We start from the raw sequence: 56,386 nt of genomic DNA, 5'->3' as shown, positions 1-56,386 counted from the left end.
TGTTTTGCTTTACCACACGATAAAGCGCCTCCTGCTCTAGTGCGCCACTCTCGCATAAACGAGCTATGCGCTCAATCCTTGCTAGGCTTTGCGTGGCTTCGTCCGCTTTCACCTCTAGGGCGTCATAAGCGTTAGATAGCTCCGTAAGCTTAGCGAATAGGTCATAAGCGCAGTCCTGCGCGCTCTCGTATGTGGCTAGGAATTGTGAAAACCCTTGCCTTGTTGAATGGTTGTGTTGCATTTTAGCTCCTTATGGTAAAACTCTCATCTTTAGTTAAATATTTGATAGAATCATATCATCTTTAATTTAATAAGTCAAGCATTTTTGCAATCTTTGATGAAGTATTTAGATAATATTTTACATTTATGATTAAAAATGATACAATTAGCTAAAATTTAAAGGGGCGAAAATGCTAAAAAGTGATTTTTTAAAGAGATTAAGCGACCTAGGTTTATCGGTTAATGATTTTGCAAATTTAACAAAATTAAGCGCGGGTAGCATATACAATTGGAATAACGAAAAAAAACCTATCCCGTCTTGGGTTGAGCCATTTTTAATATACTATGAAAAATCCACACGCTACGAAAAAATCAAAGAGCTAACTAAAGACATCTAACCTCATCGCCTCCTTTATCTGTTACATATCCGTTACATAGTATTCGCCGCCTAAAGCTTTTACGTAAATGACAATTTGTCAGTTACGTAAATCTCGTTTAGCTCTATGAATAAAACTCACCTAGCTTTAACGGGCGCAAAATTGCGTTGGTTGAGAAATCTAAATTGCCTTGACATTTACGTAAATTGCGTTTAGCTCCCTACGTTAAATGTAGGTAGCTTTAACAAGGAATACAGAGTTTAAAAAGGTGGGGGTATTTGATACCTACACCTTTAACGCCCTAAATTTTAAGAGCGTTAGCTTTTCCAATTTTTAGCGATAGCCCTTTTTCAGGATTTTTTGAATAATGCGTTTCTCTTTTTTGAGAAATCCAAAGGGTATGAGTTTAATACCACCCCACCCCTTTTTAATTCAGGGGGCGTCTTTATGCCCTAAGTTAAATTTAGCCCATCATTCCTTTTTTGCTATTGCATTATTCGTTTTTAGCGAATGGCGATATTTGGGGCATTGCTGCGGCGGCGCAAAATTGCGCTATCGGACGAATAGGCTATTTTAGGGGCTTTCTACGACTCCTTGCTTTTAAGGCGTCGGATAAAGCTCGCATTTTGTTTAAATCTCGCTTTATTTTATGCTTTCTTATGATGTTTCTTAATATCCTTTAGCTTCTCTTGGCATCTATCGTTTTATGCGGTTTTAATGTTTTGCAGTGTAATATTAAGGCTATGAGTAAAAACGAGAGATTGAAAGCACAAATCGATTTTTTAAAAACAATTGTCGTATTATTGCTTACGGCAATATTCGCAATGGCAGGTTGGTTAGTTACTATCCGAAAGACGGCTGAATTATTTGATGTGCTTTTAGTTGGCACGGCAACGCTTGCATTATCTGTTGTGGTGTTTTTGCTTGTTAGAATATCGATTAAGAGTTTAAAAGACTTGGAAAATTTAAAAGAAAGGCGGTAAGCTATGGTTACTTTTTTTGTAGTGTTTTTTGTCGTAGCTTCTCTCCTCGTTGTTAGTATTGGATTATTGCAGCTAGGCAAGATTTAAAAATGACTTACGGCATCGCATTTATTGTTATTAGCCTGCTTTGCATTGGCTTTGTAGTAGCGTTTACGATAAAGCAACTAAGTGCCAAAAGCTGATTTAAAGCTCTTTGATTTAACCCTCACATTTCGTAAATAAAGCCCTCTGATTGATTTTAAGCCGGTTTGTATGAGGCGCGCCCTCTTTTTGTCTTGTAGCCCCTTTATTTTAATCCTATGCACCTGCTACTTTTTCAGGCGCGCCACCTTTTTTGAAAAAATGCGCGAGAGTGTTTAAGGTTGAGAGCTCTGTTTTATCATAAAAGGGGTGGAAGTGAGAAAGGGAAAGTAAACGAAAGGGGGTATACTAAGGGGTCTGAAACTTAAATCGCATTTTTGGGTTTTGATTTTGAGGCGGAGCAAAGTGCCAAAACATAGGAGTGGGCGGGCATTTTTTAAAAAAAGTAAAATGGGCGTTTGTGTTTTCATTTACTATGTGCTTTAGTTTTGCTTCCTATACACGTTTTATCAAACCTTAAAGTAAATGAGAAAAGTAAAAATTGGCTTAAGGTTTGAGGTAAATTTTAGGCGTATTTTTATCGTTAAGGGGGGCAGGATTAAATCTGCCCCTTTTTTTATGGCATAGCGTTACGGATAGAATAGGGCGGTTGTAGTTTATCGATTGTTCGGCGATGAAGTCGCTAGCTTTAAAATGTCTTTGAAATCACTTACGGCTTGGCGTAGTTGAAGTTCTAGGCGTTCGGTCTTGGGTAGTAGGGCGGGCTTATTTAAATCGATTATGGGTGCGGTTGCCTCCGCTCGATACAAAGGAAAGCCTAGCTCGTTCTTTAACGCCTTATCGTAAAAATAAATCCTTTGCAGCGTGCCAAACTCTGCTTTTACATAGGCGGTGCTTCCGTATCTGATTATCTTAAATGCGTCTAGGTTAAAAGGTGTGTGGCTATCATAACAAAGGTCGATACTTGAAACGTTATTTATCGCGTCTAGCAGCTCTGCTATTAAATGGGGTAGCGGGGCGGGCTTATGATATTGCCTTAGTCCATAAAACTCGATAATGGCTTTTTGACGGCAATCATTAGGCGCTTTTGTGGTAGCGTAAAATATGCTAAGATTTTCAAGTTCGTAAAGATCTGTTATCTTTAGTCCGCGAAACTCATAACGCCCCGCGATTTTAATCTCTTTGGTGTCTTGCATTTTTCGCCACTTTAGCCCGTGCGCTTTGGCTATGCTTTTAAGCAGCTCAATTTTGCTAAACCGCTTTTTGGTTATGGCATTTTTAAAAAAGCTAGCGCGGATCGTATCGATGTGAATGTTTTGGGTTTCAGCCAATATTTTGTTTAGGTATGATAAAATTTCCATGTTTTACTATCCGTTCTAGGGGCGGTTTCGCTTGATACTAGCCGCCCTTAAATCCTTTTGAGATATTTAGCTTTTTATTCGAGGCGTGCCCCTTGCTTTTATCGCTTCGCATCAGCACGAAGTAAAGCTGCGGTTCTGTTATCATAGTAAATTCTTTAACGCCGTAGCCGGTATCAAAGCTACCTAAGTTTAACTTATCCAGCTCAAACTCCGATAGTATCGCATCTTTTACCACGCTTGCATTAGTAAGCCCTAATGCCTTGCAAACGTCGGCTAGCCGCTGCAGCAGCGCGCGGGTCTGCTAAGATATCTTGAATGCTGGTAGCTTTAGCCGATAGGATAAAATCGCTCGCCCAATCCCTAAAGATTATCGTCTGCGGGGTCTCTGTCAGTTTAAAGCCTAGAGTAATAACGCCCTTTTTAGTCCAAAATACCATTTTTTGAGGCGTCGGATACACCCAGGACAAATCGGGCGGGGTGTCTACACCCCCGTGTGGATTAGAGCAGGGGGCATCAATAACTCCGCCTTTGCCGTCGTGATATACGTCTTTTAAGTAGTAATGCACGCCCTCGACATATTCAGTCGCGCCCTGCGTGCGTTGCTTCCTTACCGCTTTTTGAGTTACGCCGTAAGCTTGGGCTACTTGTCTATCCGATAAACTCCAAGTATCGCGATACTCCAAAATCTCTAAATCAAGATTGTTAAATTTTACTATCGCGCTCATTTTGACCTCCTTGCTCTTTCAGCTCTACACCCACAGCCTTTAGCCACTGGACGGCTTTGGCTCTTTGGGCGTCATCTTTGAAATAAGCGATTTTGTGGTCTTTCTTTACCTCATCGCGCCATCTGCGACTTATCAATCCGCTTTGCTCTAGTTGTAGCAAATAGACGTTTTGATTACTTGCGATAATGCTTGCCGCCCTTATGGGCTTATCACTATTTATCATTTTTAGCAAAATCTGCTTTTTTACTATCGACGTTCTCATTTTTTTTATCCTTTCTTATGCCCGCTTTGACCTCTAGGGCTTTAATGCTCTGCTCTTGCGTCCTTGTGATGTGGAATAAGTCATAAGCGCAGTCTAACAGCTCCTGTGACGCTCCGTCCAGGCTCTGCACCTTGTAGATATGTAGCTGCCTTTTAAATGCCTTTAGCATATCTTTATCGCCCGCGCTAAAACAAAACGCGCTAGGTGTAAAATTTAGCTTACTTCGCCCCATTGCTCGCCCCCTCTGTAGTTAAAAAGATTAGGGCTAGCCTTTCGTTCTCGCTTTGTAGCTCCTGCATTTGCTCGCGTTGAGCCGATAGCGCTAGGAATAAATCAAAGGCTACATCCTTAAAATCTGCCGTTTTGCTTCCGTCTCGTTCGCCCTGTAAGTATTTGAGATAAATATCGGGATAGCACGCTTTAAGCATCTTTTCGTAATGCTCGGGCGCGTCTTTTAAATCTTTGCACTCGCTTGCAAAGTCCGCGATAGCCTTTTGATTTATCTCGTTCTCGCGTTCCTCGAATAGGTCAAACGCTACGCTTAGGGCTTCAATCACGCCCCTTCGCCGCTCGTCCTGCTCCTGTGCGTCCGCCTGCGCGTATATCGCCTTAATATCGGGATATTTAGATAAATAGGCGTAAAAACGTAAATACCGCCTTTTCTCGGCTTCGTCCTTAAACAGCGGCTTCATCTTGCGCCGCCTTTCTCATAAAAAACGCCTCTACTTCGGAGGGGTCAAAAAAAGTGATGTTTTTGCTAAATTTTATCGGTCTTAGAAAACCTTGTTTAGCAAAATACCACACCGTGCTTAAGCCTATGCCGTAGATATTAGCAATCTGCGCCGCCCTTAGATACTTCGGTTTAACTTCGCTTTTTCTCATTGCTTAGCCTTTATTGTTTGGATTATCCTTGCAAAGATTAGGCGAATTATGGCAAGATTGAAAAAGTTAAACAAGAAAGAATATTTTTAGGCGAATGAATAAAAGTGTTAGATTGTGAATAAAATCAGCAGGTAGTTTAAAGGATAAAAGCCCTTAAAATAGAGCTTTTATCGGGGCTAAAAATATTTTTAGGCGGATTATACGTCTTTGTCGTTAGGATAAAAATATTTGTAGATTTTATTTGCTAGCGTGGCTTTTTTGTTTTTATCCACGCCGACAATCTGATACATTCTCGCCTTTAAAATTAAAGTGTTTGAAAATTTATCTCTTATCTTTTGAGTGTTGTTTAAAAAGTCGTATCTATCCTTTTCCTCTTTAAACGGCGCAAGATATTCGGTTGCTGCTCTCGTAAAGCTTTCGTATTCTGGATAAGGGTCGCAATTGCGACCAAAAGGGTCGTGGATATACGGCTCGCCTGTTGAATACTCGCTAAAATAAAAAGCGTGATTTAAAAGCTCCAATGCCTCGAGATAATTTTCGTATCTTATGACGATGTCGCTTTTCTTAGCTTTTGCCTCTTTAATATTTTTAAAGAAATCTACGAAAGCGTTTAAAATTGCCTCTTTGGCTTCGTCTGATTGGTAAAAATGAGTTAAAATTTCAAACTCGGGGAATAAATCGGGGTTGTAAGTAGTAGGAAAAAAATCATCATCGTCTTTATTTTTTATCATTTCGTTAAAGGCAATCAGTAAATTAGGATTAGGCTTTGCCTTATCGATGTATTCTAGCTTTTCTCTAATATCGGTTAAAACCTGTTCTATCGCCTCCGTATCTCGTTTTTCTTTATTGTTTTTTGCGCCTTGTGTATCTCTTCTTTCGGATATTTTTACACCCTTGCTTAGTATCTCGCTTGTTGCCATTTCTTGCCCCCCCTAGTTGTCTTTTATTTCGAGAATGTAACTGCTCCACCAATCAAGCAAGATTTTAAGCTCGTCCAAAAAATCGGCTTTTTCGGAATAGCTTAAATCTACTTTATCGCCGTGTAGGTGGTCTAGCGCCTTTTTGATAGCCTCTTTGCTTACTCCGTGCTTTTGCATATTGTTAAACGCCTGCGTCATAAATATGCCCCGCAGGCTATGCAGGGTTACGACGCGCCCCGTCTGCCTATCTCTAAAATCAAAGCCCTTAATCGCGTTTGTGGCAGTGTCTTTGTGGATATGCCCGGTAAAGTGCGAATTAATAAAAATATGCTCGTATGCTCTGCTTAATTTCGCCTGGTCCTCAAGTATCCGCATAACCTCATCGCTAAGCGGCAATTTAAAATCGCCTATCTCGCTGCGCTTGATTTTCTGCTCGGCACGCGGAATTGTTAAAAGCCTCCTATCGAAATCTACGTAATCCCATTTTAGGCGCGACAGCGGCGCGGCTCTTAGCGGTAGGTGTAGGCATAGCTTCATCGCGTTTTTAATCGTCTCAAAATGAGGATAATCATAGATGGCGTTAAAAAATGCCTTTAAGTCCTGGCGCTCGGTTAGCTTGGCGTAATGCTCGACTTTGGTTTTAGGGATTAGGCTTTTGGCGTCGATATTTGCCATAATGTTAAGCTCTGCGTATCCGCTCGATACGGCGAATAAAAAGACGCGGTTTAAAATCTGGTTGATTATCTCGGCAGTCTGCGGCGTGGTTTTTGATGTTTCTTTAAGGATGTCCGCTATCTCGCCGTGAGTAATGCTCTTTATGCCTCTGTCTTTTAATATCGGCATTACGTGATTTTCAATACGCCCGCGCTTGGTCTTTAGCGTTTGGGGCAGTATGCTTTTAGCCTCAAACTCTAGCCACTCGTTAAAGACCTTTTCAAAACTGCGGTTATGCTCGCTTATCCTTTGAGCTTTGGCGCGCTTCTTTTCCGTGATAGGGTCGATACCTCTCATCACTAGCTTTTTAAGCTCGGTTCGCTTCTCTCGCGCTTCGGCTAGCGATAAAACGGGGTAGTTGCCTAGCCCCGTGTTATTCAGCTTGCCCGTATCGGGGCTAATAAAAGCAAATACCCAGCGCTTACGCCCGCTCTTGCTTACTATCAGTCCTAAGCCGTCGCCGTCCGTGAGCTTGTAGTCTTTGGCTTTTGGTTTTGCCTCTTTGATTTGCTTATCGCTAAGCGGTTTTACTATCCTAGCCATTGCGTTCTAACTCCCTTAAATGCGTTATTCGAGACAATTTAAAAATATTTTTTCGGTTTTTAGCTCAAAATCCCGCGCAAAAATATTTTTAAAATCGCCGCCTTTTTGCTCTGCGTATGCCTGAAATAGGGGATTTGATGAGGTTTAAAACATTTTTCGCTTCGAGGGCGTTTTTTTAAGCTTCATAAAACCCTATTTTGGGCGTTTCAAGCGTTTTAAAACATTTTTTGGAGTGCCTTGTAAGCCCGTTAGATAGGGCATTTGGTAAGTTTTAAAAATATTTTTTCGCTCGATTTTCGGAATTTTGCCAAAAATATTTTTAAAATGTTTTTAAATTGCTAGCTTTGCTTGATTATTTTAGACTGCTTTAGAGGGTTAAAATCGCTCGAAGTCCGTATTTTAGGGGTTTTGTTAGATTGTGTTAGATTGTAAAAAATAGGCAATGGTGGTTAGAGGCAGAATCGAACTGCCGACACGCAGATTTTCAGTCTGCTGCTCTACCGACTGAGCTATCCAACCACCGAAAAAGAAAAGTAATTTTAGCCATGCAATACTTAAATCTCGGTTAAAATCCTCGATTTTGCCAGATTTTTGCACGTTGCGCTCGAAAATAGCTAAATTTACTCAGTTAAAATTTTCTAAATTTCAGTAGCGAAAAATATTGCTTATGCAGCAATTTGCAATAATCAAAACGGGCTATCGATCTAAAAAGCAAAGTGATATAAAATTTTACTATTTAGCCGACTTTGCAAATTGTACGCTTGGTCTTGGGCTATGCAAAGTAGATAAATTTGCGCTAGAAGATAGCATTGTTTTAAATTTGCGCGCACAATGGACAACGGGCTACGATTAGCTAAATTTAACACCGAAAATGGCTTTAAATTTTTTGATTTGGCGAGGCATCTTTATATAAACATTGCGCCAAAGCCAATGGTTGTGTGACGCCGCGAGGCATATTCAGCTAGATTTACTTAGATATATCCGTGCAGCAGAAGCGTTGAAATTTTATAATGCGATTGCAAGCTGCGTTAAATAAAATCCCAGCTCGATCCGGCTAACCTCGATAGGCCTATTTATCCAAGCTGCGCGACCTGTTTTTTAAATAGCTCGCCGCGTTCGGCGTAGCTTTTAAATTGATCCAAGCTCGCACATGCAGGACTTAGTAGCGCTATTTCGCTTGCAAAATTTGCAGAATTCTTAAAATCCACAGAATTTTTAGAATTTTGCGAACCCAAAGTTTCGCCGCCGCTTGCGTCTATGCAAGAGCTTGCGCTTCTGGTAGCCGAAATTTCGCCCCGCATCAAATTTCCTGCGGAATTCTCGCCGCCTAAGCGTCCTTTTGAAATTTCATTTTCGCAAGAATTTCCACCGTTCAAATACCGTTTCGAAATTTCACTCACCGCGGTTTGTAAAATTTCGCAGCGCACGCAAGAAAGACTGTATTCATCGCACAAAAGCACGATTTTATCGGTATTTGAGCCGATCGCGTAAATTTGCAGATCGTATTTTTTAAACTCCGCAAAAAGCGGGTGCAGATCCACGCCTTTATCGTCGCCGCCGAGGATCAGATGTATTTTGCGTCCCGCGTATCGTTTCAGCGCCTGCGCGCATGCATCGATGTTGGTAGCCTTCGTGTCATTGACCCAGACCCTGCCGCGCGCGTCGGTAAATTCTTCGAGCTTGTTGCCCTCGATCACGAAGTCATTCAGTCGCATGGCGTCGTATCTGTCGAATAAAATTTTCTCCACGCACAGCGCCAAAAGCGCGTCGATCAAAAAAGGGGTGCGGAATTTTATCTCGCCCAGATCGATGCCGAATTTTTGCGCTAGATCCGCTTCGTCTTCGTAGCAGATCACGCGAGCTAGGCTGTTTTGCGCGGCTGCAGAGCTTTCATAGGTGCGCGGGGCCAGCGCCACGGAGCCTTCGCGCATCGCTAGCAGCGGCGAGAGTTTGGCGCGCTCATACTCCGCAAAATCGCCGTGCCAGCTGAGATGATCGGGCGTGATTGCGAGCAGCACGTAGATGTCGGGGCGCGCCTGCTTGGTGTAGTGCAGCGTAAATGAGCTCGTCTCTAGCACCCAAATTTTGGCGCTTTTATCAAGCTTTGCAAGCGGGACACCCACGTTACCGCCCATTTGCGAGCCGTATCGCTCGAGCAGGTGCTGCATCATCTTCGTCGTCGTGGTCTTGCCGTTCGTGCCGCTGATCCAAATTTTAAGGCCTTTGTAATCGTCGAAATAATCATATTCGCTGATTAAATTCCGCGCCTTTCGCACCAGCTCGTGATGCGGCGGGAAGCCCGGGCTTGGGATTTCAAGCTTGCTTGCGGCGGGGGCGAACTCGCTCGGGTTTAAAAGCGCGTTGCCGAACTCGTCTAGCTTCGGCGCGCCAGAAGAAATTTCAAATTTATCGTCGTAAATGTCCCAGGAGCCGCCTTCTTGGCAGTGCTCGGCGATCGCTCTGGTCGTAAGCCCATAGCCAAATAGCGATTTTTTCATTTTTCTCCCCTTTTGTCCCATAAAATTTGAGTTATCTCATCCGCCCTAAGTTCGCTCATTTCGCCGTATCTTTTACGCGCCGTTTTGAAGTCGGGCTCGATCTGCGCTCGCATTTCATCTCAATTTCAGCGACGTCAGCGCTATGATATTTGCGATCAGCGCGATGATCCAAAAGCGGATGATGATTTTGTTCTCGACCCAGCCTTTAAGCTCGAAATGGTGGTGTATCGGCGCCATCAGGAAAATTCTGCGTTTGAAAATTTTAAAGCTCCCCACCTGTAAGATCACGCTGAGCGTTTCGATGACGAAGACGAAGCCGATCATTATGAGTAAAATTTCGTTTTTCGTGATGACCGCGCAGTATCCTAAAAACGCGCCCACGCTGAGACTGCCGCTATCGCCCATAAAGACTTCTGCGGGGTAGCAGTTAAACCACAAAAACCCAAGCAGCGCGCCGATGAGCGCTGAGACGATGATGCAGACCTCGCCCGCGCCCGCGACGCGCGGTAGCAAGAGATATTGCGAGTAGATCGCGTGCCCGCACAGATAGATGAAAATGCCTAGGCTACATAGCGAAAATACCGAAGGAATAGTCGCTAGCCCGTCTAGCCCGTCGGTTAAATTTACCGCGTTTGAGCTCGCGCTTATCACGATCGTCCAAAACAGCGGCGCGAAGATCCATAAATTTAACAGAGGGTATTTAAAAAACGGCACGAAAAATTCCCCGCCCAGATCGCTGAATGCATAAAGCGTCCCTCCGATCAAAAGCGCTAGGACGTTTTGTAGCGCGAATTTAGCTCGTGCGCTAAGGCCTGCGTGGTTTTGGCGGCCTAAAATTTTAGAGATATCATCCTTAAAGCCTATGTAGCCGAAACCTACCAAGCAAAGCAGCCCGCATAGCACGAAGACGTTGTTTAGCTTGGCGCACAGCAGGCTTGCGAGCACCGCGGCGGTAACGAAAACGAGCCCACCCATCGTCGGGGTTTTGCTCTTTTTCTGATGGTTTTGCGGCGCGAGCTCGTAGATGGGCTGCGCGGCGTGTCTGGCTTGCGCCCAGCGGATAAACCGCGGCATGGCCCAGACCGAAAAACAAAAAGCGATAAAAAATGCGATTCCTGCGCGAGCGGTGATGTATTGGAAGAAATTTATATTCGTAAGATGGTAAAGATAATAAAACAAAGTTTGCCTTTTAAATTTTATGAAATTTTATACGAAAACGCGCATTTTAGTATAAAAGAGGTAAAATTTAGCTTTTAGGGCGGATGAAATTTTGCCGCATTTGCCAAAAAAAAGTATAATGCCGCTCGTAAAAACAGCGCCGCAGATCCGCTTCAAAAGACCTGCGCAGCGAAATTTAGACGAAATTTAGGAGCCAAAATGGGGCAAAAAACGATTTTACTTATCACCGACGGCATCGGCTTTAACGTTAGCGATAAATTTAATGCGTTTGCAAATGCGAAAAAGCCCGCCTATGATTATCTTTTTAAAAATGTGCCCAATACGCTGCTGCGCACCTCGGGGCTTGCCGTGGGCTTGCCGCAGGGGCAGATGGGAAACAGCGAAGTAGGGCACATGACGATCGGAAGCGGTAGAATTCTGTATCAAAACCTAGTCAAAATCGATCGCGCGATCGATGAGGGCTTGCTTGAGAAAAACGAAGCGCTGCAAAGCCTGCTTTCAAAGTGTCGCAGGGTGCACGTCATAGGGCTTTACAGTGACGGCGGCGTGCATTCACATCTGCGCCATTTCGACGCGATCTGCGAGATAGCGCAGAATGCGGGTTGCGAGACATGGGCGCACGCTATTACCGACGGGCGCGATGTTTCGCCGAGCAGCGGAGCGAAATTTTTAAAGCATCTAGAGGCTAAATTTAAAGTCGCGAGCGTGAGTGGGCGCTTTTACGCGATGGATCGCGACAAGCGCTTTGATCGCGTGAAGCGCGCTTACGACGTGCTCATGGGCGAAACGGCTCCGCTTGAAATTTCGCCTAGCGAATACATACTGCAAAGCTACGAGCGCGGCGTGAGCGACGAGTTTATCGAGCCTGCGAGCTTTAACGGCTTTAGCGGTATCGGCGCGGATGACGGAGTGATTTTTGTAAATTTTAGAAACGACCGCGCTAGAGAGCTTTGCGCGGCTTTGGGTGATGAGAGCTTTAGTGAATTCAAGCGGAAGTTCGTCGTACAAAATTTAATCACGATGAGCGAATACGACGCGAGCTTTAAATTTCCTCTGCTATTTGAGAAGCCCGTGCTTAAAAATACGCTTTGCGAAGTGATCGCGGAAGCCGGTCTTACGCAGCTTCACACCGCCGAGACCGAAAAATATGCTCACGTGACGTTTTTCTTTAACGGTGGCGTCGAGGAGCCGCTGCCGAACGAAGCTCGCGTACTGATCCCGAGCCCGAAAGTAAAAACCTACGACGAGCAGCCGCAGATGAGCGCGCCAGCGGTGTGCGACGCGGTGATCCGCGGTATCGAAGCGGGGATCGATTTCATCGTCGTAAATTTCGCAAACGGCGATATGGTCGGCCATACGGGCAACTACAATGCCGCGATAAAGGCGGTCGAAGCGGTGGATGAGTGCATCGGTAAAATTTTAAGCGCGGCGAAGGCGCACGATTACGCCTACGTGCAGATTAGCGATCACGGCAACTGCGAGGCGATGCGAGACGCTGACGGCGAAATTTTAACCAACCACACGACCTTTGACGTATTTTGTTTCGTGCTAGGGCGCGACGTGCGTGAACTAAAAAGCGGACTTGGGCTTAGTAACGTCGCAGCTACCGTGCTAAAGCTAATGGGGCTACCGAAGCCCGCGGAGATGGACGAGGCGCTATTTTGAAATTTCAACGGCGCAGGTCGCGAGTAGATTAAACTGCTAAAATTTAGGTAAATTTGGATAAATTTACGCTAGAGATTAAAATTTTAATAAAAGGACAAATATGAAATTTAGTGGAAAAAACGTTTTAATCACGGGCGCGAGCCGCGGTATCGGCGCGCAGATCGCAAGGACTTTAGCGGGCTATGGACTTAAGGTGTGGATTAATTATCGCTCAAAGCCCGAGATAGCCGACGCGCTGCTAGAGGAGATCCGCGCAAACGGCGGAGAGGGTGCCGTGATAAAATTTGACGCGACGAACGAGGCGGAATTTAGCGAGGCGATTGCCCTGATCGCGCAAAGCGACGGCGAACTAAGCTATCTCGTAAATAACGCGGGCGTCACGAACGACAAGCTCGCGCTTAGGATGAAGCTGGAAGACTTCATGGGCGTGATCGAAGCAAATTTAAGCAGCGCTTTCATCGGCTGCCGCGAAGCTCTAAAGCTAATGAGCAAAAAGCGCTTCGGCGCGGTCGTAAATATCGCCTCGATCGTCGGTGAAATGGGAAACGCCGGGCAGGTCAATTACAGCGCGAGCAAGGGCGGAATGATCGCGATGAGTAAGAGTTTCGCAAAGGAGGGCGCCGCGCGCGGAATCCGCTTCAACTGCATAACTCCAGGCTTCATCGCTACGGATATGACGGACGCGCTAAGCGACGACGTAAAAGCAAGCTACGAAGCGAGCATCCCGCTTAAGCGCCTCGGAAGCACGAGCGACGTCGCCGAAGGAGTTGCGTTTTTGCTTAGCGACGGTGCGGGCTACATTACTGGAGAGACGCTTAAAATCAACGGCGGGCTCTATATGTAGCTTTAAGGTTAAATATTATAGAATTACGCGGTATTTTTTTAAAGGAGTGCTAAAATGGCAGTATTTGAAGATGTAAGAGACGTAGTTGTAGAGCAACTAAGCGTTAGCCCGGATCAGGTTAAACTTGACTCTAAAATTATCGAGGATTTGGGCGCGGACTCTCTTGATGTAGTTGAGCTAGTAATGGCTTTAGAGGAGAAATTCGGTATCGAGATCCCTGATAGCGAGTCCGAAAAATTAGTAAGCATTAAAGACGTAGTAGATTATATAGAAAATTTGCCTAAGAAATAAAATTTTAAGGAAGCAGTTTTGAAACGAGTCGTAGTAACGGGCATCGGGATGATAACCTCTCTCGGGCTTGACAAACAGAGCAGTTTTGAAAATATCTGTAACGGAAAAACCGGGGTTGATAAAATTTCGCTCTTTGACGCTAGCGAATTTCCGGTTCAAATTGCAGCTGAAGTAAAAGGTTTCGATCCAAGCAGCATAATCGAGGATGGAAAAGAGATAAAAAAGATGGATAGATTTGTCCAACTCGGGCTTAAGGCCGCGGGCGAAGCTATAGAGGACGCTAAATTTAGCGGTTTCGATAGCGACGAATTCGGCGTTAGCTCCGCTAGCGGTATCGGCGGTTTACCGAATATCGAGATAAATGCCAATACTTGCTTGCAGCGCGGTCCTAGGCGAATTTCTCCGTTTTTTATCCCTTCCGCGTTAGTAAATATGCTCGGCGGCTTTGTTTCTATATATTATAAATTAAAAGGTCCGAATTTATCCAGCGTTACGGCTTGTGCGGCTTCTGCGCATGCGATTATGGACGCTGCGAGAGTTATCATGATTGGCGAAGCGAAAAAGATGCTCGCAGTGGGAGCCGAGGCTGCGGTTTGTCCCGTAGGTATTGGCGGATTTGCTGCGATGAAGGCGCTTTGTGCTAGAAATGACGATCCTGCGCACGCTTCACGTCCGTTTGATGCGGAGCGAAACGGCTTTGTTATGGGCGAAGGCGCGGCGGCTTTGGTTTTAGAAGAGCTAGAAGACGCAAAAGCGCGCGGCGCTAAAATTTACGGCGAGCTCGTAGGATTCGGCGCTAGCGGCGATGCTTATCATATCACTTCGCCTAGCCTGGACGGCCCGATCCGCGCTATGAAAAAGGCCTACGATATGGCGGGACGCCCGAAGATTGATTATATCAACGCTCACGGAACGTCTACCGCGATAAACGACAAAAATGAAACCGCGGCGTTAAAAGAGCTTTTCGGCGAGGGCAAGGTGCCTGCGGTCAGCTCCACCAAGGGTCAGCTAGGACACTGTCTGGGCGCTGCCGGAGCGGTAGAGGCTGCGATCAGCCTTTTAGCGATGCAAAACGGCATCATACCGCCTACGATAAATCAAATTTCAAAAGATCCCGATTGCGATTTGGACTACGTCCCTAACGTCGCTAGAAAAGCCAAACTCGATTGTGTTATGAGCAATAACTTCGGATTCGGCGGCACAAACGCGTCGCTTATTTTCAAAAGAGTAGATTAATGGCGAGCTATCTGGACTTCGAAAAGTCTATAAAGCAGATCGACGATGACATCACCGCCGCTAAAATTCGCGGCGATGAGGACGCGGTCGAAATTTTAAATAAGAACCTCGAAAAAGAAATTTCCAAAGTTTATAAAAATTTAAACGAATATCAAAGGCTTCAGCTTGCGCGCCACCCAGATCGCCCTTACGCGATCGATTATATTCGCGCGCTTTTGCAAGACGCCAGGGAACTTCACGGCGACCGCGCCTTTAGAGACGATCCTTCGATCGTGTGCTATCTGGGCATTATGGGTAATCGCAAAATCGCCGTGATCGCCGAGCAGAAGGGTCGCGGCACCAAAAACAAGCTGAAGCGAAATTTCGGTATGCCGCATCCGGAGGGCTATCGCAAGGCACTGCGCGTAGCAAAACTTGCTGAGAAATTTAACCTTCCTATTTTGTTTTTGATTGACACTCCGGGCGCATATCCGGGACTTGGTGCCGAGGAACGTGGTCAGAGCGAGGCTATCGCGCGAAATCTATATGAGCTTAGCGATATTAAAACCCCTACGATCGCCGTAGTTATAGGCGAGGGCGGTAGCGGCGGAGCTTTGGCTATCGGCGTGGCCGATCGGCTGGCGATGCTTCAAAACTCAATTTTTTCGGTTATCTCTCCCGAGGGCTGTGCTGCGATTTTGTGGAACGATCCAAGCAAGAGCGAAGCCGCTACGAAGGCGCTAAAAATCACCGCCGAGGAGCTAAAAGAGCTGGGCTTGATCGACGACGTGATCAAAGAACCAAAAACGGGCGCTCACAGAGATAAAGACGGCGCGATAAAAGCGCTTGGAAACTACGTCTTAACCGAGCTGCACAAGCTAGACGATCTTAGCATAGACGAGCTCATCAGCAGAAGGCAACAAAAAATTTTAAGGTTCGGTGCTTATAAAGAAAACTAAATTTTAAATTTCGCAACTTTTTAAAACCAAATTTAATAACTTCACACTCTAAGAGGACAAATGGAAAATACAAGTCAAAATTCCGCTCAGACCGCCGTTTCAAATTCTAATCAAAACGGCAGAAAAACTTACGCTAAAACGCACGTTCCCGTCGAGGGCTACCAGATCGAGGAGCTCCGCTCGATGGATCTTGAAAATCTCATCGCCATAGCAGACGAGCTAGGCGTCGAGAACCCACGCGAATTCCGCCGCCAAGCGCTCGTTTTTGAAATTTTACGCATGCAGACGAAGCAGGGCGGCTTCATACTTTTTACGGGGATTTTGGAGGTTACCGCCGAGGGTTACGGCTTTTTGCGCGGCATAGATTCAAATTTAAGCGACAGCGCCAACGACGCCTACGTGAGTCTAAGTCAGATCCGTAAATTCGCCCTTCGCGTCGGCGACATCGTCACGGGCCAGGTGCGCGAGCCGAAGGATCAGGAGAAGTACTACGCGCTCTTAAAGATCGAGGCGATCAATTACAAATCGATCCAAGAGGCCAGAGAGCGACCGCTATTTGACAATCTCACGCCGCTTTTTCCGACCGAAAAGCTCAAGCTCGAATACGATCCTATGCGCCTTACCGGTCGCGTGCTCGATCTTTTTACCCCGATCGGCAAGGGACAGCGCGGGCTCATCACGGCGCCTCCGCGTAGCGGTAAAACGGAGCTTATGAAAGAGCTTGCCAACGGCATTACGCGCAACCACCCCGAGGTCGAGCTTTTGGTGCTGCTAGTCGACGAGCGCCCCGAAGAGGTTACCGATATGGAGCGCAGCGTGCGCGGCGAAGTGTTTAGCTCGACCTTCGATCAGCCCGCATTCAACCACGTTCGCGTCGCCGAGCTCGTCATCGAAAAGGCAAAACGCGCCGTCGAAAACGGCAAGGACGTCGTCATCCTGCTCGATAGCATCACCCGCCTTGCGCGCGCTTACAACACCGTCACGCCTAGCAGCGGCAAAGTCCTAAGCGGCGGCGTGGACGCAAACGCCCTGCATAAGCCGAAGCGCTTCTTCGGTGCGGCGCGAAATATCGAAAACGGCGGTTCTCTTACCATCGTCGCTACCGCGCTCATCGAGACCGGCTCACGAATGGACGACGTGATTTTCGAGGAGTTTAAAGGCACGGGCAACAGCGAGATCATCCTTGATCGTAACATCTCGGATCGCAGAATTTACCCGGCGATCAATATCACCAAGTCTGGCACGCGCAAAGAGGAGCTTTTGCAAGGTAGCGAAAATCTGCAAAAGATCTGGGCACTGCGCTCGGCTATCTCGACGATGGACGACGTCGAGGCGCTGAAATTTTTATATGCCAAGATGCTAAAAACCAAAGACAACACCGAGTTGCTATCGATAATGAACGGCTAAATTCTTTAATTTAGCCTTATTTTGAAATTTCGCTCCAAATTTAGCGGCATGACTTGCACCGCTTGCCGCAAATATCGCCACGTAGCTTCGTATGCGCTTTCAAAGCGGCGCGTCTTTTTTTCAAACTCCACTATTATAAGTTTAAATTTATCGCGATATTTGCTAAACGTTTTGCGCTCGAAGCACGAGGTGCGGCGCCGTCCGATAAAATTTTACTTCGGTAAAATCTATTCGTAAGATGTCAAGCGTAAAATTTTACGAGGAATTTTATGTTTTGCTACGCACGGAGCTAGGGCGCTTGATATCGTTACTTCAAATTAATATAATACTGCCAACATCATATCATTTCATAAGCTCAAAAAGCTTCATAAATCCTATATATCTGCTTCCGTGGTTGTCTAATCTAGCCTCATAGCAATCAATAATACCGAGGCAGCTTTCTTCAGAATCTATATTTTTTAAAAACACATCAAAATCCCGTTTCGTGCTATTGAATATAAAATTTGGATCGTCACGATACCGCTTGCTCGGCTCATACTCATTGGGGATACGTTTTATCGCTATAAATTTCATACAAAATTGGCTTTCGCCCAGTATTCTATCAATAAACGATGTTTCTTTACGACATTCTTTTATGGTGAAAGTATCTGATAAATAAATATTTGATAAGTAATGTTGATCAAGAATAATCACTCTACCTTTTTCTTTTTTATAGTCTATTTTTCTATTACCTTCAAATGGTCTATACGTGTAATTATCTCCCGCATCGACATTATTGACAGTATGGTGGTAGATAAAATCTGAAAAAGTCCATGGGGTTTTTTCATCCGATACCATTTCGTCTGTAATATCTCTAAAAGGGAGTGAAGAATTTAGATCATGTATTAAATTAAAGTCCTTGTCATTTGAATGATTTTCAAAGATTTCGTTGATTTTAGAAATAGCTTCGTGAAATGTTAAGTTGGTATCTATGGTGTAAAGTTTATTGTATTTGGACTTCCCTTCATAATAATAATTTTCCAATTCGTCCTGTACGAAATTTTGCACCATCTCATCTTTGCTAAGCCATTTTAGATCGCCGAAGCTAAACCCGCTGTAATTAAGCGCGCCGACGATCACACAAACGCCGAGCGCCGCGATTAGGGCTTTGGCTATAAATTTAAGAGCTTTCAAAATTTACTCCTTTAGCAAAACGCTAGTTAAAATACGAGCCTAACGGGCTGCGATGTTAACGTTTAAATTTAGCTCGCCCAAAGAGGGTTAAATTTAAACCCGTGCCGCTTTAAATTTAACCGAATCGCTTTCTACTTCCCGCCGAAAAACAGCAGATTTGCCATTATGATCACGATCGCGACGGGCGCTACGAAGCGCAGCGAAAAGTACCAAATTTTAAATCCAAGCTCGCCCATATCGGCGCCAAAAAGCCCGCGCAGGCGCTGTGCATCCATCACGAAGCCAACAAAGATTGCTGAGGTTAGCGCGCCCAGAGGCAGCATGACGTTTGAACTTACGAAATCCAAGCAGTCAAAAAAGCTCGCGCCGAAAAGCCTAAACCTGCTCGCATAATCCGCGTGCATCGATAGTAGCGAGCATGCGCCTAACACCGCTATGACAAGCCCAGAGATGCAGACTGCGCGCAGCCGCGAAATTTTGAACCTGCCGATGAGATAGAAGACGAAGGGCTCGATCATAGAAACTGCGCTCGTGATCCCTGCGAAAAATAGCGAGACGAAAAACGCGACTTCAAGCACCTGTCCCGCTAGCCCCATTTTTGCAAACATCGTAGTGAGCGAGACGAACACAAGCCCCGCACCTTGCGTGGGATCGGCGCGGAATTCGAAGATGAAGGTAAAGACGATGAGCCCCATCATCAGCCCGATCGCGATGTTGATAAATACGATGTTCACCGAGCTTCGCACGAGCCGCACCCCCTCGCTAAGAGATGCCGCGTATGCCGCGATACAGCCGACGCCCACGCATAGGGTAAAGAGCGCGAGCCCGAGCGCGGAGAGGACGGAGTTAACGGTGATTTTACCGAGGTCGGGGTAGAAAAGAAATTTCGCCGCCGCGCCGAAGCCCTGCATCGTGCACGCATACGCAAGCATCGCAAGCAGCAGCACGAAAAGAAGCGGCATCATCACGACGTTTAGCCGCTCGATACCGCTTTTGATGCCGCGCGCGACGACGGATAGCGTCAGCACGAGCGCAAGCGCGTAAAAGCCGAGGCTAGTGGCTAGCGAATGAGAGATGAGATCGTCAAAGACGGCGCCGGCTTCCTCGGCGGTTGCGGGCAGAGGAGAAAAGCCCAAAAATATGTAGCGGATCACCCAGCCGAGGATGACGAGGTAAAAGGACAGCACCAGCATGCCGCCCGCGATGAAAACTCCTGCTGCGCGCCATTTTCGTCCGCCGCGCGGCGCCAGCGTTTCGTATGCGCTCGGCAGATCCCGCCCGCTTAGCCTGCCTAGCGCCATCTCGGCTAAAAATATGCTAAAGCCCACGCCTAGCGTGAGCGCGAGGTATAAAAGCACGAAGGCGCTGCCGCCGTTTTGGCCCACGAGGGTGGGGAATTTCCATGCGTTGCCAAGCCCCACCGCGCCGCCCGCGACGGCAAGTATGAAGCCGATTTTGCTAAATTTATCGTTCATTTTCGCTCCGATTTTTAAATTTTAAAGCTGCGGAATTTTAAAATTCCACAGCGTGATTAGACGCGGCTGCGCTACGGCGTCTTTGCCGTGGTCTTGCGCGGGGTGCCGCGCGGGTTAGCGCGGTCTCGCCGAAGCTGATTACGGTCGCCGCATGCTCCTATCTAGACATAAAATTTCAAGCGCGATTTTTTGACAGCCGCCATAGCCGCTCGCGGATCGGCCGCAAGTTCGCTATGAAATTTTGTCCGTCGCTTTTAGACTGCCCCAGTGCCAAATTTTAACTTCCATGTTATCCATTCGCTTTGCAAAATTTAAAAATTTAAAATTTTTAGCTGATTGAGCGCGATCACTACGATCGCGACTGGCGCCACGAAGCGCAGCAGCACGAAATACCACAGCTTAAAGCCCATTCGTCCCATATATGGGCGCAGTAGAATTTCGACGGCTCGTTTTTTGATCACGAACCCTACGAAAATCGCCACAATTATGCCGCTAAGAGGCATTAAGATATTTGAGGTCAGGTAATCAAGCATGTCAAAAAAGTTCTTGCCACCTAGGCTAAAGTATTCGCTCGTGCCACCGTAATAACCCAAAATGCAGCATATCCCTAAAACATACGTCACGGCAAAAACTAAAAGTGAAGCGCGCTTGCGGCTTAGCTTGCGGGAGTTTACGAGATAATAAATCGCAGGCTCCAGCATCGAAATTGCAGAAGTAATCGCCGCGAATAACAGCGAGGTGAAAAATAAAAAGGCTAGGATGTTTCCGATCGCACCGAGCTTTGAAAAAAGTACCACCAGCGAGACAAACACTAGCCCTGGGCCTTGCGCTTTGGGATCGCCGCCGAATTCAAAGATGAAAGTAAAGACGATAAGCCCCATCATCACGCCGATTAGGACATTAATGCAGACGATATTTATGCTTGAGGTTAGGATATTAGTGCGTGCAGGTAGGCTCGCGGCATAGGTCATAATCGTAGTAACGCCCAGCGAGAGCGTAAAAAACGCAAGTCCTAGCGCCGAAAGAACGCTATCTTTATTAAGCTTGGAAAAATCTGGCACTAGTAAGAATTTTGCGCTACGTCCGAATCCATCGAAACTCGCGGCGTAAATTAGCATCAAAACTAGCAAAATAAATAGCGCAGGCATCATCCAGACATTAAGTCGCTCGATGCCGCTTTTGACACCTTTAGATACGATGAAAAAGCAAAACGCCGACGCTATGGTAAAGCACACCGCCACGCTTAAAAAATCGCCACCTAAAAGCGCTTTAAACGCTGCGCCGCTTTCATCTATACTTTTTGGCAGATACAAAGCGCTTGAGACCACGTATTTTAGGATCCAGCCCATTACGACGCTGTAAAAAGCATAGATCAAAAGCGCACTAATCATAAAAAATCCCGCGTATTTCCATGCGCCTTTGTATGAGGGCGCGAGCTTTTCAAATGCGCGCACCGGATCACTTTCGCTTAGCCTGCCGATGACGATCTCGGCTAAAAAGATCACGAAGCTAACCAAAAGCGTCAGCAAAAGATATAGCAAGATAAAGGCGCTGCCGCCGTTGGTGCCTACTAAAGTGGGGAATTTCCACGCATTACCGAGCCCTACGGCGCTGCCTGCGACTGCGAGGATGAAGCCGATTTTGCTAAATTTATCATTCATATTATGCCTTGTAGCGGAATTTAAAAAGGCAATATTAGCAAAATATAGCTTAACTCGCCAAGCTAGCCGGGTGGAATTTAGGCAAACCCGCTATAATGCCGCGAATTTTAAAGGAGATAAAATGAAATCGATAAAAGAAGTGATGCTCTCTCGCCACAGCTGCCGTAAATTTTGCAGCGACAAGCTAAATAATGAGCTCGTGCGCGAGATACTTGATCTTGCGCGCTTAAGTCCCAGCTCATGCGGATTGGAGCCGTGGAGGATGATGATAATCTCGGATTCTTGTGAGCTAAAAGAGCTTTCTGTAGCCTGCAACAGCCAGCCACAAGTAGCCGAGTGCTCGCACGCCGTGATTTTAATCGCGCGTAACGATCTGCGCGTGGGCAAAGCGTATTTAGAGCGCACCGTCCGCCGCCGCGCAAATACTCCGCAAAAATATGAAGCTGCGATGAATTATTTCCGCGCAAAATTTGCGGACTTAGACGACGAAGCGCTGATGAACTACGCGACCAAGCAGCTTTATATCTTAGCGGCAAATATCGCTAATATCGCCGAGGGCTTTGACGTGCGCTCGTGTATAATGACCGGCTTTGACGCCGCGGCTTTGGAAAAATTCTGCGCTTTAGAGGCGAAATTTCGTCCTGCAATCGTCGTGGCTTTGGGGCGCGGTGAGCCTAGCAAATACCCGCACACGCGCTACGAGCTGGATGAAATTTTAATCTCTCGCGGCGGCAGCGAAAAAAGATAAAATGGGTCGCTTCTGCTCGCAAAGCTAGGCGCAAGCTTCGTTTATTAAAAGCGTCGTTTTGCGAAATTTTATCGGTTTAAAAGTGCGATAGCGTTAAAATGCGCTTAAAATTTCAAAGGATAAACATGCAAGTCAAACTTCTAAATTTCACTCCGCTTTGGGTCTGTTCAAACGCGATACGCACCTGCTGGCAGAGCTTTGAGCGCGGCGATTGCGGCGGCGCCAAAGACCTAGCGCTCATTGACCGCGTCGGCAACCAGCTCAAGCACTCAAGCACGCTCGAGCACCTCTACTACAACTTCTACATCAGCGGTATTTCGCGCGCGCTGCTTCAGGAGCTGGCGCGCCACCGCCTAGCAAGCCTTAGCGTAAAATCCACGCGCTACACTCTCAAAGAATTGCGCGGCGAGGGTAGTTTCGCGCAAGGGGATTTCGAAAACGCCGCGCGATACATCGTGCTTACCGGCAACGAAGCGGTCGATAACGCAAGTATCGCGGCTCTTGAAAATCTGCGCGTAATCTTACAAACCCCTATTAGCCTTGATATCGCCAAATACTGCCTGCCAGAGTGCTACAAGAGCGAACTTAGCTGGAGCATAAACGCACGTAGCTTGCAAAACTTCCTCGCTCTGCGCTCTAGCAAGGCAGCACTTTGGGAGATCCGCGAACTTGCAGATAAAATTTACGATGCGCTGCCGCAGGAGCATAAATTTATATTCCAAAGCTACATGGCGAGCGGGGAGAAGACGCCTGGCGAGTAGTAGTGCGCGGGATAAAATTTTAATATAAGGGGCTTGCGATGATAAAACTTACGCAGATGAGAGCGGCTTTTGAAAAGGAGGAACCGGACGCGCTTTATCTTAGCTACTTGGGATGGGTAAAAACCCTGATCCCATTTTGGAGGCAGGCTGCTGCGAGGATCGCGGAGCTAAGCGGCACGGCGGATGAAAAAAGAGACAAGCATCTGCGAGCTATCGACAATTCTTTGCAGCTGATGCAGGCTTGGCGATTTAAAAAGATAAAATACGTGCAAGCAAGAAGAAAAGAGATCGATAGCGCCATAAGTTTTATTCGAAACGGCGCCTTAACGCAGCAGGCATGCAAATATGCCTTTGCACCCGTTTGCAGAAATTTATCGGGCATCTTGCGCAGCTTTTTATATGTTTCGACTTTTGGCTATTCGGACGAGCAGCTTCCGACCGTATTTGCTCAAGATATTTACGGCATTGCGCTGTGTCATACCCTCTTCCCCTTCGATACGGGCGATTTTGTGTATTATCTGCCGCGCGAAAAATCCATCCATACCGACGACCCCGCCGATTTGGATAACTGGCATTTGATGATGGAGATAGCGGGCGGCAATTTAGGGATTTCTGCGTTGATTGAGTGGCTAAACGAACGCGCGTATGAAATTTGGATGAATTACAAAACGCCGTTTGAATGGAAATACGACGAGGGGATTTGGAATTTGGAATTACAAAATGTTTCAAAAAGGCTGCATTATGCGGGCTTGCGGGCTTTTATGGGTCTGGGTAAGGTCGAATAAAAAGCGCGCAAAATTTTAACCGCTTCTAAAATTTCATTCGTAGGCGGTAAAATTTCTGCTGTCCGACAGGATGAAATTTTAAAATTTTAGCCGAGTGGGCATTCGGCGCTAAATTTAAACGGGCGTTTTAAACAGACGCTCGTTGCGGCTGCAGCGCTGAAAATTTTAACGGCGCCGCGCCGAAAGCTCATAGGCGAGCGATAAATTTAAAGGACGGATTATGAAAAATCTAGCGCTTGTGATGTTTAGCGGACAGACGCACCTCGATTTTGTGGGATTTTACGATTGTATGCTAAGGCTCAAAGCCGTCCGGCCACAGCTTGAGATGAGGTTTTGCTCGCGCGAGCGGCAGGTTTCGGACAGCGACGGCCTTACGATCGATACAGGCGAGATCACGACGGATCTAGGCGGCTTTGATGCGGTTTTTGTGCCCGGCGGTATGGCGACGCGCCGCCTAAGGGACGATGCGGGCTTCATCTCGTGGCTCGCGACCGCGCGCGATGCGAAGTATAAGTTTAGCGTTTGCACCGGTTCGCTGCTTCTGGGCGCGGCGGGGTTTTTACGAGGTAGGCGCGCGACTACGCATCCGTTTTGCTACGATCTGCTGGCGCCTTACTGCGCGGACGTGGTGCACGAGCGGCTCGTGCGCGAAAGCCTGCCCGTAGGAGGCGAGATCATCACTGCTGGCGGCGTGAGCAGCTCTATCGATCTTGGTCTTTGCGTGATCGAGAAATTTGCAGGCGTCTCTGCGCGAGAGGCTGCCGCTGCGGCGATGGATTATCCTTATTACGGCCTTAGAGGCAAGCTCGTGCGATGAAATTTTAAAGCCGCTAAGATCGGCGGCGCAAGTTTTTATAAATACCGCAGTAAATTTTAAAATAGAGAGGAGGTAAATCTTAATGCAAGCAGTAAAGATATTAAAAACATTGTGGAAAGTCATCAAGATTACGGCACTTGTAGTCATTTTACCGCTTTTCTTATTGATAACGTGTATATGTTTATATGCTCAAATTTCGCCGTTATTTAAATTCCCGTACGTAAAAGATCGAGATTTGGCTAAATTTGAAGCCTTAACAAATACGAAGGGAGAAACTTTGCTCATTTATCGCAAAAAAGCCATTCCTTATCATTGTAGGGACAAATTGCAAACTTGCATCTGTTACGCGCATTTTATAAAGGCGGATAAGCCTTTTACTTTGACGCAACAAAAAATGTTGCAAGAGGGCTACGAGTTTGTTTCCAAGTCCGATTGCATAGCTGAAACTACAAATTTGCACGAATTTAAACTATCGTGGGCGATGCCGTCTTATCATTATGCTGGCAGTCGGGAGTATTTGATATATGGTTCGATCAAAAATTTAAATATAACGGCAATAGTGAACGATAAAAGGCGAATATGGTACAAAAAAGAGCACGAATGGGGACAGCCGATAGATTATGATCACGAGGTTATTTTTTATCCAGAATTTAATATAGTTCAAATAAATACTTTAGGATATTATAGTGTGCGCTAAATTTACTTATGGCCGATTGATATCGTCGTTGAAAAATAAATTTAAAAGCTTTGAGATAAAATTTAAAAATTTAGACTTTGGTCTTGCGGACATTTATCAAAGTAGATAAAATAACGATATAGTGGGTTTTTCATAAAATAGGAGATCACAAAGACAGAATGAAACCGGCTCAAATTTTATCGCTGCTTTCGCATGTATCTTTCGGGTCGCTTATAGGTTAAAATTCAGAGATAATAACCCGTGGGAGTTCGCAATCGCGCTTTTTGCCTACGCGATTTTGTTTGCTTTTTGCCGCGAGAGCCTGCTTAACGACAATAAAAAGACGATCGCCATGCTGTTTTTTATGGCGCTTTTGATCGTGATCGTGTAGCGGCGCCCATAAATCGGCGAGAGCGGTTAGCGGCGAGAGAGCGCGGGGCGATCTCCCTTTGATTGCAGCGGCGCGTGCGAGCGATACTATTTTTAAAATTTATTGTAAAATTATGGCGTTAATTCATTAAAGATCAAAGGGCTAGCATGCAGATAAATTTAGATGACGTGAGGATTGAGAGCGGCTGGAAAGAGGCGCTTAGGGAGGAATTTTTAAGCGAGTATTTTGCGAAGATCAAAGAAAATCTGCTTGCCGCAAAGGCGCGCGAGATCGTCTATCCGCCGGGAAATTTGATCTTCAATGCCTTCAATCTCACCCCGTTTGAGCGGGTGCGCGCGGTGATTTTGGGACAGGATCCCTACCACGGCGCGCATCAGGCGATGGGGCTTAGCTTTTCGGTGCCGCGCGGCGTGCGAATTCCGCCTAGTCTCGTAAATATCTACAAAGAGATTAAGAGCGATCTAGGTATCAGCGAGCCTGCTAGCGGCGATCTGAGCTACTGGGCGAAGCAGGGAGTGCTGCTACTTAATGCGAGCCTTAGCGTGGGTGCGAACCGCGCGAACTCGCACAGCGGCTTTGGCTGGCAAATTTTTACCGACGCCGTGATTAAAATTTTAAGCGCTAGGCGGCAAAATTTAGTCTTTATGCTGTGGGGAAATTTTGCCAAAGCAAAATCTGCGCTAATCGATGCGCAGAAGCATTTCATTTTAACCGCCGCGCATCCTAGCCCGCTTGCAGGAGGGGCGTTTTTCGGCTGCAGGCATTTTAGCAGATGCAACGAATATCTGCGCGCGCACGGTCTAGGAGAGATCGATTGGGATCTAAATCACGGCGCAAATTAAATGTATTTTAAATGAAATTTGCGTAAAATGCGCCGCAAAATTTCAAAGGTAAAGAAATTTTAAAAAATGTCGAAAGGAGAAGTGAGCGAATAATATACGACCGGCTTAAGACGGCTTGCCGAAGTGACGCGAATGCGTGGCTAGGCTAATCATTGTAATTAAAGGAACGATATGAAAAAGATAATTTTGGGAATTTTCTTGCTATTTACAAGTAGTGTAGTGGCAAATACCCTATCAGAGATCAGGCAATCGGGCAGTGTGCGCGTAGGCGTATTTGAGGCGCAACCGCCTTTTAGTAAATTCGAAGACGGCAAATTTCAAGGATTTGAGGTTACTCTAGCCGAGGCGCTATCAAAAGATATATTCGGCGGCAAGGCGGGCAAGGTGGAATTCGTGCCTGTAAAGGCTAGTGAGCGTTTAAAAGTGTTGGAAGAAAATAAAGTAGATATGGTGCTTGCGACCTTTACGATCACAAATGAGCGTAAGCAGGTGGTCGATTTTACGACGCCGTATTTTGCAGTAAATATCGGCGTGCTAACCCGCGCTGGTGATAGGATCAAGACCGTATCGGATCTGCACGGCAAGCCGATCATCGCAGAAACCGGAACTACGGGCGAAGCGTATTTTAGAAAAGAGGGCTTTGAAATTGTAAATTGCGCCACTGCAAATGAATGCTATAAAATGCTAAAGGACGGTAAGGGCATCGGATATGCGACAGACAATCTGATAGTTTTAGCTTATGCTGTAATCGACAGCGACACCGAGGTAAATATCAAGAATTTAGGCGTTTCGGATTTCTTAGGCATCGCGGTTTCTAAGGGCAATAAGGATCTGCTTGAGTTCTTAAATGGCGAGCTAGTCAAGCTAAGCAAGAATGGCTTTATGAAAAAGACCTATGACGAGACGATCGAGCCGTATTACAAGGGCACTGCGGAGAAAAAATATTTCTTGCTGGACGACCTTTATAGCTTATTTTAGGCGGGCATAGCGGTACGGCTCGCCTGCATTTGCTTGCAGTAAGCATAGCTGTGCGCTATACGCCAGGTAAAATTTTAAAAGGCTCGCATAGCCTTGCTATTTTGTCCGACTTTGCGAGCTTGGTTTAGATTGTAAATTTTACTAACGCGCCGTTGCAGAATTTATAAAATTCCATAGAATTTCGCAGCGGCGTGCTATTTTTGCGGCACTAATAGACGCACAGAATTTTATAGCGAAGCGCTAAAATTTAATGAGAGCGGGCGCAGAGCTTAGCGCAAGGCAGCAAAATTTAAAAAGCCTCTATCATTATGCTTAGAAATTTTAGTTGCGAAATTTTATCGCTAAGCTCGCAATTTAGGGAATAATTTCAGTTCTGGCAAAATGAAATTTTAAGAAAATTTACATTACAATTACGAAAAATTTAAAATTCAAGGAGGAAATTATGAAAAAGTCATTTTTTCTTATTCTATTGTCGGCGATCTTTGTTTTTGCGAATTCCTTGAGCGAAATAAAGCAAAGCAAGGTTATCAGAGTGGGCGTTTATGAAAATGAGCCGCCTTTTAGTAAGTCTAGCGAGAAAGGCTTTGAGGGATTTGAGGTCGAGCTTGCCAATGCGCTAGCCGGTAAAATTTTCGGCAACAGCGGCGGTCGTATCGAGCTTATCCCGGTAACGAACGAAGTGCGCTTTCCGATGCTTCAAAACAATCAGGCAGATATGATAATCGCGGCTGCAAGTATCACTGAAGAGCGTAAAGGCAGCGTGGATTTTTCGATGCCGTATTTTACGGTGAATTTGGGAATTTTAACGAAAAAAGACTCAAATATTCACAAAATAGGCGATCTGATGGGCAAAAAGATCGGCGTCATCCGCAAGACCACCGGCGAGGCGTATATCAAAAAGGACGGCGGTTATAATGTTTCTTATTGCAACGATTCGGTCGATTGCTATAGGAGATTAAAAAGTGGCGAGATCGACGGGTATTGCAACAACAACCTTTTTGTAATGGTCTATCCGATCGTAGATCCTGCGGTCGAGGTCAATATAAAAAATTTAGGCGATAATGTATTCTTGGGCGTCGCGGTGCAAAAGGGTAACGCAGAGCTGCTAGAAGCGATCAATAAAGGCTTGATTGCGCTTAGCAAAGAGGGCTTTTTCAAAAAGGCTTACGAGGATACTTTCGAATCCTTCTATAAAGGTACCGTCGATAAAAAATATTTCCTACTCGACGATCTTTATAGCTTTTTTTAATAAAAAAAGGAATTTGAAATGAAAAAATCACTGTTTTTAATTCTTTTATCTTGCATCTTCGCGCTTGCGAATTCTTTAAGCCAAATAAAGCAGAGTAAAGTCATTCGTATCGCCGTTTATGAAAACGAACCTCCGTTTAGTAGGGTCACGGATAACGGCTTTGAGGGCTTTGACGTAGAGCTTGCTAATGCAATCGGAGGCAAAATTTTAGGCGATACCGGCGGCAGGATCGAGCTCATACCGGTATCAGCGCAAGCGCGCTTTCCGTCCATTCAAAATAATCAGGCGGATATGCTTATCGCAGCTGCAAGCGTTACTGAGGAGAGAAAGAAAAATTATGAGTTTTCGATGCCATATCTTTCGGTAAATTCCGGAGTTTTAACCAAAAAAAGCGACAATATCCAAAAAATGAGCGATCTGCGAGGTAAGAAAGTAGGCGTCATTCGAGGCTCGACGGGCGAAGCGTTTATGCAAAAGGATGGCGGCTACAATCTAGTGTATTGCAAAAATTCCTCCGATTGCTACAAGCGGCTAAAAAGCGGCGAGATCGACGGCGCATGCGACGATAATCTATTTGTGATGGTCTATCCGGTCGCAGATCCTAGCGTCGAGGTTAATATCAAAAGTCTCGGCGAGAACGTATTTTTAGGCATCGCGATGCAAAAGGGCAACGCAGATCTCGCAGAGGCTGTCAATCAAGCGCTCATCTCGCTTAGCAAAGAGGGCTTTTTCAAAAAGGCGTATAACGATACTTTCGAGCCTTTCTACAAAGGCACCGTCGATAAAAAATACTTCCTTTTAGACGACATATACAGCTTCTTTTAGAATTTTAAATTTGATGTGGGTTAGGATTTGAAGCTTCGCGGCTTTAAATTCTAGCCCGCGCATAAGCGGTGTGTCATTAAAATTCCATCTCAAAATTTTGTCCTAAAATTTCATTTCAAATTTTGTTAGTCCCGCCGCCGCGCCGAAGCCCAGCGCACACACGGCGGTCGCAATCTTCAGTATCTGCGATCATTTACGGCGCGCAAAATTAGATCAAGCTAAGCTTTAAAATTTTACTCCGAGCCCTTGGAATTTTCCAAATCCCCCATGCGCTCCTGCTGAGCCTGCACGAACGCGTCGTATCTGATAAAAAGATAATCTTTGATCTCAAAAATCATCAACGTAAAAATCGAAGGCAGCGTGAAAAATCTAATCGTCATAAACACCAGATCAAGCGCGTTTAGTTCGTCGCTGCCCGCGCGATACCCTCCCGCGCCCGCAGTTAAAATCCCATGCAGTGCCTCGTAGTTATAAAGGATGAAAATCGTCACGAAAAGCGTCGAGAGCTTCGATACGATCTTATTCATGATCTGCGCCACGTCCTCGTCCGCGATCACCGACATCGCAAACCACACGAGAGTGAAAAACAGCGGAAAGACGATGTTAAAATTTAACGAGTTATCGAGCTTCTGTGCGCCCGTCACCGCGATGATCGCAAACACCGCCGCAAAAGGGATCACAAATAGCGCAAATGTCATCGCCGATTTTATCGCCTTAAAAAAGCCGTACGCAAGCAGCGGCGAGCCCAAAGCGAGCAAAAAGATCGTCAGTGCGTAGTTGGCTTTGGCAAAATCGTATAGGTTAAACAGCGCAAATACAGATGCTGCTGCAAGTAACGGCACGCTGAGCTTAAACAGTATCCCGTATTTAGCGTAAGCGCGCGACACGACGGCGTCGAGTCTGCTAAATTTGACGTTTAAGCTTTGCGCTCTGATGAAAAACAAAATGACGAATTTGACGATTACGTTTGGGCTCATATGCACCTTTCCGTTTAAATTTTATAAAATTTTATCCGTGCTAAATTTGCGAAATTTTATCCGCGGAGCCTGTCCATAGAATTAGGCTTTGCCAACGGCTTATGCGGCCTGCGTTAAAATTTCATCGCGCTCTCGCTGCGTTGCTATCTTGCCACCTCTCGGGCTCTGTCTTTTGGCTACGTGAGGCGGACCTGCGCGCTTTGGCTTGCGTAGCGTCTCGCTAGCAAGCCTTTTCTGGTTGCGACGTGCTACGGCGGCGCCCATTCGGCTCGGCGCGCGATACTTTGCTTGCGGTATCCGCGTCGCGTCCGCGCATGAGAGCTTGGCGCCGCTAAAATTTTACCGACTCTTAGCCCTATGCGATACGTCCTGTGCGCCGCGATAGAATTTTGTGCGACGCAAGGACCTACCGAGCTCGGCTTTGCGCCGCTTTGCGGCAAAATTTTAAAATTTGCGCCGCAAAGCACTCGCCTTGTATTGGCCTAGGATGCGGCGCGAATGATTAAATTTTAACCGCACCGCCGCCGAGCCGTTTTAAAGCTCAAACGAATTTTTGAGTCGCTACGATACGTGAAATTCCAAAAATCGCGCTTTAACGATCAAGCTCATTTGCGCTTGCTTGTGGGCCATGCAAAAAGCGGCGCACTTGCGCCCTTCGCCGTGCCCATGCAAAAGCGACGCGCCCTTTGCCGCTCAAAACTCATTTTCGCCCATTCGCACCCCCTGCTAAACCGAAGCTAAGAAGCGCGCCGTCTCACATCCAATCTAAAATTTGCGTGATCTCCGTAGCGTGAAAAATTTTAAGCCCCTGCGCGTTTTGCGGCTTCATCGGGACGATCGCGTTTTTAAATTTCTGCATCGAGGCTTCTTTTAGGCGCGCATCGAGGTTGAATATCTCTCTGATCTCGCCGTTTAGGCTTACCTCGCCGATGAAGACGCTCTCTTTGCTGATCGGGCGGTTTTTGAAGCTGCTTACGATCGCCGCGACGACGGCTAGATCGCACGCCGTTTCGGTGATTTTGACGCCGCCGCTTACGTTTACGAAGACGTCGTATCCGCCAAGCCCGATCTCAAGCTTGCGATCAAGTAGCGCTAGAAGCATATCAAGGCGGTTTTTATCAAAGCCCGTGGCGCTGCGCTTCGGATAACCGCTCTCGCACACGAGCGCTTGGATCTCCACGACGAGCGCGCGCGTGCCCTCCATCGTGATCGTGATCGCCGAGCCGCTTACCGCTTTGCCGCGCGTGAAAAATTTGCTCGCGACGTCCTTGGCGCTTACGAGCCCGTGCGGCCCCATCTCGAAAATCCCCACCTCGCTCGTAGCCCCGAAGCGGTTTTTAAAACCGCGTAAAATTCTAAGCTGCTTGCTTGCATCGCCCTCGAAATACAGCACCACGTCCACCATATGCTCTAATATGCGCGGACCCGCGATCGAGCCCTCTTTGGTGATGTGGCCGATGATGAAGATCGAAATTCCGCGCGCTTTGGCAAGTCGCATCAGCTCGAAGGTGATCTCGCGCACCTGCGTGATCGAGCCCGGCGCAGAGGAGGCCTTGTCGCTAAAAAGCGTCTGGATGCTGTCGATGACGATAAACTTATAATCCCTACGCTCCACCTCTTCAAGTACGGCGCTTAGATTTATCTCGGTGAGCAAAAACAGCTGCTCGCTTATCGCGCCCAGCCGCTGCGCACGCATTTTGATCTGGCTAGCGCTCTCCTCGCCGCTTACGTAAAGCACCGCGCGACCGCCGCTTGCTAAATTTGCCGCGATCTTAAGTAGCAGCGTGGATTTTCCGATACCAGGGCTGCCGCCGATTAGCACGAGCGAACCCTCTACGACGCCACCTCCGAGGACTAAATTTAACTCGCTATCTTTGGTGTCGATGCGCGAAATTTGCTCGATCTGTATCTCGCTGATCGCTTTGGCGCTTGCGGATGAGGCGCGGGCAAGCTCGCCCTCGATCTCTTTTAGCGCTTTGATCTGAGCGGGCTTGAGCTCGACGAAGCTATCGAATGCGCCGCAGTCGGGGCATCTGCCGAGCCATCTGCTTTGCTGATTGCCGCAGTGCTGACACTCAAAAATCGTGGTTTTAATTTTCGCCATTTTTATCCTTGCTAATTTTGCCTAAATTTAGCCTCAAGCTTTGCGAAATTATACTTAAAATTTTTAAAATTTTAGCCGCCTTGCGCGTCGCTTGCGGGATCAAAAATCACGAGAGGGAGGATTTGCGGCTAAATTTGAGCTAAATTTAAATATGTTTTAAACATTTATAACTATAATACAAATTTCACTTTATTTAAAGAAGGTTTAAGATGAAGGGCAAGCTTAGTAGAAGCCAGTTTTTGACGATATCGCTTACGCTATTTGCGATGTTTTTCGGTGCGGGAAATTTTATTTTTCCGCCGGGTCTAGGTAGGGAATCTGGGCAGAATTTTTATATCGCGATAATGTTTTTTTGCGCTACAGCAGTGCTTCTGCCGGTGCTTGGCGTCGCAGCCATCGCGCGCGCAAAGGGACTTCAGAGCCTAGTGCGCCGCATAGATCCCGTGTTTGCGATCGTTTTTACCGCGCTTTTATATCTTACGATCGGGCCGCTTTTTGCGATACCGCGTGCGGCAAATATGCCTTTTGATATCGCGATTAAGCCTTTTATTGCGGAAGAGCGCCTTCAAATTTGGCTATTTGTTTATTCGGCGGCATATTTTGCGCTGAACTATTACATCTGTATGAACCCTTCAAAGCTCGTCGATCTACTAGGAAAATACCTTACGCCGATACTTCTGGCGCTTATTTTGTTACTTTTCGGCGCGGGATTTTTATTTCCTGTCGGAAGCTTCGTCGCCCCTAGCGGCGAGTATGTCGATCACGCCGCAGCAAAGGGCTTCGTAGAGGGCTATCAGACTATGGACGCGCTTGCGTCGCTGGCATTCGGCATCATCGTAATTAATGCCATCAAAGCAACCGGCGTGAGCGACGAGAAGCACCTTGTAACCTCCACGATAAAAGCGGGAATGATGTCGGGCGTCATACTGATGACGATATATTTTATGCTGGGCTATCTGGGCGCGACTTCTGCGGAGCTTTTCAAGGATACGCCGAATATCAACGGGGCGGAGCTTCTGTCGCGAGTAAGCGATCATTACTTCGGAAGAGTGGGCGTAGTGATCCTAGGCAGCGCATTTTTCCTAGCCTGCATCACCACAACTCTAGGCCTTATAAGCTCGGCTAGCGAATACTTCGAGGAGCTTACGAAAGGCAAGATTAAATATAAAACCTGGGCGATCGCTTGGTGCGTGATCGGCTTTGGAGTCGCAAATTTCGGTCTTACGACCATCATCAAAGGCTCTATCCCCGTACTCGTCGCCATCTACCCGATCTCGATCATGCTGATAATCCTCTCGCTAATCAATCCGTGGATCGATTCAAGCAAGCTGATTTACCGCGCCTGCGTCTATGTCTGCGTAGTCGAGGGCGTCATAAACGGGCTTGATATTTTGGGGATTTCGGTACCGCTTGTTACGTTTATCGTAAAGAAAATGCCGTTTTACGACTCGATGCTCGGTTGGATCGTGCCTAGCACAGTGACCTTCGGCGTGAGCTACATGCTGCATCTAATCTTTGAAAAAAGAGACGATAGCTTCTAAATTTAAGAGCTATTTTAAAATTTAGCCGGGCTCTACGGAGCTCGGCATACTTTTAAATTTTAATTCGCCGCCGAATTTAATCTCCCATATTTTTCCATAGAATTTCGACATACAAAATAAACCGCCTTCAAAATTTAACCTAAATTTACGCTAAAATTATCAAAATAAAATTTCAAAAGTGAGGATGGCAAGATGGGCAAGCGAGACGAAGCGCTAAGCTTGGCGCGAGATTTTGAACGCGACGGCTTTAGGGTGCCTGATTTATACGAGCGGTTTTGGCGGCTGCAAGGAGACGCAGCGGCGTATTTTACGCTAGCGGACAGCCTGCTGCGCGGGCGGCAAGAGGGCGGCACGCTGCTAAAGGACGCTATGGGCTACGTGGGCGAGGAGGATTTTAAAGCTTTGATCGCTAAGGCGGTTGAAATTTCACGCGAGGAGGCGGCAGAGGGGCGCGAAACGAAGCAGGATGAAAGCGCGATCCAGACGGAAGAAAATGCGCGCTCGGACGAATGCAGGAGTAAAAGCGCACGGCAACGCGGCAGAGATGAAAAGAGCGCACGTTGGAAAAACGCCGAAGAGGTCATCGCAGCGGCAAGTCTCGAGTTCGCGCCGCTTTTACACCCATATCTTGGCGAGCTTTTTAAATTGCAGCCGAACGAGAGCGCGTATTACGCGGAGTATCCATGGCGCGGGCTTAGTTACGAGAGCTCGCAAATCTGGCGCGAGAGGCTTGCGGATCCGCAGACGAGCGAAGACGATAAGCGAAAAATTTTTAGCTGCCTGCTGCAAACCCGCGATCCGCGAAACGTAAAATTTGCCTGCGAGTTCGCGCTTGCGGAGGATTTTTTGATCGCCCGTGCGATTTGCTCGAATATATAGGCTACTGGCTGGAGGTCGCGGGATTTACTTTTGAGCGGACTAAATTTGACGCAGACGGCGGAGTTCAAGCGGTAGCGAATGAAATTTTAAAAATGGATGCGGACGAATGCGGCGGCGCCAGGCAAGCTGAAACGAGCGAGTGCGATATATCGCAGATGTCAAACGAGCCGAGCGGTACTTTAGCGCCGCTGCAAGCGAATGAGTGCGATCTATCGCGCAAAAATTTAGATGAAGTGTGCGATGCGGCAAGCGCCGTTAAATTTAACGCTGGCGAGTTAAAATCGGCAGCGAGCCAAAATTTTAAAGCGTGCGCAGCTGAACACAGCTCTAAATTTAACTCAAATGAGCCAGCCGCCGATAAATCACAAAAAGCGCCGAACGATGAAATTTGCTTTGGCAGCGAGAAATTCAGGCTCAAAAGATACTGCGGCCAGCGCGTATATCACATAATCTTTCCGCGCGGCTATTTCGGCGCGCCCTATGCGGCGCATCTGGCGAAGTACCATCCGACCTGGCGGTTTGAGGGCGGCGAGGCTGGATATAAGCTCGGCGGAGTTTTGGACGAGGCGGACGGCGATGCGCAAAATCCACTATTTCATCTCATTACGCTTGATCCGCTGCCCCGCGACTTGCCCGTACAATCGCTGCCGCGCCTAATCCTCGCCGCACACGTTAGAGAGATAAACGAGGGCGAGGTAGTCTTTTACGAGCACGACGCACAGGGTACGCCGCGACGTATCGGCGAGCGGACGCAGGTAGAATACGTGCAGGACGAGCCGATAATGGAGTGCGAGGTCGCGCTTGCGCCTACGCCGGCACGCTGGGCGGCTCAGGACTGGGGGATGTCAAACAGCAGGCAAAACCTAGCGCGCATCGGCGGCGAGCCCTCGTGGATACAGGGCGCGCAGGTGCCGACGTGTCCGATATGCGGCGAAAAGATGGAGTTTTTGATGCAACTTGACAGCGAGCTTCCAAGCTGCGAGCAAGGCGGCGAGGTATATTTCGGCAGCGGCGGGATCTTGTACGTGTTTTGGTGCGAGTGGACGCGGGTGAGCGGGTTTTTCATGCAGTGCACGTGAGTAAAAATTTTGTAAAATTCTAAATGAAAATCTAAAATTCTAAGTAAAATTTATTCTAAGATAATCGACCTAGCAAAATTTGCCGAGCATTTCGGCGCGTAAAATTTAAACTTGTTCGGCGAGAATATGAATATAAATTTACGCAGACACGCAGAGTTTAAGCGTAAATCCCATCCACCAGCGTCTCTACGAACTGATCCGAGTTAAATTCCGCCAAATCCTCCATCCGCTCGCCCACGCCGACGAAAAGTATCGGCAGCCGCAGCTCGCGCGCTATGGCGAAAAGTGCGCCGCCTTTGGGCGTGCCGTCGAGCTTCGTGATGATGATGCCATCGAGCTTCACGATCTCGTTGAACGCCCTAGCTTGCGCGACGCTGTGATTGCCCTGAGTGGCGTCGAGCACGATGATCTTGCGGTGCGGTGCGCCGCTTTTTGCGCGGTCGCAGATGCGCACGATCTTGCTTAGCTCTGCGGCTAAATTTTTCTGGTTTTGCAGGCGTCCGGCGGTATCGATCAGGACGCGATCGATGTTTTTAGCGCTAGCCGAGCTAACGGTGTCGAACGCCACGGCAGCGGGATCGTGCCCTTGCGCGGTAGCTACGATCGGTAGATTTAGAATTTGCGCCCATTTGCGCAGCTGCTCGACTGCGCCCGCGCGAAAGGTGTCGCATGCGCCTAAAATCACGCTCTGACCGCTATTTTTATATAAATTTGCAAGCTTTGCGGTCGTCGTGGTCTTGCCCGCGCCGTTTACGCCGATGATGAGCTCTACGAAGGGCTTCTCATCTGCAGCTTTAGCGATCTCGTAATCGAAATAGTTCTTCAAAATGCCCTTGAGATCATCTTTAGCGACTAGCTTTTTTGCGGGAAGTTTTCCTAAAATTTCCTCCACGAGTTCGTAGCCTACGTCGGCTTCAAGCAGCATCTCTTCTAAAATTTCTTTTGAAATTTTATCTTCGCTCTTTGCCCCTCGCATCGCATCTATGGTCTTGCTAAGCCCTTTTTTAAAAAAATCGAACATCAGAAAATTTTCTCCAATTCGGTCATTAAAATTTCTTCTGGCATCAGCCCGAAATATTGCGCGCTAAACTCGCCTTTTTCATCGTATATCGCCATATACGGCACTTCGTTTATGCCGCCTAGCGCCTTTGTAAAAAAGTCCGTTCCTTCGCCGTAAGCGATCGCGTAATTTACTTCGTGTGCGCTTGCGTAATTTTTTGCATCGTCTAAATTTGCGTCGCCGATCATCACGCCGATAATCTCAAGCTTGCCGGAGTAGGCTTGTTTGGCGGCATTTAGTGCGCTTACCTGCACGGCGCAGGCGTCGCACCACGGCGTAAAAAACGCAAATAGCGTCACGGTGGAGTTATTATCGATTCGAAAACCCTGCTTTGTCTTTTGCATATTTAAAATTTTGCCGTTACTTAGCTGAAGTGTAAAAGGAGCGGTATAATCGACCTGGATTACGGCTTCGGTTTCGGACTGCGGCTGCGTGGTGTTGGTCTCGGTCGGGGCATCGCTTGATTTTTTATCCTCATCATCGCCGCAACCTGCAAGAAATAAAACAGCCGTAAAAAGCGCTAGAAAAAAACGAAATTTCATAATAAACCTTAAAATTTAATCGCAAGATTATACAAAAACTAGCTAAAATAAGCGTTAAAATTTTATAAAAGGCTTAAGCTATGCAAAAAAATGAATTTAGAAAAATTTGCAAATCGCGCTTAAAATCTCACGCCGCACGTACGGCTAGATGCGAGCATTACGTGCTTTTAAGGCGTATAGAGCGGCTGATAAAATTTTTAAAAGCGCGTAAAATTTTGATATTTTTGCCGATGAGCTACGAGCCGAACGTTTTGATTTTAAGAAAAAAGCTATCAAAAAGCTGTGAATTTTACGTTCCGTTTATGGTGGATATTAGCTTAAAAATGGTAAGATTGCGCCAGCCTTTTAAAATTTCACGCTTTGGATTGCGGCAGACGCTTCCGCAAAACGGGTATTTTAAAAAGGTTGATCTAGCCGTGGTTCCAGCTATCGGAGTGGATGGCGCAATGGCTAGAATAGGACATGGGAAAGGATTTTACGATATGTTTTTTTCAGGTCTGAAGCTTAAGCCCGCAATCGCGTTCGTGAGTATAAAAGACTGCTTTTGCAGCGAAATTTTATCGCTTGATCACGACGTAAAGGGCGATTTTTACATAACTCCGAGCCAAAATTACCTAAAAAGAGGAAAGTATGATAGAGATTTTAATCGCCTTGTGCGCTCTTGCGGTGGGCGCTGGCATAGGATACTTAGTAGCTAGAAAGATCAATAACGCCAATTACGATTTTTTCGTAGAACAAGCCAAAGCTAAAGCCAAAGCTATAGAATTTGAAGCCGAGGGCATCTTGCGAAATTCTAAAATTTCGGTGCAGGAAGCGGAGTTTGAAGCTAAGAAAAAATACGAAGATAAGGCAAGCAAACTGCAGAAGGAATTTAACGTTAAATTTGACGAGCTCGGCAAAAAGGAGCACGCGCTTCTAACCGAGCAAGAAATTTTAAAAGACAGTAAAAAAGAGCTCGAAAGCGCCAAAAAAGAGGCGAAATTCCTCTACGAAGAGGGCTCGAATTTAAAGAAAAGCTATGAAGAGAAGCTAGCCGAAGCGCTTAAAGTTTTGGAGCGCGTGGCGGGCTTTACACAGGATGAGGCGCGCGCGCAGGTGCTTAAGAAGGTCGAGGAGCAAAGCCGCACCGACATCGCTCACATCGTGCGAAAATATGAAGAGGAAGCCAAAAAAGAGGCGCGAAAAAAGGCGAATTATATTTTGGCGCAGGCTACGTCGCGCTTTGCGGGCGAGTTTGCCGCCGAGCGACTTATCAACGTCGTAAATATCAAAAATGACGAGCTTAAAGGTCGCATCATCGGTAAGGAGGGGCGCAACATAAAGGCGCTTGAGATGACTCTTGGCGTGGACGTCATCATCGACGATACCCCGAATGCGATCATCGTAAGCTCGCACAATCTCTATCGTCGCGCTATCGCCGTTCGCGTCATCGAAACGCTTATCGAAGACGGCAGAATTCAACCTGCTCGCATCGAGGACATCTACAAAAAAGTAAGCGACGAATTTGAAGCTAGCATCGCCGAAGAGGGCGAAAATATCGTAATGGATCTAGGCCTTAGTAAAATTCACCCCGAAATTTTAAAACTCATCGGTAAGCTTAAATTTCGCGCCAGCTATGGACAGAACGCCCTTGCGCACAGCCTTGAGGTCGCACATCTTGCGGGTATCATCGCCGCAGAAACGGGCGGGGATCAAAAGCTAGCCAAGCGAGCGGGCCTACTTCACGATATCGGCAAGGCACTAACTCACGAATACGAGGGCTCGCACGTAGATCTGGGTGCCGAGGTTTGCCGCCGCTACAAAGAGCATCCGGTAGTGATAAACGCGATTTACGCCCACCACGGCCACGAGGAGGCTACAAGCGTAGAAAGCGCCGCAGTCTGTGCCGCAGACGCGCTAAGTGCTGCGCGCCCGGGCGCTAGACGAGAGGTGCTAGAGAGCTATCTAAAGCGCGTTAGCGATATAGAGGCGATCGCGATGAGTAAAACGGGCGTCAAGCAAGCCTACGCGATCAACGCAGGTCGCGAAATCCGCGTTATCGCAAACGCCAAGCTCATGAACGACGATGAGGCGGTTTTGGTCGCTAAAGAGATCGCTTCGGATATCCAAGATAAGGTTCAATTCCCGGGCGAGATCAAGGTTAATGTCATACGCGAGCTTCGCGCGGTGGAGATAGCTAAATAAGGAGTGTGAAATGAAAAAATTTATAATCGCTTTATTTTTGCTTTTTAGCGCGGCATTTGCCGAGGATGAGCTCATCATTGATAGCGCGAGTGCCTATTCGTCGGTAATGCGCACGAACGCGCAGTATAAATACCTAGCGCAGCAAGCCCGCGCGATAGTGATATTTCCGAGCGTCAAGAAGCTGGGCTTCATCATAGGCGGAATGTACGGCGAAGGGATCATCATCTACAATAACGACGGCGCGCATAGCGTTAGCGGTGCTGAGATCAGCAGCGCCAGCGTAGGACTTCAGATAGGCTATGAGGATAATTATCTAGTTATTTTCGTAATGCATGACGATGTAATCCAAAAAATGCGAAATTCCCAAATCACGCTTTCGGGCGATGCGACGGCAGTTGCAGGTAACTACAGCGCCGATTCTGGCTCTTTAGATGTGCTAAATCAAGATATGTACGTCTTTACGAATAAAGGCGGGCTGTTTGCGGGCGTGAGCCTGGGCGGTTCGGTGCTGGAGACCAAAAATGACCGCGCTTTTGATCCAAATACCGAGGGCTATGCGCTTTTGATGCGAGTAATTGGCGCAGATGAGTAAAATTTAGCTAAAGATGCTAAGGCGCATAGCTTAGCGAAAAATTTTGCTTTATGGGCGTTTTATTAGCAGCTTGGAATTTTGCTCGCGTGATTTCTGCAGAATAATAGACTTAGGTGCGCAATTTTATTGCAATTCGCGGGGTGGGAGGCATTTGAGGATATCGCGTAAATCCTGCGTAATTCGCAAGTTACTTTGAATTCTAAAGAAGTCGAAATTTTGTCATTAAATTTAGAATTGCAAAATTTTACCGTTAAATTTTGCGGTGATTTTGTTTGATGTCTAGAAATTTTATTTTGAAATTTCACTTGATATTTTGCGGCGAAATTTTGTATTTTGCGACAGCCGTGCGGAATTTTATTTAATGTCGCAGCGAAATCAAGTAGCGTCGTGGGACGTTATAGTGAAATTTTCGCACTGAATTTTAAAGCTGTTTTAGTCAAATTTATAGAATTTTATATGATCTAATGAAAGGATTCGATGGAATCGATGTTTGCAAACCTCCATACGTGGGGGTATTTGATACTGTTTTTGTATTCGCTGGGCGGAGGATTTTTGGCGCTTGCGGCGGCGGGCGTGCTAAGCTCTGCCGGCGAGCTCAATATCGTCTTATGCATCGTAATCGCCTGCATATCGAACTTCATAGGCGATTCGGGGCTATTTTTAGTAAGCCGCTACAATAAAAAAGAGATCATGCCCTATCTGCGCAAACAGCGCCGCAACCTTGCTCTGGCGCAGATTTTGTTTCGTAAATACGGCGACCGCATCATTTTGATTAAAAAATTTATCTACGGCCTCAAAACCCTCGTACCGATCGCGATCGGCATCACAAAATATTCATTTTTAAAATTTAGCGTCATCAATGCCGTAAGCTCGCTTATTTGGGCGCTTGTGGTGGGGTTACTGAGCTACTACGCGGGCGATTTCGTGCGCGAGCTCTATGTGCACATTAAGGACGCGCCGTGGATCGCTCCGCTGGCTCTAGGCGCGATAGTAGCGGCGATCGTGCTCTATTTTCGCTTCGCGACCCGCAAAAAAGGCTAGTGGTGGCAAAAAAGCTGATCCCGCTCGCAATTTTTGCAGCACTTCTTTTGGCGCTAAATTTCATCTCCAATTCGCGCAGCCCCGCGGCTAAAGATGAGCGGGTTTTTACCTCCAAAACCCTGGATGCCGCCTCGCGTAAAAGCGGCGCGCAAGATATCAAAAGCGGCACCGATCGTAAAATTTCAAGCTCGCAAAATCCCGCAAGCGGCGCCGGTGCAAAAGATGAGAGCGGTGCAAGAAGCGCAGACGGCGGAGCAGGGCGCGGAGCAGACCTAGGAGATTTAAAATCTCATCCGCAAGCAAACGAGCCCGCCGCCGTAAATCCTAAAGACGAGGCGGACGTCCACAGGCGGCGTAGCGCAGATTATGAAGCTTCGCAATCTCAAAATCCCGCTGCAAATTCTAAAAATCAGCTCGCGGACGAGCCCTGCATAAGCAAGGAGTGCGTGAGCGCTCATATCCGCCGTACGGGCTCTTTGCCGCAAAATTTCATCACGAAAAAGCAGGCCGGTGAGCTTGGCTGGCAGGGCGGTGATCTGTGGCGATACACGCGCGGCAAGAGCATAGGTGGCGATCGTTTCGGCAATTTCGAGCGCAGGCTACCTGATAAAAAGGGGCGGATTTGGCGCGAATGCGACATCGAGTATCGCGGCGGCCCGCGCGGCGCAAAGCGGCTGATATTTTCAAACGACGGACTGATCTTTTACACCGCCGATCATTACGAAAGCTTCGAGCGCGTGCAATGAGCTTAAATTTTAAAACGCGCAGCGCCGCAAAGATCATCATCGACGGCGCAAAGATTAGGCGCAAAGATCAAATTTTCGCGCTATTTGCCGCAGCGCTAAATTTCGAGCCAGAATACGTCGCAAATTTAGACGCGCTCTACGACGCGCTTGGCGAGCGAGGCGGACAGGTTTTCGTGATCATCAAAAGGGGCGGAATTTTAAAGCTAAGGCTGGGTAAATTTTATGATATTTTGCTGGATGTTTTGCGCAGCGGCGAGGCGAAAATTTTAATCTTATGAGCTTGCGCGGCAGCCATATCATTTCAAATCTAAATTTTGCCGAGACAAAGGTTGTTTCGGCGCAGTTTCGAGCGTGCCGTTAAAATTTACTGAATTTTAGAGCTTATTAAAAGAGGCGATTTTAGAGATTTCGCTCACAAAGCTCGCGCGGTCAAATTTAAACTCAAGCCCATACTGCCAATCTTTGCGGCGCGGGTTTGTAAAGTCGTAAAGCTTAACCGTCTCTGTTTCAAATTTAATCTTAAGCGCGAGATACCAGCAGTCCCAGATCCCGCACGGGCAGCCCAGTAGCACTACGTCCCGCTCATCTTGCGCCAAATCAGCCTCAAGCGCCGTGCGTAAAAATAGCTCCTCAAAATCAATTAGGCTCAAATAGGCGTAGTCTCCCGCGATGCAGCTTTGCCCGTCCTTTGCGGCAAAGCTTTGCTCGCACCGCCTAATCAGCTCAAGCAGAGGCTCGCCGTTTATCGCAACGACGACTTCGGTAAGGCCCTCGCCGTTCATCTCGTAATCGTTTGGATAAAATTTAATGCTATCCATGCGGCAATCTCGCTAAATTATCTATTTCGCGCCGTATTTGCACCGGCCTGCTAAAATTTCGTCGCAGTTTAGCGAATTTGAAGTGAAATTCGGTTGAAAATCAAAAATTCGCCGATAAAGCGCAGATCAAATGGATATTTCGTAAAATTTAATGATTTTGAACTCGCGGAGCTTGCTTTCGGTGAGCGCAAGCTTAAATTCACAAAAAAGTTCAATTTGCGTAGATGAAAGAAGCGAAAATAAAAGGTTAAATTTCATCACAGATCAAAGAGATCGAAACAAGGGTTAAATTTTGCTATGGATAAAGAAGTCGAAATTTAGAAATGAGGGGTTAAATTTAATTCGTTTTTTAGGGCGTTTAAATTTAACCCCGCCGCGGCTACATCATTTCGCCGCTTTTGTGCTCATATTCGGTGTAGGTTACCGGAATATCCTTCTTGCCTTTGCCCGGCGTATACACTCCCTCTCCGCGTTTGAAAAGAAGCTCGATGCCTTCGTCGTTCGTAAGCATTATGCCGCTTGCGGAAGCCGCGCGTTTGAGATTATGCTTTTTGCCTTTTTCGTCGGTTAACACGCCCGTTGCGAACATATCGTTCGAGCTAAGGCTGATGCGCTTATCTCCGGTCTCTCCGAGTAGAAATACGATCGTGTGCGCTACAGACTCTTGCTTTTGCTGCGGAGCCGTATTGGCCTTAGGTTGGTTGCATCCGCTTAAAATCGCGATTGCCGCTAATGACGAGAATACAATTCTTCTCATTTTTTCTCCTTTAAAAAAAGTTCGCGAATTATATAGCCAAAAAGTAAATCCTAGATTTCGCGACTTTTTATTTAATCAAAGATTAACCCAAATTTAGTAAAATTCCAGCTGAAAACATCCCAAATAAGGAGAACCTTATGGCAGTAAAAATCGCAATCAACGGCTTTGGAAGGATCGGTAGGTGCGCGGCTAGAATTGCGCTAAGCAGGGACGATGTAGAGCTTGTGGCGATCAACGATACCGCTAAACGCGAGCTTACGAGATACCTGCTTCAATACGATACCGTTCACGGCGAGTTTCGTAAAAAAGTAGAAATTCTAAGCGACGAATGCATAGCCGTAGACGGCAAAAAGATCCGCGTCTATTCCACCAGAGAGCCTGCGGAACTTGATTTTGCAGGTGATGGTGCAGAAGCTGTGCTTGAATGTACTGGTGCGTTTTTAACGAGCGAAAAATGTAAGCCGTTCATAGATAACGGTATCGGCGTAGTCGTAATGAGCGCGCCTGCCAAGGATGATACGCCCACTTTCGTAATCGGCGTTAATGAGGGCACTTATGCAGGACAGCGCGTCATCTCAAACGCTAGCTGCACCACTAACGGCCTGGCTCCGATTGCAAAAATTTTAGACGATGAGCTTGGTATCGAAAAGGGTCTGATGACGACGATTCACGCCTATACACATGGACAGAGTCTAGTCGATGTAAAAGCCAAGGATTTTCGCCGTTCACGCGCCGCGGCTCTTAATATCGCTCCGACCACGACGGGCGCGGCAAAAGCGATTAGTAAGGTACTTCCACAGCTAAGCGGTAAGATGCACGGACAATCTGTACGCGTGCCGGTGGCTAACGTATCGATGGTTGATCTAACGGTGCTAACGCGCAAGCAGACGAGTGCTGAGGAGCTAAATGAAATTTTCCGCCGCTATGCCTCTAAAGAGATGAAAGGAATTTTGCTCGTAGACGACGATAGTCGCGTCAGCAGCGATTTTTGTACTTCAGAATACTCCAGCATCGTAGCTAGCGACTGCACGCAGGTAATTGACGGCAATCTGATAAAAGTGATGAGCTGGTATGACAACGAGTGGGGATATAGCGAGCGCCTCATCGATTTAGCCCTATATGCGGCAAAAAGAAGGAAATAAGATGGGCGAAATTCTTTCGATTAAAGATTTGAAATTTAAAGAGGGCGCGCGCGTTTTTATCAGGTGCGATTTTAACGTGCCGATGGATGAGTTTTGCAATATTACGGACGATCGCCGCATCCGTTCGTCTATCCCTACTATTAAATATTGCTTAGACGAGGGCTGCGCGGTAATTTTAGCCAGTCATTTAGGGCGCCCAAAAAACGGATACGAAGAAAGACTTAGCCTAAAGCCTGTGGTAAAGAGGCTATCTAGGCTTTTAGAGCGCGAGATAAAATTTGTCTCCGATGTCGCGGGCGAGGAGGCAGAAGCTGCGGTAAATTCGCTTAAAAAGGGCGAAGTGCTTCTGCTGGATAATCTGCGCTTTGAAAAGGGTGAGAGCAAAAACGACGAAGCATTAGCTAAGAGGCTCGCAAGCTATGCGGAATTTTATATCAACGATGCTTTTGGCGTATGCCACCGCGCGCATGCTTCGGTAGAGGCGATTACGAAATTCTACGATGAGGCACACAAAGCGGCGGGATTTTTGCTGCTAAAAGAGATAAAATTTGCTAAAGACCTTATTAAAGATCCTGCGCGTCCTTTCGTAGCCGTAACGGGCGGCAGCAAAGTAAGCGGCAAGCTTCAGGCGCTTAAAAATTTACTTCCTAAAGTCGATAAGCTCATCATCGGAGGCGGCATGGCGTTTACGTTTTTAAAAGCCGTCGGATATGACATCGGCAAATCTTTGCTCGAAGAGGATCTAATCGAGGAAGCAAAAAATATTCTCCGCAATGCTCGCGAGCTTGGGGTTAAAATTTATATCCCCGTCGATGCCGTCGCAGCTCCGCAATGCTCGCAAGATGCCGTTACAAAAAAGGTTACCGTTCAAGAAATTCCAAGCGATTGGATGGGGCTAGATATCGGACCTGCAACCGTAGCGCTTTTTAAAGAAGCCCTAGACGATGCACAAACGATCTGGTGGAACGGACCGATGGGGGTTTTTGAGATCGATAAATTCGCTCGCGGCAGCCTGCATATATCGCACGCGATCGCAGATAGTGACGCCACGACCGTAGTGGGCGGCGGCGATACCGCAGATGTCGTCGAACGCGCGGGCAACGCCGATGATATGACTTTTATTTCTACCGGAGGCGGCGCGAGCTTAGAACTCATCGAAGGCAAGGAGCTGCCGGGCGTGCGAGTGCTTACTGCTAAAACGGAGCTGCGATGATATTAGCAGCGAATCTTAAATGCAACCATACTCGCGCTAGTTTTGAGCAGTACGCTAAAGCTTTAGATGAAGGCTTAGCGGGCGGAATTTCGCGCGAGAATGAAATTTTGGTTTTTCCTCCTGCTAGCGCATTTTGCGCGAGGGTGAAAAATTTTACTCAAGGCGCGCAAAATTTCTATCCTGCCGCGTACGGTAGCTTTACGGGCGAGATCGGCGGCGATATGCTGGCGGAATTTGACATCAAAACCGTTCTTATCGGACATAGTGAGCGGCGCGCTATTTTGGGTGAGAGCGCGGAGCTGATAAGAGAGAAATTCAGTTTTGCCGCAGCGCAGGGCTGGCGCATCGTTTTTTGCGTCGGCGAGGATGAGGCGGCATTTGCGCAAGATCGCAGCGAGGAGTTTGTAGCGACACAGCTTGAGGGTATCAATCTGAAATATCCGAGCTTAGTATTAGCCTACGAGCCCGTCTGGGCGATCGGCACGGGCAGAAGCGCGCAGTGTGAGCAGATCGAAAGAATGCTAAATTTCTTGCGCGCTAAAAGCCCCGCGCCGCTACTTTACGGCGGCAGTGTAAACGCCGCAAATATCGGCGGGATTGTGGGTATTGAAAACTGCGATGGGGTGTTAGTGGGGACGGCGAGCTGGGACGCCTCTAGCTTTTTGGAACTTATACGCGTTGTCTCGCATCGCTATACTTCGTTGCCTTAAAATTTTGCTCGGTCATTACGTAATAGAGTAACTCCCGTCGCAAAATTTTAAGTCGCCTAGTCTAGCTTCGCGATACTGCCGCTATCGAATTGCGTTTAAAATTTGGCGTTTCGCGAGATTTTGCGAATTTTAATTTGTAGAATTTTAAGTCAAATTGCGAAGGACTTTAAGATGGATTTGAATGTTGTTGCAGATTTTGCGACCAAGACTAGGCATGTAGCCTGTCGCAGGGAGCAAAATCAAAACTCATTCAAAGACGCTTAAAAGCCAAGCAAATTTTAAAGGAGAAATAATGATTTTAAAAGGTAAAAAGGGCCTCATCGTCGGCGTCGCTAACGCCAAATCCATCGCTTACGGCATCGCCGAAGCTTGCCACGAGCAAGGTGCGCAGATGGCGTTTACCTACCTAAACGACGCTCTGAAAAAACGCGTAGAGCCGATCGCTGAGGAGTTTGGGAGCAAATTCGTCTATGAGCTCGACGTAAACAATCCTGCTCACCTTGACGGTCTTGCGGATCGTATCAAAGCAGACCTTGGCGAGATAGATTTCGTCGTGCATGCCGTGGCCTATGCGCCAAAAGAAGCACTAGAGGGCGAGTTTGTAAACACCACAAAAGAAGCCTTTGACATCGCGATGGGCACGAGCGTGTATTCGCTACTAAGCCTCACGCGCGCGGTGCTACCGGTGCTAAAAGAGGGCGGCTCTGTTCTCACGCTAACCTACCTCGGAGGGCCGAAATTCGTGCCTCACTACAACGTTATGGGCGTTGCAAAAGCGGCTCTTGAAAGCTCCGTGCGCTATCTCGCTCACGATCTTGGCGCGCGCGGTATCCGCGTAAACGCTATCAGCGCTGGCCCGATCAAAACGCTTGCCGCAAGCGGAATCGGCGATTTTAGGATGATTTTACGCTACAACGAGATCAACGCGCCGCTCAAGCGCAACGTCACGACGCAAGACGTCGGCAAAAGCGCGATGTATCTGCTTAGCGACCTAGCTAGCGGCGTGACCGGCGAGGTGCACTACGTCGACTGCGGCTACAACGTCATGGGCATGGGCGACGTGGCTACCGACGCCGATGGTAAGACGATCCTTGCGTGGGATGCAGGCAAGGCCGAATAAACGGCGCAAAGGGCGATCGGGCCGATCCGACGGCTAGGTATAGCGGATGTCGTTTATAGCGGCGCGTTTTGCCTTGCGATGCGGTAAAAGCCGTAGCCGGGCGACGCGACTTGCGGACTTTGGCTCGGTACTGCGCGTCTGATAAATAAATTTGCAATGAAACTGCAAAACGCCGCCATAGACCCGCCGTTTTGCGAGGTGATGACGAGGCCGAGAAAGCCTCGCTTCTGTTGTGCCCTGGTTTTACCTTGATCCCTGCTACGGCTGCACGCTGGCGCATGAGAGCGAAATTTTCGCCCTTTTGCAGGAGCTGCTTCTGAGCGAGCGCTCGCAAGCCATCAGAGACGATATTTTGCAACTTCTGGGCGATTACTGCGGCGATTTTAGCGTGCTGCGAAGCAGGATTTCCGAAGCGCCTGACGAGCTTTTGCCGGGTATCAAGCGCTTGATCGAAAGATAAATTTAACGATCGGCACGCTTTTGCGCGCGGTAATTGCGTCGCGGCGAGCAGTAGCGAAATTTGCCGCGCCTCCGCATACGCTACTTTTGCTGCAAAAATACGGTAGCGTAAAATTTTAAGATTGAAAGCGGCGATGAGAACCTTGGATGAGCGAGGAGCTAGGTCTAGCGAACATACCTAAAAACGGCATGGAGATAGAGGATTATTTCAGTGCCGTTTTTGAAAAAAGCGGTAAAATCCGCTATAAAGGAGCTTAATGAAAAAGGATTATATCTGCGTATTCGACTGCGAGACGATCCCCGACGTAGCGGCGCTGGTGCGGGTGCTGGATGAGGATGCGATCGCGGGTTGCTTTGAGCCTTTCGATAAAAAAAGCTTCGCAAAGCTTCTTGACGCGCAGCTCTCGCAAAAGATCGGCGGCGAGAAGCAAAGTGCGTCTTTAAATTTTGCTGTAAATTCGGCGGGACAGAATTCTAAAATTGAAAATTCCGAGCAAAATTCTGCACTGCAAAGCTTTACGCAGCAAGACGCTGTGCTTCAAAGCTTTGCGAGTGAAAATTCCGCTGAAAACCCCGCGCAGGGAAATTTTACGAGCGAAAATTCCATATCGCAAAATACTGCGCCCAAAAATTCCGCGTCGCTAAATTTAACCTACGATGATACTGCGCCTCAAAGTTCCGCAGCACAGAGCTCCGCGACGGAAAATTCCGCGCTCCGAAGCCCTGCGCCTCAGAATTTTGCAGTGGAAAGCTCTACGCTACAAAGCTCCGTATCCCAAAGCTCAAAGAGCGAAAATCTCGCTTTAAATTCCGCGCAAGATCTCGCGTTAAACGCGCTAAATTTTAAAATTTACGGCGAGCAGCCGATCTTTAACGCGGATAAAAGCAAAATTTTAAACCACAAATTGCTCTCGCTTAGGGCGATGGAGATTTTCAAAGAAAAAACCGGCAGCGAATTCCTGCCCGTCTGCTTCCATCGCGTCGTTAGCATTAGCGCCGTGATGGCGGACGGATTCGGCAGATTTTTGCGCGTCTCGACGCTTGATGGCGAGAACGAGCGCGATAAAATCGCAAAATTCCTAGCCTTCATCGAGGATTTTAATCCGCGGCTCGTGAGCTTCAACGGGCGCGGGTTCGATCTGCCGATGATTATGGCGCGCGCGATGTGCTACGATCTAAGCGCCGCGGCGTATTTTGAGACGAACGATCGCGATAACAACAAGAGCAAATGGGAGAACTATCGCAGCCGCTACGATGGGCGGTTCCATCTGGACTTGCTCGATCACATCAGCGATTTTGGCGCCGTGCGCGGGCTCAAGCTCGATCATATCTGCGCTAGCGTGGGCCTTCCCGGCAAATACGACGTGCACGGTGATCAGGTTCTGCAGCTGTATTACGGCGGCGAGCAGGCTAAGATCGACGAGTACTGCAGATCCGACGTGCTCAACACCTACTGGCTGTTTTTGAAATACGAGCTTTTGCGCGGTAAGATCACCAAGGACGACTATCTGAATTACATCGCGGTGATGGGCGAATTTTTGCAAAAAGAGTGCGCGGGCATGAGCTATACGCCCGTTTTTTGCGACTTTATAGAAAGGGAGCTGGCGGCATATGCGAAGTGAAATTTTTAAAATTTTAAAAGGCGTGGTTTTGGGTGCGCTATTTTTGGTTTGCGGCGCGGTCGCGGACGAGGTTAAATTTAAACCGATGCTGCTTAAAGAGTACGTCCCCGGCATGAATATCACGGGCTGGGTGATCAGCGAAAAGCTAGACGGCGTGCGCGCGATCTGGGACGGCAAAAATCTGCGCTCCAGACGAGGTAAGATCATAAACGCTCCCGAGGGCTGGAGCGCGGGTTTTCCGCCGTTTTTCGTCGACGGCGAGCTATATACGGCGCGCGGGGAGTTTGAGCAGCTCGTCTCGATCGTCTCTTCTAGCGTGCCCGATGAGCGCTGGAGCAGGGTGAAATTTTACGCGTTTGATCTGCCGAAAGAGCAGAAAAACCTAAGCGCGAAGATGGAAATTTTAAGAAATTTTATCGCCTCAAGCGGCGCGCAAAATTTACTCATCGTGCAGCAAACTCCGGTAAGTACGCACGCCGACGTGCAGGCGTATTTTGATCGCGTCATCGCCGCTGGCGGCGAGGGGGTCGTGCTGCGCGATCCAAACGCGCTTTATGAAAGCGGCCGCAGCGATAAAATTTTAAAATACAAAAAGACGCACGATAGCGATTGCAAGGTCGTAAAAATCAACCCCGGCTACGGCAAAAACGAGGGCAAGATGGGATCTTTAAGCTGCGTGGATCTACGTAGCGGAGCGAAATTTAAAGTAGGCACTGGCTTTAGCGACGAGATGCGGGCAAATCCGCCTAAAGTAGGCACGATCATCACCTATCAATACCAAAACCTAACCCGCGAGAAAAAGCCGCGCTTCCCCGTATTTTTACGCGTGCGACCAGCGATTTAATCTAAGGGGCTATAATCGCGTATTTTGATAAATTTGATCCGAAGGAGGATGGATGAAAATTTTAATTACAGGCGGCGCGGGATACATCGGTAGCCACGTCGCAAAGGCGCTTTTAGAAGCGAACCGCCACGACGTCGTCATACTGGATAATCTTTGCAAGGGCTCGATGCGAGCGATCGAGGCGCTTCGCAAGATAGGCGAGTTTGAGTTCGTGCAAGAGAGCCTAGAAAATACCCCCGCAATCGAGAAGCTTTTTAAGCGCGAGAAGTTTGATGCGATCATTCACTTCGCGGCGTTTATTGAGGTTTTTGAAAGCACGCAAAATCCGCTAAAATACTATCTAAACAACACCGCCAATGCGATGAATTTAATCGCGCTTGCGAACAAATACGGCGTAAAAGACTTTATCTTTAGCTCCACTGCGGCGACCTACGGCGAGCCGGACATCCCGCAAGTAAGCGAGGAAACTCCGCAAAATCCGATCAATCCGTACGGCAGAAGCAAGCTGATGGTCGAGTGGGTGCTAAAAGACGCGGCGGCGGCAAATCCGAATTTTAAATATGGAATTTTGCGCTACTTCAACGTTGCGGGTGCGGCAAGCGACGGCACGATCGGGCAGAACTACCCGAACGCGACGCATCTAATTAAGGTGGCGACTCAAACGATCGTCGGCAAGCGCGATAAGATGAGCATTTTCGGCGATGATTACGATACCAAGGACGGCACCTGCATACGCGACTACATCCATGTAGAGGATCTCGCAAGCGCGCATCTGGCGGTACTTGATTATCTGCAAAGTAACGACAGCGCGGTCTTTAACGTAGGCTACGGCACGGGCTTTAGTGTAAAAGAGGTCGTTAATGAAGCTAAAAAAGTAAGCGGCGTGGATTTTAAAGTGCAGATCGCTCCGCGCAGAGCGGGCGATCCTGCCTGCCTCATCTCAAACGCGGATAAAATTCGCACCAAAACCTCTTGGCGGCCCGAGCACGAGAGCCTGGATGAGATCATCCTAAGCGCGCTTAATTGGGAAAAGAAGCTCTAGGTTCTAGCGTGAAAGTGCGATTTGAAATTTTAAAATTTTACTCCGCCGCGTTTAATAGCGGCGAGCAAAAGGAAGCCTTGTTTGCTTAAAATTCTAAACGCCCCCGAAGCCGCGCAGCGTAAGCTCGGCGTCGTGCTATCGTATGTGAATATCTTTGTTTCTACGATACTTACTTTGGTTTATACGCCGTTTTTCCTGCGGGCGCTGGGGCAGAGCGAGTTTGGGCTATATTCTTTATCAAGCAGCGTTATTGGCTATTTGGCGATTTTGGATTTAGGCTTTGGCAACGCTGTGACGGTCTATACCGCCAAATATGCCTCAAGTGGCGAAGTGGAGCGCACGCATAAACTGCACGGCACGATTTTTAGCGTGTATTTGGTAATGAGCGCGGTGATCGTGCTTGCAGGAGCTGCGCTGCTAGCCAATCTGCACGCGATTTTTGGCGCTAAGCTAAGCACTAGCGAGATGGGCGAAATTCGCATTATGCTAATGCTGCTAACTGCAAATTTAGCGATTAGCTTTCCTTTTAGCATCTATTCGTCGATCCTTACGGCGCATGAGAATTTCGTATTTATCAAGCTAATTGGGATCTTTCGCACGATCGCTCTGCCGCTAGCTGCGGTACCTGCGCTGCTTTTGGGCTATAAGGCTATCGCGATCGTAATCATCGCTACGGCGGTAAATTTAATCTGCGTCGCGGCAGATTTCATCTACTGCAAGCGCAAAGTCTCGCCCGTGATAAGCGTGCGAAATTTCGACGCCCCCACGCTTAAGCAAATTTTTGGCTACTCGTTTTTTATATTTTTAGGTATCGTAGTCGATCAAGTAAACTGGAATGTCGATAATTTTATCTTAGGTGCTGTAGCAGGCGCTACGGCGGTTTCCACGTATGCCGTAGCAAGCACGATAAATGCCACTTTCGTCACGCTTTCGCTCACCATTAGCGGCGTAATGCTTCCTAAAATCGCCAAAATGGTCTCTGCAAACTCCACCGATTCCGAGCTTAGCGCGGAATTTATCAAAATAGGCAGGCTGCAATTTTACGTGATATTTTTTATCGCGTCGCTTTTGGTGATTTTCGGGCGAGAGTTTATCGTGCTATGGGCTGGCGCAAATTATGAAATTTCATACGCAATCGCGCTTATTTTGGTGCTTCCAGTAAGCGTGCCGTTGATTCAAAATTTAGGCCTAGCCGTGCTTCAGGCAAAAAACAAAGTCAAATTTCGCTCAATCGCCGCGTTTTGCGTTACGCTCGTAAATATCGCTATTTCTATCCCGCTAGCTAAGGCTTACGGTGGCGTGGGCGCTGCGTGCGGCACGGCTTTTGCGATCACCTCGCTAAATATCTGCGTGATGAATATCTACTATGCTCGTGTAATCGGACTTGACATCGCTAGATTCTGGCGAAATATCGGCGCGATGGTAGTAAAATTTGCTCCTGCAATTGCAGTAAGCCTAGTGATAAATTACGCATTAGGCTTGCACGGAGTAAGCTTTTTGCTAATTTGTGGCGGGCTTTATTCGGCTATGTTTGTGCTAAGCGCGTATTTTTGGGCGATGAATGACTACGAGCGCGCGATTTTTGGTGGCATTACAGCTAAGATAAGGAGGCGGGCTTGAGCTTCAATGTAATTAGCGAAGTGGTTACGAAAAACCGCTGTATCGGCTGCGGCGTTTGCGCGAGCAGCTGCCCTTTTAGCGTGCTAAAAATGCGGCTTGGAGGCAATGGATTTTACGCGCCCGAGGAGGGCGAAGGGTGTCGCGACAAATGCGATATTTGTCTAAAAGTCTGCCCGTTTTACGAAAAAGACGCGCTTGAAAACGAGCTAAATTCTAAATCATACGCAGAGCTGGAAGGCTTTAGCCCAGATTTTGGCAGGTTTTTAGCCACTTACAAATTCTACAAAAAAGATGAAGCGCAGCGCCTAAGCAGTGCAAGCGGCGGTGCGGGAGATTATATTTTTCGCGAGCTTTTTGCGCGCGGGCTCATTGATTACGCGATTTGTGCCGTGCCCGCGGACGAAGGGGATTTTATAGACCAAAATCACAAGTGCGGTTTTTCTGCCTGCGAAAATTTAGCGATGGCGCAGAATTTGCAAAATTCCGCAACCAAAAATTCCGAGCAGAATTCCGCAATTCCGAATTTAACGCAGAATTTGGCGGACGATGATTCTATAAATTTCACGAGTGCGCAAAATTCCTTTTGCGAAAATTTTACGCAGAATTCCATGCAGAATTTTATAAATGAAAATTCCACGCAGAATTCTAAAGCTTCTTGTAAAAATTCCGTATCAACGCAGAATTTTGCCTGCGAGAATTCCAAAAATACGCGAAATTATGCGGGCGAAAATTCCGTGCCGCTATTTAAATTTAGCGTGATAAAAAATGCTGATGAGCTTACTCGCGCGCGCTCGTCCGCTTACTATCCGCTCACGCTTGAAGCAGTGCTAAAGGAGATGTCGCGCCGCGAGGGCAGATACGCGATCAGCGCGCTGCCGTGCTTTGCTAAGGCTTTAAGGCTTGCTGCGAGCAAAAATCCGCGCCTTAAATCCCGCATAAGCTTTATTGTCGGGCTAGTTTGCGGACAGGGCAAGGGTGTTGGTTTCACGCATAAGCTGGCAGATCTTGCGTTTAAAGAGCGTAAGCAGCTCGCGGCAGTTAATTACAGATATAAAATCGCGGGCAAAAGTGCGATGAGCTTTGGCTTTAAATTTCGTGCTACAGACGGCAGCGAGGCGATAGACGATCGCAGTAGCAGCGCCTTTGCATACTGGAGCTCGCGCGCTTTTACGCCTCTTGCGTGCAACGCCTGCACCGACGTTTTTGCCAAATGTGCCGACGTCGTGCTGATGGATGCGTGGCTGCAAAGCGAAATAAGCGAGTGGCGCGGCACGTCGCTCGTAATTACGCGCGCAGCTCAGATTGACGCGCTGTTTTCGCAGCCTACGAAGCAGGCACGCGAAGCGATTTTTTGCGAGCGGATATCCGCAGCAGAGGTGCAGCGCTCGCAGCAAAGCCAGGTGGAGTGCAAAAACGAAATTTTCTATGGCGCGAAAAACCCGCTTAAGCGTTACATCTTGCGCCAGAAGCTTCAGATCCAGCGATATAGCGCTACGCATTTTGATTGTGATGATTTCATCGCTGCTAGGCTTAAAAAAATTGCCGCCGCAAATAAAGTGCTAGCGCTTTTGGCGCTACCAAAGATCGCGGCATATAAAATTTATAGGAAGTTTGCATGAAGATCGGGATTTTTACCCTGCCGCTAGTAAATAATTACGGCGGAATTTTACAAGCTTACGCGCTAAGCCGCGTGCTAGTGGGGCTAGGGCATGAGTCGTGGCTCATAAACTTACGCCTGCAAAGAAGTAAACTATCGATTGCGTATATTAAATTTTTAGTGGCGCGCACGCTAAAAAAGGAGCTTTGCGGCGCGAAATTTAATCCCTCTTACGAGCGCGATACTAGCGAGTTTGTATCGGAAAATATCCCTTTAACCGCGCCTGTTTGCACGCCTGCGGATTTAAAAGCGCTGTGCGAGAAAGAGCGCTTTGAAGCGGTAATTTTAGGAAGCGATCAAGTTTTTCGCCCTAGCTATTTTGCGGATTTTGCAGATTGCTTTAGCCTTGGATTTTTGCCGCCTAACTGCACGCGGATCGCCTATGCTGCAAGCTTCGGCGGAGATAGGCTTTGTGGACTTAAAAACCCCGCGGATTTAAAAGCTCACGCTGCAAATTTGGCTAAATTTAAAGCTATTTCGGTGCGCGAGCGCGACGGCGTAAGGCTTGCGCGCGAATGCTTTGGCGTAGATGCGAGCTGGGTGCTAGATCCTACGCTTTTGGCTAACAAAGAGATTTACGATAAATTTTTAAGCCATGTGCCGCAGCGCAAGGGTTTTGCCTATATCCTAGATCCATCGCCTCGCTCAGAAGCGGCGATAGAGCTATTAAAGAAGCAAAGCGGCCTAGAGATAGATGAGGTAAACGACCGCGGTAACCGCATCGGCATAAAAGCATGGCTGAGCGCTATTGCGGGCGCGGAGTTTGTACTAACCGATTCATTTCACGGCTGCGTATTTTCCATAATCTTTAATAAGCCGTTTTTTGTGCTCGTTAACGCTAGTCGCGGTGCGTCGCGCTTTAGCTCGCTTTTGGACTCCTTTGGGCTTGAAGATAGGGCTTTGCAAGATCCCAAAGACGCGCGCTTTAACGCTACTATCGATTGGGATGGCGTAAATGAGGCGTTGCGCCGTAAAAGAGAGGACTCGATGAAATTTTTAAAAATAAGTTTAGGCTCATAAAATGAAAATAGCTATGGTAATTTCTGCTTTAGGCAAGGGCGGTGCCGAGCGCGTGCTAAGCGTGCTGGCAAATTTTTTCTGCCGCGAGAATGAAGTCTGCGTGATAAAATT

The 56,386-nt window shown here is 47.5% G+C and carries 60 protein-coding genes and 1 tRNA gene (1 of these 61 cut by a window edge); 37 read left to right on the top strand and 24 right to left on the bottom strand.

The features are described from left to right. On the bottom strand, positions 1–241 hold the 5' portion of the coding sequence (locus Q0274_RS00655) for a hypothetical protein (RefSeq protein ID WP_298026653.1). Its footprint begins 20 nt before the window's first position; only the first 241 of its 261 coding nucleotides appear in the window; its start codon is at positions 239–241; its stop codon lies beyond the left edge, outside the window. Positions 242–410: 169 nt separating this feature from the next. On the opposite strand from Q0274_RS00655, the gene Q0274_RS00650 reads away from it, so the two are divergent. Together Q0274_RS00650 and Q0274_RS00645 are read left to right on the top strand one after the other, a co-directional pair. Beyond that, entirely contained in the window at positions 411–617 is a 207-nt protein-coding gene (locus Q0274_RS00650) for an XRE family transcriptional regulator (RefSeq protein WP_298026651.1), read from the top strand. 722 nt (positions 618–1,339) lie between these two features. Then, positions 1,340–1,579 carry a hypothetical protein gene (locus Q0274_RS00645; protein ID WP_298026648.1) on the top strand — a complete coding sequence of 80 codons (240 nt, stop codon included), beginning with the start codon at positions 1,340–1,342 and terminating at the stop codon, positions 1,577–1,579. A gap of 737 nt (positions 1,580–2,316) precedes the next feature. Here the strand turns inward: Q0274_RS00645 and Q0274_RS00640 are convergent. From Q0274_RS00640 to mraY, 12 genes are all read right to left on the bottom strand, one after another. Beyond that, positions 2,317–3,021 carry an aspartate carbamoyltransferase gene (locus Q0274_RS00640; protein WP_298026646.1) on the bottom strand — a complete coding sequence of 235 codons (705 nt, stop codon included), beginning with the start codon at positions 3,019–3,021 and terminating at the stop codon, positions 2,317–2,319. A gap of 37 nt (positions 3,022–3,058) precedes the next feature. Then, on the bottom strand, positions 3,059–3,256 hold the full coding sequence (locus tag Q0274_RS00635; RefSeq protein WP_298026644.1) for a hypothetical protein: 198 nt from the start codon (positions 3,254–3,256) through the stop codon (positions 3,059–3,061). A gap of 7 nt (positions 3,257–3,263) precedes the next feature. After that, on the bottom strand, positions 3,264–3,746 hold the full coding sequence (locus tag Q0274_RS00630; protein WP_298026641.1) for a hypothetical protein: 483 nt from the start codon (positions 3,744–3,746) through the stop codon (positions 3,264–3,266). After that, entirely contained in the window at positions 3,724–4,008 is a 285-nt protein-coding gene (locus Q0274_RS00625) for a hypothetical protein (RefSeq protein ID WP_298026638.1), read from the bottom strand. Before Q0274_RS00625 ends, Q0274_RS00630 begins: the two co-directional genes overlap by 23 nt. Continuing rightward, positions 3,959–4,240 (bottom strand): hypothetical protein, encoded by a 282-nt coding sequence (locus tag Q0274_RS00620; RefSeq protein ID WP_298026636.1) that lies wholly within the window; start codon positions 4,238–4,240, stop codon positions 3,959–3,961. Before Q0274_RS00620 ends, Q0274_RS00625 begins: the two co-directional genes overlap by 50 nt. Next, positions 4,227–4,700 carry a hypothetical protein gene (locus tag Q0274_RS00615; protein ID WP_298026633.1) on the bottom strand — a complete coding sequence of 158 codons (474 nt, stop codon included), beginning with the start codon at positions 4,698–4,700 and terminating at the stop codon, positions 4,227–4,229. Before Q0274_RS00615 ends, Q0274_RS00620 begins: the two co-directional genes overlap by 14 nt. Next, positions 4,684–4,890, bottom strand: a complete 207-nt coding sequence (locus Q0274_RS00610) for a helix-turn-helix domain-containing protein (protein ID WP_298026630.1) — start codon at positions 4,888–4,890, stop codon at positions 4,684–4,686. The genes Q0274_RS00615 and Q0274_RS00610 overlap by 17 nt, the downstream gene beginning before the upstream one ends. A gap of 197 nt (positions 4,891–5,087) precedes the next feature. Beyond that, the gene (locus tag Q0274_RS00605) at positions 5,088–5,810 is read right to left on the bottom strand and encodes a hypothetical protein (RefSeq protein WP_298026628.1); all 723 of its coding nucleotides are present in this window, start codon (positions 5,808–5,810) and stop codon (positions 5,088–5,090) included. A 12-nt stretch (positions 5,811–5,822) separates the two neighbouring features. After that, on the bottom strand, positions 5,823–7,067 hold the full coding sequence (locus Q0274_RS00600) for an integrase arm-type DNA-binding domain-containing protein (protein WP_298026625.1): 1,245 nt from the start codon (positions 7,065–7,067) through the stop codon (positions 5,823–5,825). A 443-nt stretch (positions 7,068–7,510) separates the two neighbouring features. Continuing rightward, positions 7,511–7,586 (bottom strand) — tRNA-Phe (locus tag Q0274_RS00595). A gap of 554 nt (positions 7,587–8,140) precedes the next feature. Further along, positions 8,141–9,565, bottom strand: a complete 1,425-nt coding sequence (gene murD, locus Q0274_RS00590; protein WP_298026622.1) for a UDP-N-acetylmuramoyl-L-alanine--D-glutamate ligase — start codon at positions 9,563–9,565, stop codon at positions 8,141–8,143. Between the two features lie 114 nt (positions 9,566–9,679). After that, complete coding sequence (gene mraY / locus Q0274_RS00585; protein ID WP_298026619.1) at positions 9,680–10,744, bottom strand: phospho-N-acetylmuramoyl-pentapeptide-transferase; 1,065 nt, start codon at positions 10,742–10,744, stop codon at positions 9,680–9,682. Positions 10,745–10,942: 198 nt separating this feature from the next. Between mraY and gpmI the strand changes: the two genes are divergently transcribed. From gpmI to rho, 6 genes are all read left to right on the top strand, one after another. After that, positions 10,943–12,409, top strand: a complete 1,467-nt coding sequence (gpmI, locus tag Q0274_RS00580) for a 2,3-bisphosphoglycerate-independent phosphoglycerate mutase (protein ID WP_298026617.1) — start codon at positions 10,943–10,945, stop codon at positions 12,407–12,409. 100 nt (positions 12,410–12,509) lie between these two features. Then, positions 12,510–13,253, top strand: coding sequence for a 3-oxoacyl-ACP reductase FabG (gene fabG / locus Q0274_RS00575; RefSeq protein WP_297879893.1), 744 nt, complete (start codon positions 12,510–12,512; stop codon positions 13,251–13,253). Positions 13,254–13,307: 54 nt separating this feature from the next. Then, positions 13,308–13,544 carry an acyl carrier protein gene (acpP, locus tag Q0274_RS00570; protein ID WP_005873350.1) on the top strand — a complete coding sequence of 79 codons (237 nt, stop codon included), beginning with the start codon at positions 13,308–13,310 and terminating at the stop codon, positions 13,542–13,544. 18 nt (positions 13,545–13,562) lie between these two features. After that, positions 13,563–14,780, top strand: coding sequence for a beta-ketoacyl-ACP synthase II (locus Q0274_RS00565; protein ID WP_298026615.1), 1,218 nt, complete (start codon positions 13,563–13,565; stop codon positions 14,778–14,780). Beyond that, the gene (gene accA / locus Q0274_RS00560; RefSeq protein ID WP_298026612.1) at positions 14,780–15,718 is read left to right on the top strand and encodes an acetyl-CoA carboxylase carboxyl transferase subunit alpha; all 939 of its coding nucleotides are present in this window, start codon (positions 14,780–14,782) and stop codon (positions 15,716–15,718) included. Before Q0274_RS00565 ends, accA begins: the two co-directional genes overlap by 1 nt. 60 nt (positions 15,719–15,778) lie before the next feature. Continuing rightward, positions 15,779–17,125, top strand: a complete 1,347-nt coding sequence (gene rho / locus Q0274_RS00555) for a transcription termination factor Rho (RefSeq protein WP_298026609.1) — start codon at positions 15,779–15,781, stop codon at positions 17,123–17,125. A 342-nt stretch (positions 17,126–17,467) separates the two neighbouring features. Here rho and Q0274_RS00550 read toward each other — a convergent pair whose 3' ends face one another. From Q0274_RS00550 to Q0274_RS00540, 3 genes are all read right to left on the bottom strand, one after another. Further along, positions 17,468–18,298 (bottom strand): hypothetical protein, encoded by an 831-nt coding sequence (locus Q0274_RS00550; protein ID WP_298026606.1) that lies wholly within the window; start codon positions 18,296–18,298, stop codon positions 17,468–17,470. A gap of 131 nt (positions 18,299–18,429) precedes the next feature. Next, the gene (locus Q0274_RS00545; protein ID WP_298026604.1) at positions 18,430–19,773 is read right to left on the bottom strand and encodes a sodium-dependent transporter; all 1,344 of its coding nucleotides are present in this window, start codon (positions 19,771–19,773) and stop codon (positions 18,430–18,432) included. A 311-nt stretch (positions 19,774–20,084) separates the two neighbouring features. After that, positions 20,085–21,434, bottom strand: a complete 1,350-nt coding sequence (locus tag Q0274_RS00540) for a sodium-dependent transporter (RefSeq protein WP_298026602.1) — start codon at positions 21,432–21,434, stop codon at positions 20,085–20,087. A gap of 121 nt (positions 21,435–21,555) precedes the next feature. Here Q0274_RS00540 and Q0274_RS00535 point away from each other — a divergent pair, with 121 nt between their 5' ends. The 9 genes from Q0274_RS00535 to Q0274_RS00495 all read left to right on the top strand — a co-directional run bounded on the left by Q0274_RS00535 (position 21,556) and on the right by Q0274_RS00495 (position 29,506). Next, on the top strand, positions 21,556–22,182 hold the full coding sequence (locus Q0274_RS00535) for a nitroreductase family protein (protein WP_298026601.1): 627 nt from the start codon (positions 21,556–21,558) through the stop codon (positions 22,180–22,182). A gap of 125 nt (positions 22,183–22,307) precedes the next feature. Continuing rightward, entirely contained in the window at positions 22,308–22,943 is a 636-nt protein-coding gene (gene thyX / locus Q0274_RS00530; RefSeq protein WP_298026598.1) for an FAD-dependent thymidylate synthase, read from the top strand. A gap of 38 nt (positions 22,944–22,981) precedes the next feature. Continuing rightward, the gene (locus Q0274_RS00525; RefSeq protein WP_298026595.1) at positions 22,982–23,728 is read left to right on the top strand and encodes a hypothetical protein; all 747 of its coding nucleotides are present in this window, start codon (positions 22,982–22,984) and stop codon (positions 23,726–23,728) included. Positions 23,729–23,948: 220 nt separating this feature from the next. Continuing rightward, the gene (locus Q0274_RS00520) at positions 23,949–24,545 is read left to right on the top strand and encodes a DJ-1/PfpI family protein (protein WP_298026594.1); all 597 of its coding nucleotides are present in this window, start codon (positions 23,949–23,951) and stop codon (positions 24,543–24,545) included. A 379-nt stretch (positions 24,546–24,924) separates the two neighbouring features. Then, a complete protein-coding gene (locus Q0274_RS00515; protein ID WP_298026592.1) occupies positions 24,925–25,242 on the top strand; it encodes a hypothetical protein in 318 nt (105 codons plus the stop codon). Between the two features lie 516 nt (positions 25,243–25,758). Then, complete coding sequence (gene ung / locus Q0274_RS00510; RefSeq protein WP_298026590.1) at positions 25,759–26,454, top strand: uracil-DNA glycosylase; 696 nt, start codon at positions 25,759–25,761, stop codon at positions 26,452–26,454. Between the two features lie 171 nt (positions 26,455–26,625). Continuing rightward, positions 26,626–27,432 carry a transporter substrate-binding domain-containing protein gene (locus tag Q0274_RS00505; RefSeq protein ID WP_298026588.1) on the top strand — a complete coding sequence of 269 codons (807 nt, stop codon included), beginning with the start codon at positions 26,626–26,628 and terminating at the stop codon, positions 27,430–27,432. A 442-nt stretch (positions 27,433–27,874) separates the two neighbouring features. After that, entirely contained in the window at positions 27,875–28,681 is an 807-nt protein-coding gene (locus Q0274_RS00500) for a transporter substrate-binding domain-containing protein (RefSeq protein ID WP_291938062.1), read from the top strand. Between the two features lie 18 nt (positions 28,682–28,699). Continuing rightward, complete coding sequence (locus Q0274_RS00495) at positions 28,700–29,506, top strand: transporter substrate-binding domain-containing protein (protein ID WP_295151330.1); 807 nt, start codon at positions 28,700–28,702, stop codon at positions 29,504–29,506. A 233-nt stretch (positions 29,507–29,739) separates the two neighbouring features. On the opposite strand, the gene Q0274_RS00490 is transcribed toward Q0274_RS00495, so the two are convergent. The 3 genes from Q0274_RS00490 to radA form a co-directional block, all read right to left on the bottom strand. Next, positions 29,740–30,483 (bottom strand): hypothetical protein, encoded by a 744-nt coding sequence (locus tag Q0274_RS00490; RefSeq protein ID WP_298026585.1) that lies wholly within the window; start codon positions 30,481–30,483, stop codon positions 29,740–29,742. Between the two features lie 248 nt (positions 30,484–30,731). Beyond that, entirely contained in the window at positions 30,732–30,950 is a 219-nt protein-coding gene (locus tag Q0274_RS00485) for a hypothetical protein (protein WP_298026583.1), read from the bottom strand. Between the two features lie 287 nt (positions 30,951–31,237). Beyond that, positions 31,238–32,587, bottom strand: coding sequence for a DNA repair protein RadA (radA, locus tag Q0274_RS00480; RefSeq protein WP_298026581.1), 1,350 nt, complete (start codon positions 32,585–32,587; stop codon positions 31,238–31,240). Positions 32,588–32,796: 209 nt separating this feature from the next. Here radA and brnQ point away from each other — a divergent pair, with 209 nt between their 5' ends. The 3 genes from brnQ to Q0274_RS00465 all read left to right on the top strand — a co-directional run bounded on the left by brnQ (position 32,797) and on the right by Q0274_RS00465 (position 36,086). Then, positions 32,797–34,128, top strand: a complete 1,332-nt coding sequence (gene brnQ, locus Q0274_RS00475) for a branched-chain amino acid transport system II carrier protein (protein WP_298026578.1) — start codon at positions 32,797–32,799, stop codon at positions 34,126–34,128. Positions 34,129–34,320: 192 nt separating this feature from the next. Next, on the top strand, positions 34,321–35,007 hold the full coding sequence (locus Q0274_RS00470) for a hypothetical protein (RefSeq protein ID WP_298026575.1): 687 nt from the start codon (positions 34,321–34,323) through the stop codon (positions 35,005–35,007). Beyond that, on the top strand, positions 34,992–36,086 hold the full coding sequence (locus Q0274_RS00465; RefSeq protein WP_298026572.1) for a hypothetical protein: 1,095 nt from the start codon (positions 34,992–34,994) through the stop codon (positions 36,084–36,086). Before Q0274_RS00470 ends, Q0274_RS00465 begins: the two co-directional genes overlap by 16 nt. A gap of 157 nt (positions 36,087–36,243) precedes the next feature. Here the strand turns inward: Q0274_RS00465 and ftsY are convergent, their stop codons facing one another. Then, positions 36,244–37,107, bottom strand: a complete 864-nt coding sequence (gene ftsY, locus Q0274_RS00460; protein ID WP_298026569.1) for a signal recognition particle-docking protein FtsY — start codon at positions 37,105–37,107, stop codon at positions 36,244–36,246. Continuing rightward, positions 37,107–37,688 (bottom strand): TlpA disulfide reductase family protein, encoded by a 582-nt coding sequence (locus tag Q0274_RS00455; protein ID WP_298026567.1) that lies wholly within the window; start codon positions 37,686–37,688, stop codon positions 37,107–37,109. The genes ftsY and Q0274_RS00455 overlap by 1 nt, the downstream gene beginning before the upstream one ends. 80 nt (positions 37,689–37,768) lie before the next feature. Here Q0274_RS00455 and Q0274_RS00450 point away from each other — a divergent pair, with 80 nt between their 5' ends. From Q0274_RS00450 to Q0274_RS00425, 6 genes are all read left to right on the top strand, one after another. Continuing rightward, the gene (locus Q0274_RS00450; RefSeq protein ID WP_298026564.1) at positions 37,769–38,386 is read left to right on the top strand and encodes a 5-formyltetrahydrofolate cyclo-ligase; all 618 of its coding nucleotides are present in this window, start codon (positions 37,769–37,771) and stop codon (positions 38,384–38,386) included. Continuing rightward, positions 38,319–39,872, top strand: coding sequence for a ribonuclease Y (gene rny, locus Q0274_RS00445; protein WP_297923524.1), 1,554 nt, complete (start codon positions 38,319–38,321; stop codon positions 39,870–39,872). Before Q0274_RS00450 ends, rny begins: the two co-directional genes overlap by 68 nt. 10 nt (positions 39,873–39,882) lie before the next feature. Further along, positions 39,883–40,464, top strand: a complete 582-nt coding sequence (locus Q0274_RS00440; RefSeq protein ID WP_291938039.1) for a lipid-binding SYLF domain-containing protein — start codon at positions 39,883–39,885, stop codon at positions 40,462–40,464. 477 nt (positions 40,465–40,941) lie between these two features. Beyond that, positions 40,942–41,505: a DedA family protein gene (locus Q0274_RS00435; protein WP_291938037.1), complete on the top strand. Its 564-nt coding sequence runs from the start codon at positions 40,942–40,944 to the stop codon at positions 41,503–41,505. 2 nt (positions 41,506–41,507) lie between these two features. After that, positions 41,508–42,251: a ribonuclease domain-containing protein gene (locus Q0274_RS00430; protein WP_298026562.1), complete on the top strand. Its 744-nt coding sequence runs from the start codon at positions 41,508–41,510 to the stop codon at positions 42,249–42,251. After that, the gene (locus Q0274_RS00425; RefSeq protein WP_291938033.1) at positions 42,248–42,529 is read left to right on the top strand and encodes a barstar family protein; all 282 of its coding nucleotides are present in this window, start codon (positions 42,248–42,250) and stop codon (positions 42,527–42,529) included. Before Q0274_RS00430 ends, Q0274_RS00425 begins: the two co-directional genes overlap by 4 nt. Before the next feature lie 96 nt (positions 42,530–42,625). Here Q0274_RS00425 and Q0274_RS00420 read toward each other — a convergent pair whose 3' ends face one another. Together Q0274_RS00420 and Q0274_RS00415 are read right to left on the bottom strand one after the other, a co-directional pair. Further along, entirely contained in the window at positions 42,626–43,069 is a 444-nt protein-coding gene (locus tag Q0274_RS00420) for a hypothetical protein (RefSeq protein WP_298026559.1), read from the bottom strand. A 379-nt stretch (positions 43,070–43,448) separates the two neighbouring features. After that, positions 43,449–43,826: a hypothetical protein gene (locus Q0274_RS00415; protein ID WP_298026556.1), complete on the bottom strand. Its 378-nt coding sequence runs from the start codon at positions 43,824–43,826 to the stop codon at positions 43,449–43,451. A 137-nt stretch (positions 43,827–43,963) separates the two neighbouring features. Between Q0274_RS00415 and gap the strand changes: the two genes are divergently transcribed. The 4 genes from gap to fabI all read left to right on the top strand — a co-directional run bounded on the left by gap (position 43,964) and on the right by fabI (position 48,011). Continuing rightward, positions 43,964–44,968, top strand: coding sequence for a type I glyceraldehyde-3-phosphate dehydrogenase (gene gap / locus Q0274_RS00410; RefSeq protein WP_298026554.1), 1,005 nt, complete (start codon positions 43,964–43,966; stop codon positions 44,966–44,968). 1 nt (position 44,969) lies between these two features. Then, positions 44,970–46,181, top strand: a complete 1,212-nt coding sequence (gene pgk, locus Q0274_RS00405) for a phosphoglycerate kinase (protein ID WP_298026551.1) — start codon at positions 44,970–44,972, stop codon at positions 46,179–46,181. Beyond that, positions 46,178–46,891, top strand: coding sequence for a triose-phosphate isomerase (locus tag Q0274_RS00400; protein WP_298026548.1), 714 nt, complete (start codon positions 46,178–46,180; stop codon positions 46,889–46,891). Before pgk ends, Q0274_RS00400 begins: the two co-directional genes overlap by 4 nt. Positions 46,892–47,183: 292 nt before the next feature. Beyond that, positions 47,184–48,011, top strand: a complete 828-nt coding sequence (gene fabI / locus Q0274_RS00395; RefSeq protein WP_298026546.1) for an enoyl-ACP reductase FabI — start codon at positions 47,184–47,186, stop codon at positions 48,009–48,011. Positions 48,012–48,064: 53 nt separating this feature from the next. Here the strand turns inward: fabI and Q0274_RS00390 are convergent, their stop codons facing one another. Next, on the bottom strand, positions 48,065–48,190 hold the full coding sequence (locus Q0274_RS00390) for a hypothetical protein (protein ID WP_298026543.1): 126 nt from the start codon (positions 48,188–48,190) through the stop codon (positions 48,065–48,067). A gap of 53 nt (positions 48,191–48,243) precedes the next feature. Here Q0274_RS00390 and Q0274_RS00385 point away from each other — a divergent pair, with 53 nt between their 5' ends. From Q0274_RS00385 to Q0274_RS00355, 7 genes are all read left to right on the top strand, one after another. Continuing rightward, positions 48,244–48,471 (top strand): hypothetical protein, encoded by a 228-nt coding sequence (locus tag Q0274_RS00385; RefSeq protein ID WP_298026542.1) that lies wholly within the window; start codon positions 48,244–48,246, stop codon positions 48,469–48,471. A 256-nt stretch (positions 48,472–48,727) separates the two neighbouring features. Beyond that, positions 48,728–50,092, top strand: coding sequence for a 3'-5' exonuclease (locus Q0274_RS00380; RefSeq protein WP_298026540.1), 1,365 nt, complete (start codon positions 48,728–48,730; stop codon positions 50,090–50,092). Then, positions 50,082–50,936 (top strand): DNA ligase, encoded by an 855-nt coding sequence (locus tag Q0274_RS00375; RefSeq protein WP_298026539.1) that lies wholly within the window; start codon positions 50,082–50,084, stop codon positions 50,934–50,936. Before Q0274_RS00380 ends, Q0274_RS00375 begins: the two co-directional genes overlap by 11 nt. 52 nt (positions 50,937–50,988) lie before the next feature. After that, positions 50,989–51,978, top strand: coding sequence for a UDP-glucose 4-epimerase GalE (gene galE / locus Q0274_RS00370; protein ID WP_298026537.1), 990 nt, complete (start codon positions 50,989–50,991; stop codon positions 51,976–51,978). A gap of 81 nt (positions 51,979–52,059) precedes the next feature. Further along, entirely contained in the window at positions 52,060–53,598 is a 1,539-nt protein-coding gene (locus tag Q0274_RS00365; protein ID WP_298026535.1) for an oligosaccharide flippase family protein, read from the top strand. Next, positions 53,595–55,217: a Coenzyme F420 hydrogenase/dehydrogenase, beta subunit C-terminal domain gene (locus Q0274_RS00360; RefSeq protein WP_298026533.1), complete on the top strand. Its 1,623-nt coding sequence runs from the start codon at positions 53,595–53,597 to the stop codon at positions 55,215–55,217. The genes Q0274_RS00365 and Q0274_RS00360 overlap by 4 nt, the downstream gene beginning before the upstream one ends. Further along, the gene (locus Q0274_RS00355) at positions 55,214–56,275 is read left to right on the top strand and encodes a polysaccharide pyruvyl transferase family protein (RefSeq protein WP_298026531.1); all 1,062 of its coding nucleotides are present in this window, start codon (positions 55,214–55,216) and stop codon (positions 56,273–56,275) included. The genes Q0274_RS00360 and Q0274_RS00355 overlap by 4 nt, the downstream gene beginning before the upstream one ends. Positions 56,276–56,386 lie beyond the last annotated feature (111 nt).

Source organism: uncultured Campylobacter sp., assembly GCF_937973075.1.
Taxonomy (GTDB): Bacteria; Campylobacterota; Campylobacteria; order Campylobacterales; family Campylobacteraceae; genus Campylobacter_B.
Note: the sequence above shows the minus strand (reverse complement) of the source record. Positions and strands in the feature narration are given on the sequence as shown.

Excerpts from the sequence above, each read along its gene's own strand:
- Q0274_RS00650 (WP_298026651.1), top strand. The coding sequence starts at position 411 with ATGCTAAAAAGTGATTTTTTAAAGAGATTAAGCGACCTAGGTTTATCG.
- Q0274_RS00645 (WP_298026648.1), top strand. The coding sequence starts at position 1,340 with ATGAGTAAAAACGAGAGATTGAAAGCACAAATCGATTTTTTAAAAACA.
- Q0274_RS00640 (WP_298026646.1), bottom strand. The coding sequence starts at position 3,021 with ATGGAAATTTTATCATACCTAAACAAAATATTGGCTGAAACCCAAAAC.
- Q0274_RS00630 (WP_298026641.1), bottom strand. The coding sequence starts at position 3,746 with ATGAGCGCGATAGTAAAATTTAACAATCTTGATTTAGAGATTTTGGAG.
- Q0274_RS00625 (WP_298026638.1), bottom strand. The coding sequence starts at position 4,008 with ATGAGAACGTCGATAGTAAAAAAGCAGATTTTGCTAAAAATGATAAAT.
- Q0274_RS00620 (WP_298026636.1), bottom strand. The coding sequence starts at position 4,240 with ATGGGGCGAAGTAAGCTAAATTTTACACCTAGCGCGTTTTGTTTTAGC.
- Q0274_RS00615 (WP_298026633.1), bottom strand. The coding sequence starts at position 4,700 with ATGAAGCCGCTGTTTAAGGACGAAGCCGAGAAAAGGCGGTATTTACGT.
- Q0274_RS00610 (WP_298026630.1), bottom strand. The coding sequence starts at position 4,890 with ATGAGAAAAAGCGAAGTTAAACCGAAGTATCTAAGGGCGGCGCAGATT.
- Q0274_RS00605 (WP_298026628.1), bottom strand. The coding sequence starts at position 5,810 with ATGGCAACAAGCGAGATACTAAGCAAGGGTGTAAAAATATCCGAAAGA.
- Q0274_RS00600 (WP_298026625.1), bottom strand. The coding sequence starts at position 7,067 with ATGGCTAGGATAGTAAAACCGCTTAGCGATAAGCAAATCAAAGAGGCA.
- murD (WP_298026622.1), bottom strand. The coding sequence starts at position 9,565 with ATGAAAAAATCGCTATTTGGCTATGGGCTTACGACCAGAGCGATCGCC.
- gpmI (WP_298026617.1), top strand. The coding sequence starts at position 10,943 with ATGGGGCAAAAAACGATTTTACTTATCACCGACGGCATCGGCTTTAAC.
- fabG (WP_297879893.1), top strand. The coding sequence starts at position 12,510 with ATGAAATTTAGTGGAAAAAACGTTTTAATCACGGGCGCGAGCCGCGGT.
- acpP (WP_005873350.1), top strand. The coding sequence starts at position 13,308 with ATGGCAGTATTTGAAGATGTAAGAGACGTAGTTGTAGAGCAACTAAGC.
- accA (WP_298026612.1), top strand. The coding sequence starts at position 14,780 with ATGGCGAGCTATCTGGACTTCGAAAAGTCTATAAAGCAGATCGACGAT.
- rho (WP_298026609.1), top strand. The coding sequence starts at position 15,779 with ATGGAAAATACAAGTCAAAATTCCGCTCAGACCGCCGTTTCAAATTCT.
- Q0274_RS00545 (WP_298026604.1), bottom strand. The coding sequence starts at position 19,773 with ATGAACGATAAATTTAGCAAAATCGGCTTCATACTTGCCGTCGCGGGC.
- Q0274_RS00540 (WP_298026602.1), bottom strand. The coding sequence starts at position 21,434 with ATGAATGATAAATTTAGCAAAATCGGCTTCATCCTCGCAGTCGCAGGC.
- Q0274_RS00535 (WP_298026601.1), top strand. The coding sequence starts at position 21,556 with ATGAAATCGATAAAAGAAGTGATGCTCTCTCGCCACAGCTGCCGTAAA.
- thyX (WP_298026598.1), top strand. The coding sequence starts at position 22,308 with ATGCAAGTCAAACTTCTAAATTTCACTCCGCTTTGGGTCTGTTCAAAC.
- Q0274_RS00525 (WP_298026595.1), top strand. The coding sequence starts at position 22,982 with ATGATAAAACTTACGCAGATGAGAGCGGCTTTTGAAAAGGAGGAACCG.
- Q0274_RS00520 (WP_298026594.1), top strand. The coding sequence starts at position 23,949 with ATGAAAAATCTAGCGCTTGTGATGTTTAGCGGACAGACGCACCTCGAT.
- ung (WP_298026590.1), top strand. The coding sequence starts at position 25,759 with ATGCAGATAAATTTAGATGACGTGAGGATTGAGAGCGGCTGGAAAGAG.
- Q0274_RS00505 (WP_298026588.1), top strand. The coding sequence starts at position 26,626 with ATGAAAAAGATAATTTTGGGAATTTTCTTGCTATTTACAAGTAGTGTA.
- Q0274_RS00500 (WP_291938062.1), top strand. The coding sequence starts at position 27,875 with ATGAAAAAGTCATTTTTTCTTATTCTATTGTCGGCGATCTTTGTTTTT.
- Q0274_RS00495 (WP_295151330.1), top strand. The coding sequence starts at position 28,700 with ATGAAAAAATCACTGTTTTTAATTCTTTTATCTTGCATCTTCGCGCTT.
- Q0274_RS00490 (WP_298026585.1), bottom strand. The coding sequence starts at position 30,483 with ATGAGCCCAAACGTAATCGTCAAATTCGTCATTTTGTTTTTCATCAGA.
- radA (WP_298026581.1), bottom strand. The coding sequence starts at position 32,587 with ATGGCGAAAATTAAAACCACGATTTTTGAGTGTCAGCACTGCGGCAAT.
- brnQ (WP_298026578.1), top strand. The coding sequence starts at position 32,797 with ATGAAGGGCAAGCTTAGTAGAAGCCAGTTTTTGACGATATCGCTTACG.
- Q0274_RS00470 (WP_298026575.1), top strand. The coding sequence starts at position 34,321 with ATGGGCAAGCGAGACGAAGCGCTAAGCTTGGCGCGAGATTTTGAACGC.
- ftsY (WP_298026569.1), bottom strand. The coding sequence starts at position 37,107 with ATGTTCGATTTTTTTAAAAAAGGGCTTAGCAAGACCATAGATGCGATG.
- Q0274_RS00455 (WP_298026567.1), bottom strand. The coding sequence starts at position 37,688 with ATGAAATTTCGTTTTTTTCTAGCGCTTTTTACGGCTGTTTTATTTCTT.
- Q0274_RS00450 (WP_298026564.1), top strand. The coding sequence starts at position 37,769 with ATGCAAAAAAATGAATTTAGAAAAATTTGCAAATCGCGCTTAAAATCT.
- rny (WP_297923524.1), top strand. The coding sequence starts at position 38,319 with ATGATAGAGATTTTAATCGCCTTGTGCGCTCTTGCGGTGGGCGCTGGC.
- Q0274_RS00440 (WP_291938039.1), top strand. The coding sequence starts at position 39,883 with ATGAAAAAATTTATAATCGCTTTATTTTTGCTTTTTAGCGCGGCATTT.
- Q0274_RS00435 (WP_291938037.1), top strand. The coding sequence starts at position 40,942 with ATGGAATCGATGTTTGCAAACCTCCATACGTGGGGGTATTTGATACTG.
- Q0274_RS00425 (WP_291938033.1), top strand. The coding sequence starts at position 42,248 with ATGAGCTTAAATTTTAAAACGCGCAGCGCCGCAAAGATCATCATCGAC.
- Q0274_RS00420 (WP_298026559.1), bottom strand. The coding sequence starts at position 43,069 with ATGGATAGCATTAAATTTTATCCAAACGATTACGAGATGAACGGCGAG.
- Q0274_RS00415 (WP_298026556.1), bottom strand. The coding sequence starts at position 43,826 with ATGAGAAGAATTGTATTCTCGTCATTAGCGGCAATCGCGATTTTAAGC.
- gap (WP_298026554.1), top strand. The coding sequence starts at position 43,964 with ATGGCAGTAAAAATCGCAATCAACGGCTTTGGAAGGATCGGTAGGTGC.
- pgk (WP_298026551.1), top strand. The coding sequence starts at position 44,970 with ATGGGCGAAATTCTTTCGATTAAAGATTTGAAATTTAAAGAGGGCGCG.
- Q0274_RS00400 (WP_298026548.1), top strand. The coding sequence starts at position 46,178 with ATGATATTAGCAGCGAATCTTAAATGCAACCATACTCGCGCTAGTTTT.
- fabI (WP_298026546.1), top strand. The coding sequence starts at position 47,184 with ATGATTTTAAAAGGTAAAAAGGGCCTCATCGTCGGCGTCGCTAACGCC.
- Q0274_RS00390 (WP_298026543.1), bottom strand. The coding sequence starts at position 48,190 with ATGGCGGCGTTTTGCAGTTTCATTGCAAATTTATTTATCAGACGCGCA.
- Q0274_RS00380 (WP_298026540.1), top strand. The coding sequence starts at position 48,728 with ATGAAAAAGGATTATATCTGCGTATTCGACTGCGAGACGATCCCCGAC.
- Q0274_RS00375 (WP_298026539.1), top strand. The coding sequence starts at position 50,082 with ATGCGAAGTGAAATTTTTAAAATTTTAAAAGGCGTGGTTTTGGGTGCG.
- galE (WP_298026537.1), top strand. The coding sequence starts at position 50,989 with ATGAAAATTTTAATTACAGGCGGCGCGGGATACATCGGTAGCCACGTC.
- Q0274_RS00355 (WP_298026531.1), top strand. The coding sequence starts at position 55,214 with ATGAAGATCGGGATTTTTACCCTGCCGCTAGTAAATAATTACGGCGGA.